We start from the raw sequence: 57,671 nt of genomic DNA on the forward strand, positions 1-57,671 counted from the left end.
GGGAACGACCCTCTACGACCTACTCGAATTCGGCTCGTATTCCGCGGTTGCGGTGCTTGCCCTGATAATGGCCGCCGTTTCGCTAGTCGGGCTCGGTCTTGCCTTCCTGCTAGGCGGCCGGGGCGCCCTGAAAGGCCTCTAGAGGGAGAGAAAGCAGGCCCCGAGGATGCCTACTGCCTCGGGGGAGGCCGCGTGTTCCCCTTGTTGAGGGCATTGCGGACGCAAATCTGTCTCCTGAGGCATTCCTCGCAACAACAATGATTGGAAGCTCGATGACTGGACACAATGGACGAATAGCTGTCGTCACCGGCGGGATGAGTGGGCTCGGTGAGGCCTTCACCGCTCGCCTGCGTCAGGACGGAATCACCGTCTACACGATCGACCTGGTCCCGGAAGCGGACTACAGCCTCGATATCTCCGATTCCTCCGCCGTCGCGGATGCCGCTCGACAAATCGGACCCGTTGACATTCTAGTGAACAGCGCAGGGAAGGAGCGCTCCGGACCTTCGGTACTGGAAACCTCCGACGAGGACTGGGATCTCATGCTCCGCGTGAACGCCGCGGGTACGTTCTACGCCTGCCGTGCTTTCATCCCCGGGATGATCGACAAGGGTTGGGGTCGGGTCGTCAACATCGCCAGCATGGCTGGGAAAGAAGGCAATCCGTATAACGGTGCCTATTCAGCCAGCAAGGCTGCGGTGATCGCACTGACGAAATCGATCGCAAAAGAACTGGCAACCACGGGAGTCCTCGTCAACGCCGTGGCGCCCGCCGTGTTCGAGACTCCAATCCTCAAAGGAGCCGATCCGGACACGCTGAAAGCCGTGAGCCAAAAGATCCCGATGAACCGGATGGGACGGCCTGAGGAGGCCGCCGAGCTGATCGCGTTCCTCTGCTCCGACCGGGCTAGCTTCTCCACGGGATTCACCTACGACCTTTCTGGCGGCCGCGCTACCTACTGAGGGTCGTCGATGCCACTCGGGGCAGTTCGTCAATCTAGTTGTACTGCCCAGGGAGGTTGGTTGAGGCCGTGTGAGGACACGGCGTGAGATTTCCGGGATGACGAAGGGCTCCCGGTGTGGAGTGGAGCTGTCTAAGAAACCGCTGCACACCTAGGAGGCCTTCGTGTCCCACGCTAACGCAATGCTGACCCCATAAGCCCGTTTGAAGCTTGCCCCATTGGTCGGTGACCACCATTGGACGGTCAGCGAAGCAGCAAAGCTCTTCATCGTCTCCTGGCCCGGCTGCGCTACATCGACCGGATCACTGGAGAACCGATCCGCCGCTACGAACACACAGCCCCAGGCGAGATGCTCCACGTCGATGTCATCAAGTTCGGGAACATGCCTTGGGGTAACAGGAGCTTGGAGATCCGATGCCAGCATCGCATCAGATCACCGCGGACATCTTCACGGGAGCGGACCAAATCGCGAGCTGCTCCCGGCTCTACCGAGGGAATCTGGACTGCCGTGACTTCACCGAGTTTGAGCAACCGGGCCAGGTGCAGGGCATCCTTCGCGTCGGTTTTGACCCGATCACCCGAGGGGCGCTGGAGCTTAGACGGGGCCGCGACAACGGTATCGATGCCGGAAGAGAGGAGGAACCTGGCCAAGCCGAAACCGATCGGACCCGCCTCGTAAACGACCTTGACCGGCGGAGGCAGCGAGATGATTCAGGCGAGAATCTCATCCCGGTCCGGCGTCAGACGGTGCCGGAAAACTTCCCCGCTCAGGCCATCCAACGCGCAGGCTACGACACTCCTGGCATGGACATCCAGTCCAACGCTTGTACGCTCGAACATAGCTGGAACCTCCAAACTTCAAATGTGGCTCTACTTGTCCGCCAAGTGTGGCAGGCAACCCACGTCTTGCTTTGAAAGGAGGTTCCAGCCCACCTTGAACACACTTCCCGGGTCCTTCTGATAGTGGCCATCACCGCCCCGGCGCGGACCCGGCGCGCCCCCACCCTCGACCGTAACCCTGCCCGATCAAACGGGGCGCACCGGTGTCCGGCCCGGCGAAAATGGCCTTCAGAAGGAACCGCACCCGAGCCCACGGGCGGCCGAGTTCCTCCTAGCCGTATCGTCTAGGCCGCGCACGAGCAGACCTGCCGCAACGAGTTCGATCGGTGGACAACTGGGTAGCGGGGGTGCTATGTGCCCCTGACACGTTTGACCCAAGCGTGGTGGGCGGTGTTGATCTGCTTCAGGATTTCCTAGCAAATCATTCCGTGCACCAGCAGGTAGGCCGCGACGAACACCGAACCGATAGGAGGGCCAGCAGGCGAGGATCGCTCGCGGCTGCCTCTTGCACAAGTTCCACCGGCCTCCGAAGGATCTGCCCGGCATCGTTGTTAACTTTTTTCAGAAAGAAATTAAGTTTCCTTGCAATCGTATCCAACCCTCCTATACGTTGATTTTGCCGAATGGGGGAGGCCGGATTCCCGAAGACGTGGATTCGAATCCATTGTGGATGGAGGACATAGCTGTGAAAAAGACCAGGGCCGTAATGGTGCATGGATGCCTACTTGTCGCGGGAGGGCTGCTCGCGCTGACAGGATGCGCATCAGCAGGGGCCGGTTCTTCAACGAGCAATTCGGGCGCGAACCCGGCTGACGCGTCGAACAAGATCATGGACCCATCGGAATGGTCGAAGGTAGTGGACGCCGCCAACAAGGAGGGCGAGCTGACCATCTACGGGCTTCTCAGCCCGAGTATGTCCGATCCGCTCCCGGCGGCATTCCAGAAGGATTACCCGAATATCAAGTTAACCTATGTTCGCTCGACCCCGGCAGATATCACAGCGCGAGTCGACGCCGAGCTCGCCGCTGGGAACGTGGGTGCGGACGTTGTCGACATCCTGGATCATCCGACTTTCGATGGATACGCGAACAAGGGGGCTTTGCTGCCGCTCACCGTTCCGGCGCTGGGTGATCCAAAGGTCGATCGAGCGAACAATCAGCGCACCCCGTACGTGGTAACGATGGGCAGCGCCGTCTATGCGTGGGCGTGGAACACGAAGTTGATGCCGAAGGGCATCAACTCCTGGCAGGACCTCTTGAACGTGGACCCGTCGCATCTGGGGGTGACAGACCCCTCGATCAGTCCGACCGTGGCCTCGGTACTCCAAACGACGGAAAAGCCCCAGACCGGTGGTTCGGCGTTCCTTGACAAGCTGACCTCAAAGGGCGCGCCGCGCAGCTATCCTGGCTCAAACCCACAAATCGCGGCGATGGCCGCAGGGGAGATCTCCGCGACGATGCCCGTGCCCGCGGGGAACGTGGCGTCGGTCAAGGCCACCGGTGCGCCGGTCGACTACAAGATCTACCCGAACGCCGGGAGTATTCGCAACGAGGTGGTGGTGTTGAAGGCGGGCAAGCACCCGAATGCAGCGCAGGTGTACGTGAACTGGCTCCTGGGCGAGGCCGGTCAGACGATTATTGCCAAAGGCATGTACCCCGTTCGCGAGGGTGTGCCCGGGCTGATTCAAACCAATGGAGCCACGCTGGAAGAGATCCCGCAGATCACGACCGCCGAGGCCAAAGCATTCCAGCAGCGATGGAAGAAGCTACTCGGCCAGTAAGGCCCCTTGTGAGTCTGATCAACGGGGATGAAGACACTGATGAGAAGCAGAGTAAATCTCATGGAGTCCGAGCTAACGCTCAAGTCTGCCGCTGACGGCATTGACAATAGCATCGCCGAGAAAGTCAATAAATAGGCTCTGTTTCAAGATCCCACCGCACGAAGTACGAAGAAAGAGAATTCTCGTGGAAAACGCTGACGTAATTCGAAAAGTCAAGGCAGTGGTGACCGAGGTAGACGATGCGGGTATCTCCCGCTTTCGATCGACCGACCTCATAGAGCCCGCATTCGTACGAACTCCCGTAGGGGATGGGAGCAAGGAACGGACGGGAATCTCGTGGCAGGTCTGGGGTACATCGGACGGCGTCCCGGTCTTCCAGGACCCAGCAGAACCAGTGGCCGGCACTAATTTTCCGGGTCCAGGGGGAACGCGTTTCTCGGTCTTTTCCATTCCTCCTGATTTGTCGGTTACTGATGTAGTCGACCGCCCGGACGAGTCGTCTGGCGACGCTTTAGGGGTTGCGGCTACGCACGAGACAGCGGGTGATGCGGCATTCCATACGTCGAACACCATCGACTACATCTTCGTCGTTGACGGAGAGATTGAGCTGGAGCTCGACGGCGGAAGGCGCGAGTTGCTCACCCGCGGCGACTGTCTGGTCCAACGCGGAACCCGCCACGCATGGCGGAACGTCTCCACCGCGCCGGCGGTGATGGCGTGTGTCATTGTCGGCGTGGAGGGTGGTCGGTAATTGACAATCACTCCTTCTAACTCGCGCGCGTTGCGTCCGTCCACGGACGGCTCACGCCCCGGACCTTCAACGCACCGTGAAGGAATCCATCGATTGGCGTCTGAAGTTCACCGGTTTTCGCCTGACAAGAGCATTTGCCAAGCTTCAAAAGAAGCACTGAATAGAGAGGAGCCGTGCAATGGTGCATTATCCGAGGCCGTCGAGTTTGACTGTGGAGCAAGCTCGTGAACCTGTCGCGGCGGTTTGTTCACACTGTCAAAGCACAGATATCCGTCGCTATCCGGTGACTTCGGAGGGCGGGTGGTTCCTCACAATCCGGTGCCAGGAGTGCTTGGCCGAGGTCGATCGTGAGAGGTGGACCATGTTTGGGCCACTTGAATTTTTCGCTGACCGAGTGGAGGCCCTTCGGTGATGTTCTCAGTGGACGTCGGCGGGACGTTTACAGATGTGGTTGCTGTTTCGGGGTCGGTTATTCGGACCGTGAAAGTGTCGACCGATTACTCGGCTATCTACGACGCGGTAGTGGGCGGCGCAAAAGAGCTCGGGCTGGAGAATGGCACGATATTCAATCATGCGAGTACGCATGGGCTGAATGCTGTTATCACCCGCAAGCTACCGAAGATCGGCGTGCTAGCAACCGTAGGACACCGCGACACACTCGACCACGGCTCGGTCTTCCGCCCCATGAAGGCGCTGCTGGACCCGAACTGGCGTCGTGAGTTCGGAGATGCGCGCCGTCCTCTGGTTGAGCGTTACCTGCGCCGGACCATTCACGAGCGGATCAAAGCAGACGGCTCGGTGTTGTTCACGCTGGACGAAGATCAGGCGCGTGCCGAGATCAATGTGCTCGCCAAATGCAATGTTGAAGGCGTGGCTATCACCCTGATGAACTCCTACGTGAATGACACGAATGAGCTACGGCTCCGTGAGCTCGTGCGTGAAATTCTGGGTGACATTCCTGTGTCCATCTCGAGCGAGGTCTCGCCTATCGCGCATGAATACGCGCGGGCTTCGACGACGACGATCGATGCTTGTATGAAGATTCTTTTTTCGGACTACATCGAAAAGCTACAGGGTGGCCTGAGTAACGCGGGATTTAACGGCGCGCTCAATTTCGCCGATTGCGCGGCGACACTTGTTCCAGCGGACAGAGCTCTGATCCAACCGTTCCGGATCGTCTTCGCTGGTCCAGCTGCAGGGACAGTCGCGAGTGCCGATTTTGGCCGAATGATTGGTGAGCAGGATCTGCTGTGTTCCGATGTCGGCGGTACGTCATGCGACATTTCGCTGGTGACAAACGGCGCCCCGTACTTGAGCACGACGTTTGAGTTGGAGCATGATCTCGTCGTCAGTGCCTTGGCCAACGATGTCACCTCCGTCGGCGCCGGCGGCGGCAGCATCGTTCAGATTGGATCGTCAGGCGAGCTGCAGGTCGGGCCGGATAGCGCTGGTTCAACGCCTGGCCCCGCATGCTATGGCAAGGGGGGAACTCAGCCGACAACGACGGACACATGCCTATTGGCCGGCATCATCGAACCCGCTGGGTTTGCCGACGGCAGGATTGCTCTCGATATCGACAAGTCGCGGGAAGCGTTCGAGGCACTGGACACTGACTTCACGTATCAGGAGCGAGTTCGCTACGCGTACGAACTCGGTCTCCATAACCTCGCGGAGGCGATGACGAACGTTGCCATCAAGAACGGCATCGACCCCCGCGAGTACTCTCTTATGGCGTACGGCGCGGCTGGTCCGATGCTGCTTCCGGCAACACTGGACCTCGTGCACGCCAAGTCCGTGATCGTGCCCCCGCACCCCGGATTGTTCTCCGCGCTCGGGCTCCTGGCAGCAGAGCAGGTCTACACGAGCAACCGTGGCGCTTACACGTTCCTCGTGCCTGAGAACGCCGCTAAGATCGATGCCATCTACGCCGATATGGAGCAGGCTCTTCTGGAATCCCTCGACACCGATCGCGAGGTCACCATCGTCCGGTCGCTCGATGCACGACTAGCGGGCCAAGAGTTCGACATGCCGTTCATCGAGGTTCCGGACGGGTTGGTCGACGCAGATGCGATAGCAGCGATTATTCGAAACTTTCACGATACCTATTTCGCCCGGACCGGCAGCAGGTTCGAAGCTTTCGCTGTTGAAGGTGTGACGTATCGGATCCAGGCAACGGTGGCATCCGAGAAGGTCGAGTACCCCCAGCTTCCGGCTCGTGGTGCCCAGCCTTTGAGCCCCGTGCGGAGTACCACAATCCAGCTCATTGTGGACACGCCTGTACAGGTGCCTGTGTACAACCGGCTCGATCTGTGCGCTGGGGACCGCATTGAGGGTCCGGCGATCGTGTCCGAAAAGCTATCCACTACCCATATCACGGCTGGTCAGCGCGTGGATGTCGGGCTCCACGGTGAGCTCGTCATCACATCCGCGGCGTCGAGAGGAGAACAGAAGTGACCATCACCAATGAGCAGCCGTCTGGGACCGTGCACGAGACATTCCTCCGCGCTCTGACCAACGAGGAATTCGTTCAGAGGTACGGAGCTGACAGGTTCACTACCTCCCTTCTGAACACAAAATCTACGTATGCCGTGCAAAATATGGCGACGGCTTTCCGGCGGCAGGCCTTCTCCCCGATAGTTTCGCTCGTATACGACTTCTCCTGTGTCATTGTTGGGCCTCGCGAAGTCGACTATGCGATGGGTGCCATTAGTGACGGTTTGCCTACCTTCATCGGTGCAATGACGGAGTCTGTACGCAACACCGTCGAAGAATATGGATACGACGACCTGCGCGAAGGTGACATCCTCGTCGGTAATGACCCGTACCGGATCGGCGGGCACGTCAATGACCTGTGCTTCATCAAGCCGATCTTCGTTGACGACACGATTGTTTCGTTCGTCGCGATGAAGGTGCACCAGCTCGATTTCGGCGGCGTCACGCCCGGGGGATTCAGCGCTTCAAAGCGAAGCACTTACGAAGATGGGCTTGTCCTTCCGCCGATGCTGATGTGGTCGCAAGGTAAGGCGGTTCGGCAGACGTTCTCGCTGCTGTTCGACAACACCAGGTGGGCAGAATTAATCCTTCCCGACTTATTTGCGACACAAACGCAGTTAGGGTTCGGAGAGAGGATGATCCTGGAAATTATCGACCGTTATGGTCTCGAACCGTACCTGGGATCCATTCGATATGCGACTGATGCTTCCGCAGAGAGGATGGCCGAAGCCATTGCCGAACTTCCCGACGGCGACTACACGGGATCGTCTGTTGTCGACGCGGACGGCGTCGATGAAACGGAAACGTATGCGATCAAGGTAGCGCTGCGCGTGCGGGGTTCAAAAATTGAGGCGGACCTGTCAGGAACCTCTCGGCAGGCACGCACGGGAATTAACTGCACGTTTATCGACGCTAAGAATGCGATCGGGTGTGGACTCAGCATGCTCCTCTCCCCGGGCATCGCATTCACCTCGGGCAATTGGCGCAACATCGACGTGGTTTGCCCTCCTGGATCGATCGTTTCTGCAATGCCGCCCGACGGGGCAGTAACAATGTACTTCTATGCAACTGCCTCGCTTCTGAGTGCTGTGAGCAACGCGCTAGCGGATGCGCTCGGTCCTCGGGCGGTGGGCGGAGATCTCGGCCGGAATGTCCATAACACCGTCGGCGTGCGGCCCGATGGGAGCCAGTGGTCGACCGTCGGGGCATTCGGGGGAGAACAGGGCCCCTGGGGGGCGTCGGAGGTAGGCGATGGAGAGAACTACATCATCTCGATACTCGCCAACATTTCGTCCCTGGGGTTTGAGCCCATCGAGGCGAGTGTGCCGGTCGTAGCGCTGTTTAACCAAGCTGTCATCGATTCCGGCGGTCCTGGATATCACCGCGGGGGCATGGCGATGTCGCGCGACTCGCTGTGGCTCACGGACAGCACGCATTTTCCGTGTCCGGTGACGTTGACGGGGTCAGGCGGTTTCGGTGTTAACGGCGGAAAGGCCGGAATAACCGGAGCAGCCTGGACCTTCGCGCCGACAGTCGCCGCTATCGCGGAGCGACAGCAACTGCTCTCGCATAGCGCCGAAACTCTAACGTCCTCCGATCCGATCGCCGGTGTCCTCGACCCGGAAACCAAACTGCAGGATGGGAAAGACGGCAAGTACTTCTACTTCGGTACCCGACCGACGTGGGACCTGCCAGCCGGATCCGTGCTCCGCAGCATGACAAACGGGGGCGGCGGATGGGGCGACCCCTTCACTCGTGAAGAAGAACGGGTTCTCGCCGACGTGCGCAACGAGTATGTGAGCATCGTCGGGGCGGCGCGTGACTACGGCGTCGTCGTGGTCGGAGATCCCGAGACTGACCCTGAAGGTCTCACGGTTGATGTCGATGCGACAGTAAGGCTCAGAGAACGCAGTTGATCGCTCGGGATGGACTGGCGGGTAATCGGCTCGGGTAAGCGGACCGTGCCTTCGGCCATCGTTCGCCTTGTGTGTGCACCGCGAGCAGCATCGAGAGCACAACGTGCCCGATTTTTGTATCTAAGACGCGGTCCTTGCCGCAGCGCGGGCATGGCGCCCTCGCTGCCTGCTCGCGGATCCGACGTATGCGCTCACAGCAGTACTCCCGGGCGATGAACCCGACCGGTGCTCCGCATCCGGCGCAGTCTCGTTGTCTCTTGCCCATCGGCGACAAGCGCTTCGTCGGTGCGGGGCTGGTCGCGATCGGGCCGATAACCGCTCCCTGGGGCTCGGCGACGATGCCGACGGGCCCTGTTGCGCGGACAGAGTGGCCGACGCCCTTGGTAAAACCTTCCTTGCAGCGCTCAACCCGGCAGCGGCAGCCGAGCTCGCGGTTAGTAGGCCTCGGCGGCGTCCACTTCGGCGGTGGACTTCACCCGGTAGGCGAAGGCGGCGACGGCGGCGATGGGTCGCTTGCGGAGCACCAGGTTGTGATGGATGAACTCTTCGAGGGAGCGCAGGTAGATAGCGTTCTCGTCTTCTTCGGTGACGTGCAGGCCAAGGACGTCCACATAAAACTCGCGCGACCTGGCGAGGTCGGTCACCACGATGTCCATGTATGCTCAGCGGACGATGTCCGGTGCCAGGACTGAAGGGGTGGGAACGAAGTTGGTCATGATGGTCTCTCTTCTTTGAGCAGTTAAGGGGGAAGTTTGGCTGTCGCTGGTTGCTGCAGCGTCTTCGACGTTACCGAACTTGGATTGGCCGCAGGAACACCTACTTCATAAAGCTTCGGCGCCCAGCTCCTCGACACGAATGATGCCGCCAGCTTCGATTGCGTCGAGAACACACTCTGACACCGTGAAACCTGTCGCCAGACTTCCGGCAACGAGAATCAATCAACAGGGGCCGAGGCCGTTCGCTTCGGCCCCTGTTGTCAGTGCCTGCACGCTGATGTACCTGCGCACACCGCCCACCTGCTGGTGGCAAGACCGCCGATCGGCTTGGGTCCGGCTTGCTGGAACATGGCGCGCCTACAACGCTGAACCGGACAGAGCCCCTGTTCGAGCCAATTGGCGATGTCGACCTGACCTACGGCAGACGGGCCAAGAGTCTCTGTCGGACCACAGCAGGGCAGGCGATGATCGCTCGGAACGTATCTTGACCGGCTGATGTTAGCCGCAGACTGAGCTGGTCCGAAACCTTGAAGCGACGGTCGGCGTTCATCACCCACCTATAGCCAGAATGCGTCAGATAGTCGCAGAACATCACCACGGCATTGCTATACGAGCGTAACGTCTCCAGGCTAATCGGCTTCTCACCGGAACGCAGTCCTGCTAGGAAATCATATTTCGTGAAGGAACGGGAGTTCTCCCAGCTACTCCTACTCCCGTGCTTTAAAAGCCGACAACGAAGATTCCGTCAACCAAATCTGAGCACGGTATAGATGACGGATCTAGTTTCGATGGCTCTTCATGCTCAGCCGTCGCGGCCGTAAGGTCGGGGTCCCGGTGGAACCCGGGACCCGGACCCTCTTATCCAGGCGTATTCCGCGGATCGTTACCAGGAGCGATCGTGTCTTTTGCCCTGATCTTGTTGTCCGTACCGTGGATGTTCAATTCGCCGCCCCCGGAACGGTACAGATAACCCCGAGCAGCATCGATAGCCGCAGCCTGGGTTTCGTGAACAGAAGAAGCGCGGGACGAGCCTTCGCGCTCGGCCTTCCAGCCGTCTTCACCCGGAACTACGTGGTAGGAATTTCGTTCAGCCATGTAATCACCCCCAGACGTTTGCTGATGGATGCAAGCTACCAAACGGGACCGACATATCCGGTCGTGTCCGGCGAAATATCGCCCCGAACTAGCAAGTTCTGTGCCTTGAATCAGGGCATGCGCCGATATTTGCCGTTCGGTTAACCTGCTCAGACTCGGACAAATGTGGCTTAGGGCATGTCGAGTTGGGTTTTGTAGGCGGTGTCTCTGTTGGTGTTCCAGCCGGCGATGATGCCGGCTCCGAGCATTTGGTCGGTGAGTCGGGCGAAGCGGTAGCCGGGGTCGGTGTCGAGGGCGAGTTGGAGGTATTGGTGTGCTTTGGAGCCTCGGCCTTGCCACCAGTTGATGTAGCCGATGGTGGTGAGGATGGGTGCTGCGTGTTGGGGGCTGGTTCTGGTGTAGGCGTGGAGGAGGAGTTGTTGAGCCCATTCGATGCGTGACCATTTTGGTGGGGTGTTGGTTTGGGCGAAGAGGATGTGTTGGGGTGGTTCGTTGATGCCGGGGATGTCGGCCATGAGTCGGTCGCGGATGTGAGGGAACTGGAAGTACGCGATGAGGCTGACGCAGTTTTCGTCGGTGGGGAAGTCCTTTGACTCGAGCATTCTTGTCCAGAGCAGGCTCGCTTCTCGTGCGGCATCATCAGGGGGTTGTGTGCGGATGGTGTGCATGCGTTCTTCGACGGCGGTTGATTTTGCTGTTTCTTGTGTCGCGGTTGGGAGCATGATTTTGTTGGTGGGTTCGATGGTGCTGCCGCGGTAGATGAATTCGGCGTTGACCTGGCTGTACTCAGTGGAACTGATGGGGAGGCTGATGTCCTACCCGGGCTCGCTGTCATAGGGGGAGTAGGCGTCGTCGCTGACGAAGATTCCGTCGCGGATGGTGATGCCTTTTTCGGCGAGTACTCCGGTAAGAGCGGCGATGGTGGCAGCATGCGGCTTCAGTTGCCCGGGCTCGCAGTAACTCGAGGTGTAGACGGCGAAAATGATGCTCGATGCGGTGGTGTCGCTGGTCAGGTAGCTGCTGACGGTTCGGGCGTAGGGGAGTTCGTTTCCGGGTTGGCAGGGGAGGTCGATGCGGAGGGTAGCGCCGATTTTGTTGTTGTCCAGGGTGATGCAGACCAGGCTTTCCGTGGGCCAAAAACCTAGGGTGTGTCCGATGAAGCTGAGCAGGTCGGCGGGGTCTTTGATGGTGAGCTCATTCATTGTCCTGTTCCTTTGCCTTGTGAGTTTGTGCCTGTGGTCGTTGGTCTTGCTGGCCGTTCTGATAGGGGACCTGTGCGCTGGGAACGGGGCTGGAGTGCAGCTTGGGGGACCGGGGCAGGGCGGAAAGTTGGGGAGGAGGGGAGCGACGCAGGAGCGCCGAGCGAAGTTTCCGGTTCGGTTCCGGCGCGGTAGCGCCCTGGTTGCGCGGAGGACCCGCCCAGCGATGATCGGAATATCAGAATGACAAACAGCGGTGTTGCTTCTGGCCTTTCATGGGCGGACGTGCCCTCCACGCCATGACGTCAGCGCTACTATCTTGGGCACGGAAGCCACGGGAGTGGGGGTTGGCCAGGGCGCAAGTTGCAGGTGCATCTACGTCAGCGTTGTGCGCCTGGCATCGAAATGTCAGGCCGCCGCTGAGGATCATTTTCAAGCCGTGGTGCTTATCGGGCGTCGTAGATTTGCCGATGGGACGCGCCAAGGCGGTGTACCTGGGTGAGTGGTGTGCTGGTTCTGTGCACGCAGACATATGCGCCGTTATCGGTAGCTGCCAAACACCTTCCAAGAACTGGATGAGTATGAGCGTTTTTGTGTCCCTGTACGTGCCGTTTGGGGCACGGGGTCCTACGCGCCCTATCCGCAGGATGGCAGGATCAACACGATCGTATGGGCCTTTCACCACTTCTCGTCAATGAGGCGGCCGGTCAGCGGCCGCGTGGGTCGAGCTCTCGCGATGAATAACAAAGTGTGGTTCAGGATTTCTCTGAATTCTTCAGATCACGCGATTCGGCCCTGAGCCCTTTGATCTCCTCCAGTTCCCAACGCGTCAGATCGTCTTTGCAGACACTCAAAACCCCGAGCGCCGGTCAGTGCCATCGACGCAGCAGGGTGCGTGATCAAGCGGTCCAAAGAAATGCGCATCACGAACACGAACTCTTGGGGCCCATAGGAGGCCCGGAACTTGCATGCAAAGGGAGCAGAGAAAGGATCCTGAAGGCGCGTTTTCGCCGCAACCGCCGCTGTGCCCGTAGGAGGAACGGAACGTAGTGCATGGGGTATCGCCGGCTCAAGCCCACGGCCTGTGGGTGCTGCCGTTCCGGGGTCCTCCCGCCCAAACACACCGGGCTATGAACCCAAGGAGGATCATAATAGCCAGGTGCCGAGGTCTTCGTCAGCCCCGGTGACTCGCTTCCAATAGGAGTGCCCGATAGCTAGCCCAACAGAAGTTAGGGTCAATCCCTTCAACAGGTCCCACGACTTAGCCACATCTTGGATGCCGGGGTTATGAGCGGCTGCTTCAGCCATCACCTCATGACCCTGCATGCGGCCGTTTTTTGCAAGTGATTTCAACTCCTCTTGAAGCTCTGTTATGCCCAGCTTCTCGGTCATCTCGACGATGTCGTCCGCGCAGATGCCAGCGATCTGGAAGTTGGTGGGCTCGCGAAGAGAGGGCACAAAGATGGTGTTGAAGTGAGGAGAATTCTTCAGCGCTTCGGGGATGATTTCGTGCGGGAAGCCGCGTGTGAATAGCCCCCCGGAGCCGTTAATCAGTCCATTCGCGAATGGGTACTCGGCTAAAGAACTTGAACCCGCACCTACGTACTCTATGTGCAATACGTCCTGCCGCAGTTGCGGGATTTCGCCACCGATGGCAACAATTTCATCGACGTAGGTTTTCATGAAGTCGTCGACCGTGTTCGATGTCGTCCGGGTATACCGAAGGAGGAATACCAGGGCGATCGACCGGCGCTGTGAAGCGGTGAGTTTGGGTGCGGATGCAATTGCCTCGTTCAATACAAGTGTTTTCAGCGAACGATCAATTTGCACGGTTCTGTCCACTAGCAGGTCTATGAGGACCGTTTCCAAATCCTCATCGCCCGAGCGTGCGTAGGACTTTTGAGCCTCGAACATAACGCTTTGAACATCTGGATCAGCGAGATTGCCTAGGGCACTGGGGTTCTTTGCCGTTAGCTGCGCTAAATATTCGGTGGTGATGTGTTCTGCTCTGGCGTTGGCAACTTCTTTGGCAAGTTCCCGAAGCTGGGGAGCGTTGGCGTAGTAGACGTCGAGTGCGATTTGACGCACCTCGGGGTAGGACAACCCATAATTGTTGATGTTGCCCCCGGCCTGATAAACCGTTGCACCATCACCGGTAGTAAGTTCTTGGTTACGGGGTATCATCTTCACCACCCAATCTGATATCCCTGCCGGCTTGGTAGATGCGCGAGCTATCGCCAGCAGTAATGGACTGGGAAGCCGTAGGTCTCCTTGGCGATTCCGGGTCCCTGCCAGTGAAGCTGGGAATCATCATGGCAACCCCGAGAACAAGGACGATGACGAAGGCAATCCCCGGCCAAGGCCACAATGAGTCATCGCCAGGGGACTCCAGAATGTAGATCCAGAAAGGAAAAGCTGCGCTGCCTCCCAGACTTAGAATCAGACCGCCAATCTGAAAGAAGCGCTCTCTCTTGCCCAAACCCAAATACCAGCCCCATCTAATTAATTCGATTGTTTCATGCCAGAGGAAGGCCCGAAGTAAGGCCAGCTCGCCGTGGAATCGAGGCAGGGAAAGGTTGCCCGTTCGGGATCTAACTATAGGTCCCTGCGCAACTAGTGTTGGCGTGGTAGGCCTGCGTGTTTCTCTTGCCGGCCACAGGCAAAGTCATTTCGGCGTCGTGCGTCAACCCTGCTGCCGTCCTTGGGTGCTCGAAGGAGGCTAAAAAAGAAGTGTGGACAATGTCCACACTTCTCGCCCCGGGCTGGCCCGTACAGCCGTCGGACTGGCCCGGATTCCTTACGTTTCCGCCACTTCCCAGTGCTACCAAGGCCGGGAATCCCGTTCGAGTCCCACCTCGGGCACGGCATACCCCCTCGTCAGAGGGGGTATTTGCTTTAACGTGTGTACATTCTGGTTGGTCAGGTCCCTCTGACACTGGCCGCGGGGTGTGCCTGGCGCCGCGAGTCGCCTGTGAAGTTGTGGGGAGCGGGTTCAGGGTCTTGGCTGGTGGGCCCTCCGCTTGCTCTGAACTGGGGCTATAGGTTCCTTTATCGATCCGTCTGGTCGGCCGTGGTTGGCCTACACCTCTTCATGGGTAGAAGGACTGGGCGCAACATGACTTCAAGATCCTGCGTCTCGATCGCTTGGCTTAGGCTCGTTCCTAGAGCGAGAAGGCCGGGCAAGCGAACGCTTTGTCAGGCCAAAGGAGGTGTGGACATTGTCCACACTTAAATCTGCTTTTTGGGCGGGCAGGTATGCTTCGGATTTTTTACTCACACAGCTTCATTGATGGTCGCAATCACGACGACATGATTGGGTTTGAGGACAGGGACTCTGCAGCGGACGGTTGGCCCTGGCCGTAAGCGCGTCTACAGAGCAACCCGTGCCCAAATCCCCTGCCAGTGGGCCTCTCCTAGGGCGGGCGAGAACATGATCACGGCAACGCCCAGCAGGCAGACCAGGGAACCAATGATGTCCCAACGATCGTGACGGAAAACCGTCCAAGATCATGCCACATGCGAGTGATTCTGCGACGAGAAAGCCACCATAAGCGGCTAGGATCCTGCCAAGGTGCGCGTCGGGCTGCAGGGTGGCGACGAAACCATAGATCCCCGAGGCTATGATGCCGAGACCGGACCACCAGGCTTTGCCTTCCCGCACCGCTTGCCACAGCAGCCACGCGCCCCCGATTTCAGCCATAGCAGCGAGTGCGAACAACAACACGGACTTGGCAATTGGGCATGACACATCCTGTCATTTGTGGGGACTGGTCATGATTCCAGACCTTGATGGAGGATAAAAGCAGTAGGAGAACCAGCAGCGGCATAAGAACGAGACAGGGAACGAGTCCCCACCGACGATGGTCCTCGTGATGGAGCCTAATGTCATCGTGACCAAGAAGGGCTTGTTCTGGCCCAGGACAGCGAAGCTCTTGTCTCTACTGAAGCGGACGAAGGCCCCGAGCATGGGCGGGCAGGGACCGGCAGGGAGAGTCTGTCGGCGATTTTGATGTCGGTGCCCTTGGCGCACCATCGCCGACCATGACCGTGACCAAAGAGGCTGGCTCGAGGCGCGCTCAATAGTGCTGCCGCACCAAAGACACCGCGGTATCGATCCGGGGATGGTGGTGAAGCAGAAATGCGTCGGCTGTTCAAACCACTTCGTTCCAAGCTATTTTACGGCGATACGATCATTTCGGTGAACACCAGCTTGCAACAGAAAGCCGGGGCATCTCATCCAGGGAAGTCTTGCCAGCCATGTGGCCTGCTCCATTCGCAGTCCGTCGGCGGCAGCGGTCGAACCAGTGGGCACCGGCTCACATGCTGCGGCGAGAGAGATTTCAGCCGGTCGTATCTGTGCCCGGACTGAGGGCGGCAACGTCCACGAAGATTGCTTGTGGCTGCCTGGGCTATCAGGAAGTCCGCAACCTGTCTGATTACCGCGGGGGCGCTGCGGCTATAAACGTTCTCCCCTCACTTCGCCTCCCAGCCTACGATTGTTTTGGAAGCAGCGTAACGACGGCCTGTCCAGGTACTAGCTGGCCCGACTGCACAAACTCCTCCGGACGACCAGAGAGTTCGGCGATGAGGCTGGCTCGAAGTTTAAGGAGCTCCGTGTGGCAACCGGGGTCTTCACTGAGATTCCGGGTTTCCGCGGGGTCATTGTGGAGGTCGAAAAGTTGCTCGTTTCCATTCTTCGAGAACCAGATGTATTTCCATCTGCCTGCTCGCACCCACTGGATGGACTGGCCTAGGAGTACGTGCTCACCATGTAGGTAGGGCCGCAATTCAGCATTGTTGCCCTGCTGGTCAGCTTGCGTAAGGCCGAAGAGGCTAATGCCGTCGATGCTTCCGGGCACTGGAAGATGTGCCGCGTCGAGCAGAGTAGGCATCAAGTCACGAAGTTCAACGACGGCATCGACCCGCTGTCCGCCACGTATTCCCGGGCCGGATATTAGCAACGGCACGCGAGATGACCCCTCGTACGGATATCCTTTACGCCAGAGGTCGTGATCACCCAGCATCTCACCGTGGTCGGACGTAAATACGATGTACGTGTCTTCCTTCAACCCGAACTCTCGAAGTACCTCCATGAAGCGGGCAACCTGATGATCGATATGCGTGATGTTGCCGTAATAACCGGCACGGGCCCGGTTCAAAGTCTGCTGATCGTATGCCGCTACGTGGGCGTCTGGCCGATTATCCGTCCTATACCACTCAAGGTCAGCAACCCAGTCGCCCATTGGGGGTTCATGATCTGGAAGGTTCAAATACTGTTCAAACGCCCATGCTGGCGGATTATATGGCGGGTGCGGGCGGTGGAAGGAGAGGTATAGGAAGAATGGAACGGTTGGGTCTCGGCGGTATAACCACGAGATTGCTTCTGTCACGACCCAGTTGGTGGGGTGAAGGGATTCCGAGCGGGACCAGGGACGTGCGACAACTGAGTTGCAATTTATGCCGTCGTCAAAATAGTCCGAAACTGCGCTTTCTCCCGCTTGGCTGCGCAGCCAAACCAGATAGTCGTCGTACCAATCGACTTCGCGACCGCGTTTCCTGGCAAAATTTAGGTATCCGTCATGAAGAATAACGTTGTTAAACCCAATGCGTCCGCGTTCAGGGTAGTAATGCATTTTCCCGATCGCCTGTGTTTGATATCCAGCCTTCGTGAACTCTCCCGGGAGTGTTACGGAAAGGTCGAAATCAACGCCGTCGGTATAGCCAACCCTTCTGTGGGAACGGGCGGCAAGTCCCGTCATCAGGGCCATGCGGGCAGGAACACAGGTTGGCGTGGATGAATAAGCATTCGAGAAATTTGCGCCTTCTGCGGCGACTGCGTCCAGATAAGGTGTCCTGACAATTGGATGACCGTTGATGGAGAGGCAGTCTCCCCTCCATTGATCGGTACAGATGAGGACTACATTGGGAGTGCGCGCCGTCGAGCTAGCTTGAGTCATATAATTTCACCTTTGCATTCCGCTTCTTAAAAGCTCGTACCGTCTATGTCTCCTGTGGGATTACTAATGTCGCGTCCGGATAGCCGTCAGCTCTGACTGTGATCGTCACGGGGCCTGGCTGGGCTCCGGCACGAACGACCGCGAGGGCTTGGCCGTGATAGGTGAACGCGACATTTCCAAGGTAGTCGCAGGGGGCTTCAGGATTGGCCGATCCTAATCCCTGCAGTGTCGCAGGCCCTTGCACGGTGACGGCTACTTCCACATCTGTATTCGGATTGGGGCGGTTTTCCTCGTCCACCAGCGTGATCTCTAAGTGCACGAGGTCGACAGTGTTGGCGGTGACCGCGGACCGGTCGGCTGAAAGCCTCAGTTTGGCTGGCCTGTTAGCCGTTCTTAGCTCCCGGCGGCCCAGTTCGGCGCCGTCGCGGTACGAAACGACTTCCAGGCGCCCGGGTTCGAATGGGATAGCCGCCTGTACAAGGTAGTCGCGGTTCACTCCAACCTTTTCGGTGGCCACAACTGCTCCGTTCAGGACGAACTGTACTTCATCACCGGAGGCGTAGGCTTCGACGTGGATGGGAGTTCCTGGAGTGACATCCCAGGTCCAGGACGGTACAACATCTGACCAGGTCCAGGCTTTGGGTTCGATCACATATCCGTCATCGCGGGGTTTTCGTACGGCAATGTAGGGGACATCGGTCAGTCCAAAGACGATTTCTCGGTAGTAGGAGATGGGCTTGCGGTGGCCTATGAGGTCGATGTCTCCGCACACGGCGGCGATCCATGGGTAGGGGGCGCGATGTTCCTGGAAATCTTCGGGGTACACGTGCCTACCCGTACCGACCTCACCCAGGAAGTCCCACCCGGTCCAGGTGAAATCACCGACTACGTTGTTTCTGGCGAGAATCATCTTCCATAGCCGATCAATGTGTGTCGGAAATGATTCTGAGTTGAAGTAAATGCGACGGGGGAATTCGTCTTGGTCGACTTCATAGCGCGCGTCTCCATAATTCAGACCAACGATATCGAGCACGGATGCCGGCTCCAGCAGCCGCTCTCCGAGAAGTTCCGAGGCCATGACCCTGTTCATGAGGTGTGTTACCTGGCCCAGGTAGTCGTTGAGCCCGCGAATCGTGGAGCTGTCCTGGTCTACCTCGGCGCGGAGTTCCGGGACTTTGTCCCTGGCCATGTACATGCCCTGCAAAGCATGGGTCACGATCCGGGTTGGGTCCTGCTCACGGGTACGCTCTGCAAGCAACCGCCCCCACCGGGCGCCATGCCGGGTTCCCGCCTCAATAATTTCGTTTCCGATGGAGTACATGATGACGCTCGGATGATTGAAATCCTTCGCCACCATGGCGTCGATATCACGCTCCCACCACTGGGGGAATGATCGGGAGTAGTCATCTGTGGATTTGGACACCGCCCACATGTCGAACGCCTCGTCGAACACCAGCATGCCCAGCCGATCACAGGCGTCGAGCATCGCCACACTGATCGGATTGTGTGCCGAGCGTATCGCGTTGAAGCCCGCATCCTTCATCCGCTGAACCCGCCGCACAGCGGCGTCGGCGAATTCCGCTGCTCCGAGCACCCCATGATCGTGGTGGACCGCCGCGCCTCGGAGTTTGATGGTCTCTCCGTTCAGGCGGAGCCCGCGGATGGGGTCAACTGCGAGGCTCCGGATGCCAAACGTCGTTGATTCACGGTCGATGGGTCCGTTCTCGTCCTGGAGGGTAACGGTTGCGCGGTAAAGAGCGGGATTATCCGGGCTCCACAGGGACGGATGCCGCACATACGTCCGCTGATGGGAAGTCAATGTTTCGTATGGCAGGAGCGTGACACGGGATTTTTCTGAGACCACTTCCGCACCTGTGTCGTCACAAAGTTCGAGCACAACATCGACGGTACGAGTAGTTGCCCCTTTATTGGCGATTGTTGATCTCACCACGACAGTGGCAAGCTCTTCATCAACGTCGGGGGTGGACACCCGCAATCCGGTGGGGATGATATGGACAAGTTCACCGATAAGAAGATGCACCGGGCGGTAGAGCCCTCCGCCTGGATACCAGCGTGAATCTTCATGGGAACGTGCGTCAACACGGATGGTGTTGGTCTCTCCGTAGTTCAGGAAGGGGTCTGCCTCGATGTGGAACGAGGAGTATCCGTTGCTCCACTGGCCAGCAAAAGCTCCGTTGAGGTAGACCATGGCGTCCCGGTGAACGCCCTCGAATTCAAAAGTGATGCGTTTGGTCGCCCAGTCGGAAGGGACATCGAATAGCTTCTCGTATGTCCAGGAGCCGCCGTCGAAGTAGCCGGTTGGTGCTCCGCCTGTCCCATCCGCCGTTCGGCCGCTGGCGAGCATTGCATCGTGCGGGAGGTCGACGAGATTGTCACTTGGCGGGGCTACCCGAATCGCTTCATGGACTGAAACTAGAGGGCCAAACTGCCACTCTCGGTTGAACGGGATGCGTTTCATCTACTGTTCCTTCATTTCATGGTTTGCCGTCTTTGTTCAGACGGCACTTATTTCACTCCGCCTGCGGCGAGGTCGGAGCGCCAGTAGCGCTGAAGGATGGAGAAAGCGATGAGCAGTGGAATCACGGCCAGGAGGGATCCTGTGATCGTGATGTGGTAAGAGATTCCCTCGTTCAGACGCTCACGCCAATTGACAAGGCCAACTGACAGGGGCTGAAGGGTGTCGTTGTTGAGCATGAGCACGGGCAGGAGGTAGTTGCTCCAGATTGCGACGAACTGGTACAGGAAAACAGTCACCAGGGCGGGCGACATGATGGGCAGACCGATCCGCCAAAAAATCCGGGCTTCATTGGCACCGTCGATACGGGCTGCTTCGAGGAGTTCGTTGGGGATGGCTTGTTTTGCGTACGTGGCAGCGAGGAATACTCCGAAAGGGCTTACGAGACTGGGCAGGAGAACTGACCAGTAGGTGTTGACCAACTGGATTTCGCTGAACATCAGATACAGGGGGAGCGCGAAGAGGATCGCGGGCACGAGAACGGCGGCCAGGATGATGTTGAAGACCAGCTTTCGGCCGGGGAACTCATACTTGCCCAGAGCATAGCCGGCCATAGCTGCGAACACGGTGGCGATGGCGGCACCTCCGACGCAGTAGAGCACCGTATTTCCCGTCCAGACGGCGAAGATACCGTTTTGCTGCGCGAAAACGTCAGCGATGTTTTCCCATAAATTGAAGTCGGAGAACAGCATGGGATTGGTCGTGAACATGTCTCCCCTGCTTTTCGTTGCGCTGACGATAAGCCACCAGAGGGGCACCAGGCTGTAGACCGCGAATGCGGCCATCACGACGAAGGAGAACGTGCGCGCCGAGAACGGGACGCGTTGTTGGCGCCATGGCATTCGACTGGTTCCGCGGGACTGCGTTGGGCGCCGGACTGTCGTGCGCGGGGGAGCGGTGGTCATGAGTCAGCTTCCTTTCGCTGAGTGAATTTGAGGAATCCGAACGACAGGACCAAAGCAACTAGGGCCAGGATGACCGATTGAGCGGCTGCCAGGTTGTAGTTGTTGGATGCGGCCTGTTGTTGCGCCGCCATGATCGGCGTGAACGTCGAGGAGATTCCTGGTGCCACTTTGGACAGGATCGCGGGATCGTTGTACAGCTGGACAGTGCCAATGATCGAGAAAACGGCGGTGAGGATGATGGCTGGCCGCACTGCGGGGATTTTGATGTGCCATGCGGTGGCCCACCATCCGGCCCCGTCCAGGCTCGCGGCTTCGGTCAGGTCTTCAGGAACTGCCCGTAGCGCCGAGTAGATGATCAGCATCTGGAAGCCTGTAAAGCCCCAGGTCATCATGTTCCCGATCGAGAAGAAGACCATGTTGTTGGCAAGGAAGTTGACGTCGATGCCGATGGCCCTCAGCCATCCGCTGAGAGGCCCGAGATCCGGCTGATACAGGAACGACCACATGATCGCCGCGATGACGCCGGGGAAAGCGTACGGCAGGAAGTAAATCAGTCGGAATCCGCGCCGGAAGGGTGAGAAGGCAGAGTCCAAAAGAAGCGCCAGGAATAACGCAATGGTCAGCATGAGAGGGACCTGCACGATCCCGATCAAAAATACGCGTCCGAAGGAGGCTATGAAGTCGCCGTTCTGCAGCGCGACCAGATAGTTCCCGAAGCCCGCGAAGATGCTCTTGGAACTCCCGACGCCAAGGCCGCTGCGTTCCGTTTTGAAGAAGCTCTGGTAAATCGCGTAGAAGATGGGAGCAACCTTCATGGATAAGAACATGATCGCGAACGGTACCAGGAAGAGCAGCGCAGACACCGTGGTCTTCCGGCTCAACCGTGATTTGCGGGGCTTAGCTGTTGTCGTTCCTGGTTGCACGGGCCGCTGTGCGGAGAGGGTGGGTGCCTTCATGGCTAATCCTTTTGGTGATGAATGGAGCCCGCGGCACCCAGCTGGCTTCACAACTGGGCGCCGCGGGTTGGGGCTTTACTCCTTGACGCTCAAACCCTGGCTTTTCAGGTCAGCGATCGTGGATTTCTGGAGTGTGTCAAGCAACTCAGAGATGGTTCCCTGTCCCGAGCCGATGACTTTCAGACCGTCATTCAACTTGGGTTGAAGGCTGGTCATGTTCGGACCCCACACCCACTGCTCCGGTATGTTGCTCGCGGCTGTGGAGAAAATTTCAGCGGTCTTGTCAGAATTAATGAAGAAGTCCGACCCTGCTGTTAGCGCAGGCAATTTCTGGCCACTGATGGCTGCCGGGTAGATGCCCGTATCATTGATCAGGCTTGTCACGCTCTCCGCGTTGGTCGTCATCCATACCGCGGCCTCAGTGGCTTCTTTCGGGTTCTTGCACCCCTTCAAAACAGAGACTGACCCGCCGCCGCGGTTGCCGGAAACCTTTTCGCCTTCCTTCCACTGAGGCATGGGGGCTACTGCCATCTTGCCTTTGAGTCCTGGAGCGTTCTTCTCCAAGAGGGCGCCGGTCCATGCAGCACTGACGTAGGAAAGTATCCGTCCGCTCTGGAGGTTGGTGTACCAGGCCTGGTCGAAGGCTGGCTCGGGGACAACGAGCTTCTTGTCAGCCAAACCCTGCCAGTACTTTGCCACCTTCTTTGACGGGTCATCGTTGAGGGACACCTTCCAGGCATCATCTGCTGTACTGAACCATTGGGCCCCGGCCTGTTGAGAAAGCGCGCCGAGGTCGTAGGTGTTCAGCGGGAAGGTGGCCAAGTAGGCAGCAGGATCCTTCGCCTTCACCTTTTCGGCATCAGCTTGGAATTCGTCCCAGGTTTTCGGAACTTCAATACCGTACTGCTGGAACAAATCTGCCCGGTAGTAGAGTGCCATGGGTCCCAGACCCACGGGAATGCCGTAGACGTTTCCGCCGAGGCTGGAAAGCTGCCATGCCACAGGTGAGTACTGGTCTTTGCTGCCTTCGGCATACTTGGTGATGTCCTCAAGCGAACCCGACGCCGCAAAGCTGGGAATGGTGTCGAAGCTGATCTGGCCAAGGCACGGAGCGTTGCCGGCTTGGACAGCGTTCAGCATCTTTGAGTAGCCGCCGGCCGAACCCGCGGAAATCTGGGTGTACTTGATCTGGACATCTTTGTGTGCAGCGTTGAAGATCGCGACTGACTTCTCCTGGCCAATCGCCGCCCCCCAGTACTCGATGGTCACTGGTTCACCGGCAGGGCCAGTCTCGGCCGGGCTAGAGCTGCTTGAACAGCCCGTTAGAGCGGTTGCAGTCAAAATGGCAACGGCTGCCGCCGCGCATGTGTACCAACGTGGTGCCATTGAAACTCCTACTATCTATGTCCCCTGTGGGATTGGTGAGTTATTCGTGTAGCAGCGCTTGCCCGGATCTGGTGCCTGGCGGCCCCTAATCAGCCGTTCGATAGCATCTGGGTCGTGGTTTCGCTTCGTGGCCACCCGGTCGGCGGTCAGGTTCTGGCCGCCGGGGGCGGTCCCAGAGGTTGGGAGCCGGAACGAGTTGAGATCCAAAACCTGTCTCTCATTAAGACGAGTATGAAGCTGTCGACCGCTACAAGGTACTGACTTCATCACGGCCATTAATTGTGAGATGAATCTCGTAATTGGGAAAACTATCTCACTCCGGGAATGCCTTGTCAATGCCTTTAGGCCGCTCCGAGGTTGTGATTGCTAGCGTCAGGCGCCCTGGGCTTGTTTCACGAAAAAGGAACCCCGCTCGCGACGTGGCCTATCGCCACGCCGCGCCTGGCGAACAGCAATATTGGCCGCGGAAACGACGGCAAGGAGTCCGCCGAGGCCCTCCCGCAGCAATGACGGCTCTCCTCAAGTCCGCGTCTCTGCGGTCTCAATCTCTCGGTTATGGACGAGGGCCCCGAAGGGTCTTCGGGCCTCGCAACGTCCGTGTGCGAGTCCCTGAAAGCGCGCAGCCTCGAAGCCCGGCCCTGGCACCAGCCCTGGAAGTGAACTCATGCTGGACTTTGCTGTGGAAATATTGTACTAATTGGTAAACTATTCCTACTTTCCGCACCCACACTATCGATCTGCGACTCAGCAGGAATCAGGATGACGACATGACTTCCGAGAAGACCTTTGTCAACTACGGCTCGAACAGCTCAGACTCTGCCCAGCGCATACTCTTGGCCTCCCGGCGACCGGCGTCCTTGGGATCGACACCTGCTGGCGCCATTGCCTTGTCGATGGGAGAGCCTGACGCAGGGACACCAAGTCCCATCGTTGAGGCAGCGGTTAGGGCCTTGCGTAACGGCAGGACACGCTACACAAATCTCAGTGGAGCCCCCGAACTCCGCCGCTCCCTGGCTGAAAGGCTGACAGTTAGGTCCGGTCAGAATGTCTCGCCGGAGCAGATTGTGGTCACCCATGGAGGAAGCGCGGGCCTGGCAGCTTCGATACTTGCCCTGATCAACCCGGGAGATAAGGTTTTGATTCCGGAACCTACGTACTCGTTGTATGCGGACCATCTGGCCATGGTCGGTGCCGAGGCAATCTGGGTTTCCAACCGTGCCGACGGAACGCTGGATCTTGAACGGCTGGCTCGCGAAGCGGCTGATACGCGCATGATTATTCTGTGCAATCCAGGTAACCCAACAGGCCGGGTCTACAGCATGGCGGAACTGCGGGAACTGGCAGTAATTTTGGAGGCACATCCTCATCTTCTGCTTCTTTCCGATGAGGCCTATGCCGACATCGTCTTTGACGGCATGAAGTTCCTATCTGCCTTGGAACTCCCTGCCGTTGCAGATCAGGTCATCTGCTGCAGCACATTCTCCAAAACCTACGCCATGACAGGATGGCGGCTGGGCTACGTAGTCGCTTCACGCAGACTGTCGGAGAAGATCAATCTTCTCCACCGAACAATTAACGGTTCCATCAATACCTTCGTGCAGGACGCCGCCCTCATCGCTTTGGAAACACCTGCTGAACACCTCCGCGCAATGGCTGAGTCATACCAGGCACGCCGCGACATAGTCGTCGCCAAGCTTTCCGGTATCCCGGGACTCAGCATGCTCCCGCCCCAAGGTGCGTTCTATGCCTTCGTCAAAATCGATTCAGTTCTCACCTCCGATGAAATGACCGCCCGATTCGCAGCGGCCGGAGTAATCGTCCGTTCCGGCAGCGAGTTCGGGCCATCCGGGGAAGGACACGTTCGCCTCTCATTCGCCACCGACCCTGAAAACCTTGAACTCGGCTTGGACCGGTTCGTGGACGCCGCGCGGAACTTCATGTGAGAGGAACTGCCCGGCTTTCAACCTCCCACCACCAAACCTGTACGGCCCTACGGACCGTACTGGGAAGTCCACGAAGTTCAACGCAACTTGTCGATGGAGGGGGTTGGCTGGGGCGGAAGTCCGTACGGGAACCGCTTGCCGCTATTTCTTGCGCTGGATAAGCTCCCGGAGGCCTGCATCATTAGCATTGCTGAGGGCTTCCGTGACTCAGGTCCACGGGCACTTGCGGTATTCCGTGGACTTGCGGGAATGAGCACGCCGGCCTACCAGCGTTGCGGTTCTTTAGGAAAATAATTCCGGAAGAGTTCCCGGGCGCGTTTGCCGCGGTAGGAAAGGTCTCGCTTGCGTCAGAGGCTTAGCGGAGGTTCCCAGAAGCGGGTTTGGGCGCTTCTAGCCGAGGCACGCGACGGCTGGCTGTGGCCTGATTCAAAGGATCGGAATCCAAGGCGCACTCCGGCTTACCGAAGACCCTGGGCATCGTTACTGAGCAGATCTCCACCCGGTCCTTCACCCATGGCGTTCGCCCATCCTTGGAGAGACCCGGAAAGTGCTTCCAGAAGCTGGTTCGCAATTTGCTCCGGCTCCAACTTCTCCGTTTCACTGAGGTCGAGGATTTCGCGGGGGTCCGAGAGAGCGTTGTTCAGGAACAGTGCCTGCCGAAGCAGCGTGTCCGGCAGGCCGAGATCTTGGAGAAGTCCCCTCAGGGGCTGTTCCCAGATGGCTCGGGAGGCGGCGATGACCGGGTCGCCTCGATCCAGTCGATCGAGGTATCCAAAGCGAGAGCGTAGCTGGACCATGACTTTGCCGTGTTCCAGCACCAAGGTGATCCAACGTGACAGTACGGCGTTGTACAGTTCGCTCCCCGTCAGGGGGCATTCGTGGGCGAATTGGCGGAGTTCCTCAGTCGTGTTGATGGTGTACGCCTCGAGCAGCTCGTCCAGCGACGAGAAATAGCGGTAAGCGGTGGCGGTCCCGATGCCCGCACGAGCCGCAGCGCTTTGCATGGTCACACCGGCTGGATTCTGATCGATCTCTTCACCCACGGCGCGCATGAGACTTTTCATATTTCGACGTGTGTCACTTCGCAACTGACCGCCGCCTTTCCTTCGGTTCTCGGCCGTACCGCCGGCAATTCTCCAGGGAAACGTTCGAGGACGCCCGGTCTAAAGAAACTGTACCCGCGTCACTTCCGCGCAGCGATTCCCCTGGGTCTTCGGCGCCTGGAAACGTGCTGCAGACTAACATGCAGCTTTCTCTTTCATGTCGAGTGCGTGTTGGCTTGCCCAACACGAGGAACCGTGTCAGATCTCAGCCATGACTGGAGAAGCCGGGTCACGACGGGCAGCACCGAAACTGTCATGATCGGCGTAAGTATGGTTGTAGTTACCAAAACCCTTGCAGTTGTCCACAATCCGCTCCACGCGGGGTACAAGGCTTCAACCAGAAGAGCAAAAATCAGGCTGACAGGGAAGAAAGCAAGCCAGACACTCACCGCTTGCTTCCAGCGGGCAGGTCGGGGTGGGGGAGAGGGAAGACCTTTGTCGGACTGAGGGATGGAATCAAACCAACCCTCGATTCCAGTAAGTTTCTCCACGCTCCGTTCCTCGATTAGCCCGACTCCTTGATCAAGCCATCCTTTGCGGGAGCTGGAACTCTCCCACTCGCTGAGGCAGGAGGAGTCTGCAAACCGGTAAAGCATGTACCACTCGTCGCCGCGGGTTGAAGACCGGATCCATCCGGATCCAAGGAAGCCTGGCCAGCGGCTGGCCAGATTTACCCCAGACTGAATCCAAGCCGTCACGTCATCGGCGCGTAAAGGGTCTACTTTTCTCGTGACAGACACAGTCACCGAAGAAGATTGAACGTCTTTAGTTGAAGCCATGTTCCTCCATCCACCGGGACTCTCTTGTGTGGTGCACTCGTGCTTTGCCTCCCATGCGGACCATGGAGTAGGCGTGGGACCAGATACCGACATGAACGCTGGCCCGAGCCTTGGCTTGGGCTACGGATGCTCTCTCAAGGATCTTGAGAATCAATCGGTAATTACATCTCAAGTAAGAATATGTTATCTTTAGGAAAATGGCTACCGGATCGAGATTCACGGCCTTCTCGGTAGTACTCTCGCCGTAGGAAGCAAAATGACCCTTGAATGTAGCCTTCTGCTCAGTTGACGGGCGGGAATGGGAAGCCTCCGCTCTGGAAGCGGTACCATATTCGCGTTCCATCTGGTTGCGTTCCGGCCTCGTCTGCATCGGTTGCGGAGTGGCGGCACGATTTCAACCGGCGCGCAAATCGCGCGCCGCGACGTTTCTCGCCGACCACAATCCTGAATGCCCTGCTGTAGCCCCTACTCAGAGCGCGTTTCGATTTTTGCAGTAGAAGAGATGCGCTCACAAATGATGCACGCGTAGTTCAGTGGCAGGTTGAGTTCTTGGGCGCTTACAGCCGGTGATACAGCGGTGACTTATCCCAGGAGCTTACGGAGAAACAGCAACTGCCTTATCCAGTGGTGTTCCTGACCCCCTTCATGGTTGTTAAACCTGTACACCTCAATCTCCTTCGTTGGGCCGGCGCTGGACTCATCCGGAGTGGCTGAGCCGTAGTAATTGAAGCTGGCAAAGACAGTGGACGGCGGGCAGATATCGTCAGTTTGCGCTGCCGAATAGAGCGCCGGCGCCATTGCCCACCGTCCAAGGTTGACACCGTCGAAATAGCGGAGGACTTCAAGTACGGGCTCATACCGGTCCCGGTGGCGGGCCAGGAAGGCAGCGATTTCCGGGTATGGACCACGCGGAGTGATGTCAATGGCTCGAGGAAAATCCTGCAAGAACGGGACGTCGGGCAACGCGGCCACGACGCCGTTGAGCCGGCCGGACACGAGCCCGGCGACGGCCACAACTATGCCGCCTCCTTGGCTGAGGCCGGCAAGGATCACCCGTGCTGGGTCCACCTCTGGGTGGGATTGCGCTGCCTCCACTGCCCGGAAGGCATCCGTATACACCCGCCGGTAGTAGTAGTCTGCGCGGCTCCCCACGCCCCGGGTCATGAGACCGGCATAGCCCACACTGCCGGCGGACGGATGGGGATCGGCCGTGTCACCGAGAGCAAAGCCGTAGCCCTGGCCGCGGGTATCCATGATGAAATGCGCATACCCCGCCTGGGCCCACCTTGTTTCCTGGTTCACCAGACCCCGCCCGCCGGAGTAGCCGACATACTGGATCACGACAGGCAGCCTGGAACCTGGCTCCCTGGTGGCGGGCAGATGCAGCCAGCCCTTGATGGCGTCCCCGCCGAATCCTGCGAACGTCACGTCAAAACTGTCAATGACGGAAAGGTAGTTCTCCACCGGCTCAAACCGGGCGTCTAATGGATAAGTTCTGGCCTCCCCGATCGTGGCGTCCCAGAATTCGCGAAGGTCTTCCGGCATGGTCACATCGGAGGTGTAGCTGCGTAGCTGGGCCAACGGGAGGTCAAAGAGGGGCATATGCGCCTTTTCTGTTGTTGTTGAAGTTAATGGCCCCCAAAGGGAGGTGGATCTCCGATTTGTCCCGCCGCGGCCACGGAGCCAGGAACCCAGCTCGCCTGCTGGGTCGCTCGACGCGGCCGTGGCTGATGTGTCTGCCTATTTCAGCGGCGATATCGAGAGCTTCGCCGCATCGATCGAGTTTCTGGTACGACCTCTGGCTAGAACCGCGGGACTAACGGGAACTGTCACAGGATCACTTCTTAAGTAGTTGGCCGATCCGGTAGGGAACGAGTTTCTTCAATAAAAGTGAAGTCATGGTCCGACGGATTCCTGGGCAGTTGCTGATCTCCTGGCCCACCCGAAATAGATCTTCCGCGTTCTGGGCTACTACGCGGAGAAGAAGGTCAGCGTCGCCGGCCATCGCGTGAACCTCTATGACTTCTGGGATTCCATGCAGCGCCTGTACTGCGACATCCAGCGATGACTGTTCGACTTCGGCCGTCACAAGGGCCATCATCGGTAACCCCAGCGCTTCAGGCGTGATCCTAATGCTGTTAGGGAGAAGGCAATCATCCGTAAGCCTCCGCTCGAGGCGGCTCTGCACCGTGCCCCGAGCCAGTCCCAGTCTTCTGGCGAGAAAAAGCATAGGAACGCGAGGGTCATCATCAAGGGCGAGGAACATGGCCTTGTCAGTGCCATCAAATGCGTGCATACCGCTCCATTAGTGATCAGGCGGACAGTGGGGTAACGACCAATGGCCATCCGGAAACATAGTGTCAGGGGCCCAAGTAGAAGGTGCGAGCTCTGAACGCGGTTAGAAGAATCAGGCCTTATCGCTGCCAGCCGCAGTGGTCGCTGAGCGACCGCGTCCGATCACTATGTCTTATTGCCGGCCCATGCAGCCTGCAGTCTTTGGATTACAGACATCGTGCTGCGCCAGCCGAACGGAGAGAAGTGGAAGGGACCATTCAACGATCTGGCGCGTTTGCGTCGTCTTTCCATTTCAGGGCCGCCCTGGTCATTCGGTAGGACATCTTCCCATCCAGTTGGCGGGGTTCAACCCAGACTTCAACGCCTTCAGCGGCATCAAAGAGAGCTCTGGTGTCCGGCCCGTCAGCCGCCAGCCATATCAATGAGGAGTCAGACATGGCGTCATCGACTCTGCCTGACCTGATCAGATCTCCATTTTTGTAGGTTTCTACGATGGCACCGATGAGCAGATGCCACTGGTCGTGTCGGTAGTTGGTCATTTTCATTTCCACGGATGGCGACGGCGTAATGGGGAAGATTGATGCGGAATCCCAAAGGATCTAGAGCGACGTAGTGCCCTGATCCCTGGTCCGCCTGGGCCAGTTCACTCCCTTGTCACAGGCAGTCCTTCTGGCTTGTACGGAGGAACATGCTTTTGAGGTGAAGGTCGGTTCGTCCACTGATCCGTGGCTGTATTTCCCGTGGCTTTGACGGCGAAGGCAAGCGCCGGGCCCGAACTGCTTTGACGTTGCGAACCGATATGTCGGTCAGCATTCCTGGTTTGAACGAGAGCTCTGCTTTTCATCTTCGGTGTGTTTTTCTATGCGAGGCCAAGAACGCCCATTGGCGGTGTGCTGAAGGGCGGTATTGAATAGTCGGGCGGATCTTTACATCTGCCGTGCTCGAGCTCGGACGCGGTGGTGGGGCTCGGTGGACATGTGCCCAGCCGGACTGGTTGCAGAGGGTGGCGAAGCCGTCCCGGGGGGCCGTTGATTGATGTTCCGTCTTGGTTCTGTTTGCGTTGCCTCCAGGTTCTTACAGCGCAGCGGCAGGGTTTTTGACGGAGTTTCGGATCTTTGCGCGGAGCTCGCGTTCAAAAATGTTGATGTCCCGGAGCTTGTCGAGGACGGCCGCGGAGATGTCGGAAGGGACTACTGCAACTCCGTCACCGTCTGCAGAGACAAGATCGCCCGGATTGACTACGACGCCTCCGCAGGCTATCGGGACATTGACCGCCCCTGGCCCGTACTTGGTTGGACCCGCCGGCGACACGCCTCGGGCCCATACGGGCAGAGCCATCTCCTCAATGTCAGCCCGGTCCCTGATTAGTCCGTCGATGATGACAGCTGCGATGCCTGCAGCTAGGCAGATTTCAGCGAGGAGATCGCCGAATACTGCCCGTGTTGTTCCACCCAAGGCATTGATCACCAGAATATCGCCGGGCTCAGCGTCGTCGAGGGCTCGGTGGATAGCAAGGTTGTCACCTTCACGGGTGAGTACGGTCAGTGCGGGTCCCACGCAACGGCCGCTGGTCCACTGCGCTGCGATTCCGGTGTCCATGAGGTTGAGGCGGTTCATGGCATCGCCGACGTTAGCTGTTGGATACTGCATGAAAGTTCGGACAACCTCCAAGGGGCCGGTGGCCGGGCGCGGACCCACGGTCAAGGAGCTGGTAGGGGCGTCGATAAACATAGATCCCTCTCGTAGACTCATCCCAGTGAAATTATTGTACCAATTGGTAATTACTTCTTATTTTGCACCGTAGTCGAGCTCCAAGCAATAGCTAAAGGCAAGTTGGCTCCGGATCCCATGGGGCCCACGGGTTCCAGCCGGCACATGGCCTCGGATCGGATTTTGCGGCTGAAGCACCAGGCCTTGGAGCTGATAGCCGTGTGCGCCTCTCAGCGGAGACGGCCCTTGCGTCGGAGAAGCCGATTGAATAAGGAATCGCGCGAGGCCCCTCGCGACTCTCAGTTTCTGGCGTTGCCGAACGCCATTTTCGCTCCTCATGGATTTGCCAGGCTGCATTAACTGGCTGATCCCGTTGTCGCTGGAGGAGGAGAGGATCAACGATGATTGAAGCAAGTCCCTTGACGCGGAGTACCGAGGTTCCGCGTGTCCGTCCCGACGCATTTTGGCCTCGGGCACGTAAGCAAGGCTTACTGGGGGTGAGCGGCCCTTTGGTGGGGGCGGAGGGAACCGCTGACGGCGGCTGCCACGAGAGTAGTGACCTGACTGGCTGACATTCCGTCGGTCTCATGGAGGTCAAGGATCTCGCGAGGATCCGTAAGCACATTACATAGGAAAAGCGCGCGCCGCATCGACACGTCGGCCAGTTCCTGATCGTCTAGCAGGTTGGCCAACGGACGCTCCCAGATCTCTAGTGAGGTCTGGATGACCGGGTCTTGTCGGTCCAGTCGCTCCAAATAGCCCGAACGGGAGCGAAGCCGGACGAGAACTTTCCCATGTTCAAAGACCAGTTCGACCCAACGGGATAGCACGGCTTCGAACAGTCTGCGACCCGATAATGGAGAAGTCGCCGAGAATTCGGCGAGTTCCTCCATGAGCTGATGAAGATAAGCGGAGAGGAGTTGATCTAAAGACGCATAGTAGCGGTAAGCACTAGTGACGGCTACTTCGGCCCTCGCTGCAATGCTTTGCAAAGACAAGGGCCCAGGGTTCTCACTGACCTCTTCGGCCACGGCTCGCAAGAGCCGCTGCTTGTTTCTTCGGGTATCGCTACGCACAAATGGGTCCTTCAAGCGGGGCGGACCGGGCACTACCCATAGCTAAGCTCCGGGGCAGGGCAGCTCCGTCGGGTTTGCTGTCTAGCGGGCCAACCCTCTGGCGCGGCGGCCTGCAATGGAACACCGAAACTCACCATGCTCTCAAAACCCTGTGGAGCTCCCCGGACGAAACTGACTGAACCGTGAAGGACTAATTCATGCCCGTTTATGATTTAGGACCAGTTTAGCAATTGACACTTCAGTTTCAACTACCCTCCCACACCGACGGGTCCGCCCGCCTCCCGGTCCGGAATTGGGGCTGGCGGTTGTCATAGAGGGAACCCGCGGTGTTCAGGACTGTCCGTTCTCTGTGCATAGGGATCGGACACCATGACCAATGTCGTGCGAGACAGAGCGTCCCCTTCAGACACGGTGTTCAGTGCCGCAGAACCGTGTTGTCTCGCGCATGACCGCGTGAGTAGCGTCACAGCTGCAGGGCAAGGCAGCCCCGTGCAGCAGGACCCGCCGCAGATTCAGGTCGCGCTGGGCAGAAGAAAAGGGTGTGAACGTTGCGTACAGATGAGGCAAGCCATTCCGCAGATCAGCAGGACTCCGGATTAAGAGGGGACGGCGGCGTTATTCAGTTGGTTAGTCCTGAAGGTGATCTGGTAGGCGATCTGGACTTTGACCCGTGGGTTGAAGACGTCTCTGACGAGCAGCTGTCTTCGCTGTACGAAGACATGGTTGTCATCCGCAGGATCGACACTGAAGCCACCTACCTCCAGCGGCAAGGAGAACTCGCCTTGTGGCCACCTCTTCTCGGGCAGGAAGCTGCACAGATTGGATCAGCGCGGGCACTGCGCAGCGACGATTTCGTCTTCTCCAGCTACCGGGAGAATGGCGTCGCATACTGCAGGGGAGTTGATTACGGGGACATCGTCCGGGTGTGGCGTGGGAACGCCCACTCAGGGTGGGATCCCTATGAGCTGAATATGGCAACACCCCAGGTCATCATCGGCGCCCAAACCCTGCATGCCACCGGCTACGCCATGGGCATCAAGAACGACGGCGGCACTTCTGTCGCCGTCACCTACTTCGGCGACGGCGCGACAAGCGAGGGTGATGTCAACGAGGCACTGGTGTTCGCTGCCAGTTTCCAAGTGCCTGTGATCTTCTTCTGCCAGAACAACCAGTGGGCCATTTCGGAACCGGTGGGGCTTCAGTCCCAGATTCCCATAGCGTCCCGCGCAAAGGGGTTCGGTATCCCATCACTCCGGGTTGACGGCAACGACGTCCTGGCAGTTATGGCCGCCACACGTCTCGCTCTGCACCGTGCTCGAAACGGCGGCGGTCCGACATTTATCGAGGCAGTCACATATCGAATGGGCCCCCACACCACAGCAGATGACCCAAGCCGCTACCGGGACGCAAACGAACTCGAGATCTGGGCGGCCAAAGACCCTCTTGCCCGCGTGAGAGCACTTTTGGAGAACAAGGGGATTTTCACCCCGGAGCTTGAGGCTTCAGTGGCCGCCAAGACAGACGCCGTCGCCAAGGAAATGCGAGAGGCGTGCATCAACATGCCGGACCCATCACCCATGGACGTTTTTGCCCACGTGTACAGCACGCCGAACACCACATTGGAAACGCAAAAGGAACACTACCTCCGTTACCTCGACACGTTCGCGGGTGAGCGGAGTGAGGGGATAAGCCGATGAGCACCATGACCTTTGGCCGAGCCATCAACGCCGGACTGCGCAAGGCAATGGAGGACGACCCAAAGGTTGTACTCATGGGAGAGGACATCGGCAAACTGGGCGGCGTCTTTCGAGTCACCGACGGTTTGCAGAAAGACTTCGGACCTCATCGGGTCATCGATACCCCACTTGCGGAAGCTGGAATCGTGGGCAGCGCCGTCGGCCTCGCCTACCGGGGTTACCGACCCGTTGTTGAAATTCAATTTGACGGGTTCATTTACCCAGCATTTGACCAGATCGTGTGCCAGGTAGCCAAGCTGCACTATCGGACGCAGGGCAAAGTCAGGATGCCGATCACCATCCGGGTGCCCTTCGGCGGAGGGATAGGCTCGCCGGAACATCATTCCGAATCCCCGGAGGCCTACTTCACTCATACCTCCGGCCTGCGGGTGGTCAGCGTGTCCAACCCCCAGGACGCCTATACAATGCTTCGGCAGGCCATTGCATCGGAAGACCCGGTACTCTATTTCGAGCCCAAACGCCGGTATCACGTCAAAGGCGAAGTCGAACAAAACATTGACCTTGGAGAAGCATTTCCACTTGGCAGCGCCAGCGTGCGCAACGCCGGCAGCGACGTCACCTTGGTCACGTATGGTCCCCTCGTAAAAACGGCTATGGACGCAGCATTAGCTGCAGCCGACGACGGAATTTCAGTTGAAGTCATAGACCTCCGCTCACTTGCACCGATCGATTTCGCACACGTTGAGGCTTCGGTACGGAAGACCGGCCGGCTGGTTATTACTCACGAAGCCTCGCGGTCGGGCGGCCTGGGAGCCGAGATCGCCGCGACCATCACCGAACGTTGCTTCAACCACCTTGAGTCAGCGCCGGTCCGGATAACAGGCTTCGACATCCCCTACCCGCCGTCAAAGCTGGAATCACACCACCTGCCCGATCTGGACAGGATTCTTGACGGCGTAGACCGGGCCCTTGACCGACCGAACTCTCTGACTGGACTGGGAGGACGAAAGAGATGACCACAAGGGAATTTAGGCTCCCGGACCTGGGTGAAGGGCTGACCGAATCGGAGATCCTCCACTGGAAGGTCGCCGTCGGCGACGCCGTCGAACTGAATCAGGTGATCGCCGAGGTCGAGACAGCAAAGGCGGTAGTTGAACTCCCTTCGCCCTACGCCGGAATCATCGCCGTACTCCATGAGCAACCGGGCACCGTTGTTCAAGTTGGTACCCCCATCGTGTCATTCACGCTCCCGGGAGATTCTGACGGCGGCCCGCCCTCAGATATCGCCAACGACGGGCCAGCAAAACGGATCCCGACTCTCGTTGGTTACGGGGCCGAAATTGACAGTGCCGGGCGGCCAGCACGCAAACCCCGCAAGGCTTTTCACCCACACTCGAATGCCCAGACCGCTCCTATTACCCCCGAAACTCCAGCTCCGACTTCCTGGGGTTCGGACAGCCCAGCAGATCGACCCCGCTCCACACCGCCGGTCCGCAAGCTCGCACGAGATTTAGGCGTGGATCTGGCATCAATGGTTGGCACCGGGCCACAGGGCCTGATCACCCGGGCTGACATCGATGCCGCGGCGGGATACGCCGCCCGGCAAGCAGCGGACAGTCAAACGGCCGATATCGAGGCATCTGGGGAAAAGGAACGGGAAACCAGAACGCCCATCAAAGGCGTACGCAAGCACACTGCCTCTGCGATGGTGTCGAGCGCATTTACCGCGCCGCATGTAACTGAGTTCCTGACTATTGATGTCACGACGAGCATGGAGTTGCTTGAGACGTTGAAGTCCAGCCGTGAGTTCGCCGGCTACAAGCTCACACCGTTGACGCTTGTGGCGAAAGCCGTGCTCGTCGCGTTGGGCCGCAATCCCTCGTTGAACTCCCGATGGGACGAAGCTCGCCAGGAGATCGTCCAGTTCAATTACGTCAACCTGGGCATCGCCGCCGCAACACCACGTGGGCTCACTGTGCCGAACATCAAGGACGCGGACCGCATGGGACTTTTGGAACTCTCCGCCGCCTTGAATCAACTCGCCCAGACGGCCCGGTCAGGCAAGACGGCGCAGGCCGAGCTGTCGGGCGGCACGATCTCCATCACAAACATAGGCGTCTTCGGCATCGACGCCGGGACACCCATTCTGAACCCCGGAGAGGCGGCTATTTTGGCTATCGGCTCCGTCAGGCGCCGACCGTGGGAGCACGCCGGCGCTGTCGCAATTCGGAGTTTCATGACCCTCAGCCTCTCCTTTGACCACCGGCTGGTTGATGGCGAACAGGGCTCACGATTCCTTTCCGACGTCGGAGCCATCATGTCCAATCCGGCAGTGCTCATCACGATGGTCTAACCCGCCCCGTTCTGAACTGCCGCCGCCACTGATTGCGCTGGATCCCGCGACCATCTCCGCACCTGCTACTCACAGGGCAGGAACACCCACGCACGTTGAAATGGAAAGCCTATGCACACGATAAAGAGCCTGGTGGACACTACCAGCGAGGTCTTTGAAGCCAACAACATCGCCCAACGGGTGCTGGCAGGAGAGCTTCAAAAACGTCTGGCCCAAACGGCGTTGGGTGGACCGGAGAAGTCGCGTGAACGCCACGTAGGCCGGGGCAAGCTGTTGCCGCGTGAGCGGATCGACCAGTTGCTGGATGAGGGCAGTCCGTTCCTGGAGATCGCTGCGCTGGCAGCCAACGGTATGTATGGCGGTGATTGTCCGGGTGCGGGAGTGATTGCCGGCATCGGCCTGATCCATGGCCGGCATGTGCTGGTGATCTCCAATGACGCCACGGTCAAGGGCGGCACCTACTATCCCATGACGATCAAGAAGCACCTTCGCGCCCAAGAGATCGCCCTGGAGAACCGGTTGCCCTGCATCTACCTGGTGGACTCGGGCGGGGCGTTTTTGCCGAAGCAGGATGAGGTCTTTCCGGATAAAGAGCATTTCGGGCGGATCTTCTTTAACCAGGCGCGGTTGTCGGCAGCGAAGGTCCCTCAGATCGCGTCCGTGATGGGCTCGTGCACCGCCGGCGGCGCCTACGTCCCGGCGATGAGTGATGAGACGGTGATCGTCCGGAACCAGGGAACCATCTTCCTGGGCGGTCCGCCGCTGGTGAAGGCTGCGATCGGCGAAGTAGTCACCGCGGAGGAACTCGGTGGCGGCGAAGTCCACTCGAGGATTTCCGGCGTCACGGACCACTTGGCCGAAAACGATGAGCACGCCCTGCAGATCATCCGCGACATTGTGGCCACCCTGCCCGGGCCGGAGGCCCCCGCCTGGGATGTGGAAACCGCCGTCGAACCCGTGGCCGATCCCGCCGGGCTGTACGGGGCCGTCCCTACGGATGTAAACGCCCAGTATGACGTGCGTGAGGTGATTGCCCGGCTGGTAGATGGCAGCAGGTTCCACGAGTTCAAGAAGGAGTACGGGACAACCCTGGTGACGGGCTTTGCGAGACTGCACGGACATCCGGTGGGGATTGTGGCCAATAACGGGGTGCTTTTCAGTGAGTCTTCGTTGAAGGGCGCGCATTTCATTGAGCTGTGTGACCAGCGCGGGATCCCGTTGGTCTTTTTGCAGAACATCTCCGGTTTTATGGTGGGCCGGGATTCGGAGCAGGGCGGGATCGCCAAGAACGGCGCAAAGATGGTCACGGCGGTCGCGACGGCGCGGGTGCCGAAGCTGACCGTGCTCATTGGCGGGTCCTTTGGAGCAGGAAACTACTCCATGTGCGGCCGGGCCTACTCACCGCGCTTCCTCTGGATGTGGCCTGCCAGCCGGATTTCGGTCATGGGCGGCAACCAGGCCTCCAGTGTGCTGGCCACTGTCAAGCGGGACCAGTACGAAGCCGCAGGCGAGGAATGGTCCGCCGCGGACGAGGAAGCGTTTAAGGCCCCGATCCGGCAGCAGTACGAGGACCAGGGCAGCCCGTACTACTCCACCGCCCGCCTCTGGGACGACGGTGTGATTGACCCGGCAGATACCCGTACCGTGCTGGGGCTGGCGCTCGACGTCGTCTCCCGCACCCCGCTGCCGAAAACCTCCTTCGGCCTCTTCAGGATGTGAGCCCAGCAATGACTGAAGCACCCCAACTGACTCAGCCGACCGTGAAGCCGGCACTGTTCGGTACCGTCCTGGTAGCGAACCGGGGCGAGATCGCCTGCCGGGTGATCCGGACCCTGCGTGCCCTGGGCATCCGGTCGGTCGCCGTGTACAGCGATGCCGACGCCGATGCCCGGCACGTACGCGAAGCCGACGCGGCCATCCGGATCGGTCCCGCCGCGGCGGCAGAGAGCTACCTGAAGATCGAGGCGATCATCCGGGCGTGCCTGGAGACCGGCGCCCAGGCTGTCCACCCCGGCTACGGGTTCCTGAGTGAGAACGTCGGCTTCGCGCGTGCCCTCGAAGCCGCGGGAATCACTTTCATTGGCCCGGGGGTGGAGTCCCTGAACGTTATGGGTGACAAGATCCGTTCCAAAAACCACGTGGCCGGCTACGGAGTCCCCGTCGTGCCGGGCATCGCCGAGCCGGGCATGACCGACGCCGAACTGGTCGAGGCCGCGGACGCCGTCGGGTTCCCGCTCCTGATCAAACCCTCCGCCGGCGGCGGAGGGAAAGGGATGCACATCGTGGAACGTCCCTTGGACCTGGCAGCCACCCTGGTCACCGCACGGCGGGTCGCCTCCAGCGCGTTCGGGGACGACACGCTGTTCCTGGAGCGGCTGATCCGCACGCCGCGGCACATCGAGGTCCAGGTCCTTGCGGACAACCACGGCAACGTCATCCATCTGGGCGAGCGTGAGTGTTCCCTGCAGCGCCGGCACCAAAAGGTCATCGAGGAGGCACCCTCTCCGCTACTGGAATCCCTTCCCGACGGCGACGCGGTGCGGGAACGGATCGGCAAAGCCGCGTGCCAGGCAGCCCGCAGCGTCCACTACAGCGGCGCGGGAACCGTGGAATTCCTCGTCTCCGACGACGCCCCCGACGAGTTCTTCTTTATGGAAATGAACACCCGCCTCCAGGTCGAACACCCCGTCACCGAAATGGTCACCGGCGTCGACCTCGTCGAATGGCAGGTCCGGATCGCCGCCGGTGAGGTACTCACCGTGGCCCAGGCCGACGTCGAACTAACCGGCCACGCTGTCGAAGCACGCGTCTACGCCGAAACCCCCGAAAAGAACTTCCTTCCCGCCACCGGTACGGTCCTGCTGCTTGACGAAAAACCTACTGGAGAGGCAGGCAAACGCGTCCGCGTGGACTCTGCGCTGCTGCAAGGACTCGAAATTTCCTCCAACTACGATCCCATGGTGTCAAAGGTCATCGCCTGGGGCGAGGACCGCAAAGCGGCGATCCAAACCTTGAATGAGGCCTTAGCGGATTACACCTTGCTGGGCGTAGACACCAACGTCGAATACCTGAGACTGCTGATGAATGACCACGACGTCTACGCAGGGCGCCTCGACACAGGTCTGATCGAACGGAAAATGCCCGGTTTCACCTTCAGGCACGTCGACGACGCTGAGTTGGCGGCCGCTGCCGTCTACATCTGGGCTTTCACCCAAGCAGTTTCCGGATCGGAACGGGACAGGAACAGTGCGTGGGGCAAAACTGACGGCTGGAGGCTGGGCAGACAGGCGCCATGGCGGGTGACCATGAAGACACCCTCCGGCGAATTAGCATCCGTACAGATAACCGGTATCCGGCCGTCGGCTTCGGTCCTGGTGCGCGTCAACGATGGCCCCGAACGGACGGCCTCGTTGGCGGCACTGGCAGATGCCAGGCTTCAGCTCACCCTGGATGGCGACGCCTCCATCTACGCGATGGTTCCCGGATCCGGTCCCGGCGAGCCCCAAAGTACCTCATCGGGCAGGGCCCGCTCCTGGGAAACAAGCTCAGCGCTTCCTGGCGAAATGTTCCTTGGTAACGGGGGGTGGGGATGCCGTTTGGAGATCCTCAGCCGGGAATCTCGGCTCGCATACGTGCTTGCCGCCATTGAGAGGGACGAAGGCAGAGCAGATCCGCAGGTCCGCGCGCCCATGCCCGGAACTGTGGTTTCGGTAGCCGTCAGCAACGGAGCAATCGTCGCCGAAGGCCAGCTGCTGCTGGCCGTCGAAGCCATGAAGATGGAGCACCAACTCCTGGCACCGCTGGCTGGCACCGTCCACCTCACGATCCGCACCGGTGACCTCGTAAAAGCCGAGGAAGTGGTGGCAACAATTCATCCCCACGATTCCGTTCCGGCCGAGGACCAACCATCGCATCTGCCAGCGAACCAGACACAAAGAACAGATCCCAATAATGAAATGGAGCAACACCATGGCTGATTTTGACCTCAGCGAGGAGTACCAGGAACTCAGCAAGACAGTCCGAGAGTTCGCGGACGAGGTCGTTGCCCCGGCCGCCGCCAAGCACGATGAGGAACACAGCTTCCCCTACGAAGTGGTGTCCCAGATGGCCGAGATGGGCCTCTTCGGGTTGCCGTTCCCGGAGGAGTTCGGCGGAATGGGTGGGGATTACTTTGCGCTGGCACTGGCGTTGGAGCAGTTGGCCCGGGTGGACCAGTCGGTGGCCATCACCCTGGAGGCCGGGGTCTCCCTTGGCGCCATGCCGGTCTACCGCTTCGGTACTGACGCCCAGAAGGAGGAATGGCTACCACTGCTGGCCTCGGGGCAGGCCCTCGCCGGCTTCGGGCTGACGGAACCGGAAGCCGGGTCCGACGCGGGCGGCACCAAGACCCACGCACGGCGTGAGGCGGGGAACTGGGTGATTAACGGGAACAAGGAGTTCATCACCAATTCCGGGACGGACATCACCCGGCTGGTGACCGTCACGGCGGTGACGGGCCAGAAGGAGCGCAAGGACGGGAGCGTCAAGAAGGAGATCTCCACCATCCTGGTGCCCACGGACACGCCGGGATTCAAAGCCGAGAAGGCGTACAACAAGGTGGGCTGGAACGCCTCGGACACCCACCCGCTGACCCTGAAGGATGTCCGCGTCCCGGAGGAGAACCTCCTCGGTGAGGAGGGCCGCGGCTACGCGAACTTCCTATCCATCCTGGACGAGGGCCGAATCGCGATCGCTGCGCTGGCCACGGGGGCGGCGCAGGGCTGCGTTGACCTGTCGGTCAAATATGCCAAGGAACGCAGCGCCTTTGGGCACCATATCGGCAAGTACCAGGCCATCTCTTTCAAGATCGCCCGGATGCAGGCCAGGGCCCACACCGCCCGGCTGGCGTACTACGACGCGGCCGCCAGGATGCTGGCCGGTAAGCCGTTCAAGACGGAGGCGGCCATCGCCAAGATGGTCGCAGGCGAGGCAGCCATGGACAACGCGCGGGATGCCACCCAGGTATTCGGCGGCTATGGCTTCATCAACGAATTCACCGTGGCACGCCACTACCGCGACTCCAAGATCCTTGAAGTGGGGGAGGGCACCACGGAAGTCCAGCTGATGCTGATCGCCCGCGAACTCGGCTTGTAGCTGAGAGTAGCCACACTCATGGATGAAAAGATCAAAAACCCCGCCACTGCCCCTTGCCCCAGCAAGCGCATCATTGAACAGCGGGGGCTGTATTTCGATGAACTCGAAGAAGGCGTCGTCTACGCGCACCGGCCCGGCAGGACAGTAACGGAAACGGATAACGTACTGTTCACGACCATGACCATGAACACCCAGGCCCTTCATCTGGATGCGGCATGGAGCGCTGGGCAGCCGTTTGGTCAGCGACTGATGAATTCTATGTTTACCCTGGCTGTGGTCGTCGGTCAGTCCGTGCCCCAGCTGACGCAAGGCACCATCATCGCCCAACTCGGACTGACGGACATCGCTTTCCCTCATCCGCTCCACCACGGTGACACGCTCTACACGGAGACGGTTATCAGTGAAAAGCGCCTCTCTGCGTCCCGACCCGGACAGGGAATCGTGACGATGAAACACGTGGGCCGCAACCAGGACGGGAAGGTGGTTGCCGTCGCGACGAGGAGCAGCCTGATGTGGACCAGAAGAGCGCACATTTTGCAGCAGGGGGAGTAACATGACGACGAATCTCGTACCGGGTCCGGCTTTATTGTTTTGCCCAGCTGACAGGCCCGAACGCTACCAGAAGGCAGCCGAACGGGCAGACGCCGTGATCCTGGATTTGGAGGACGCCGTGGCGCCGGGAGATAAAGAACTCGCCCGCCTGGCTATCCTGAGGCAGGCACCCGGCTCCGCGCTCGACCCACGCCGTACGATTGTCCGGATAAATCCAGCCGGAACGGAAGAACTCACCAAGGACCTCGAGTGTCTGGCTCAGACGCCGTACCGCACCATCATGCTGGCTAAGGCTGAACAGGCTTCCCAGTGCCGAAGTCTGCATGGCTACGCCGTCATCGCCCTTTGCGAGACAGCTGCCGGCATCGTCAATGCATCCCAGATTGCAGCTGAGCCCAACGTCGTTGCCCTGATGTGGGGCGCCGAAGATCTGGTTGCATCGCTGGGCGGAAAGTCAAGCAGGACTGGTCGGGGCCGATATCGTGCTGTCGCAATGCACGCACGGTCAGCGGTGCTTCTTGCCGCTGGTGCGGCCGGCAAAGAAGTCATTGATTCCGTCTTTGTTGACATCGCGGACCTTCGTGGTTTGGCCTTAGAGGCCGCCGACGCTGTCGCCTCCGGGTTCGGATCGAAGGCATGTATCCACCCAAACCAGGTAAGTATCGTACGTGGCGCCTACGCACCCACTCCTGATGAAGTCTTAGCCGCATCCAAGCTCCTTGGGGCAGCAGCGAAGGCAGGCAACGGCGTCTTCAGCTTCAACGGAAAGATGGTTGACGGGCCGATCCTTAAGCACGCCCATGCAACCCTCATCAGGGCAAATCTCATGAAGTAGGCAGGGCCCTCGTCGAGTTACGGGGGCCCTTCGCTTCTCCAGTTAACCGGAAGCGGGGAGCCCGCATTGTTGCGCTGGAGAAGACAACCCCCGACGGCTCTGTCGCCGTCGGGGGTTGTCAATGGATGTTCTTAGCGGGTGACTGAGCCTGTCAGTGCGGCCACGGGACGCAGGAATAGGGGCTTGGTCAGGAACCAAGCGGCGACCATAACGATCAGCGAAGCGCCGAAGATCCAGAATCCGGTCCAGTTGTCCTCGTTGCTTGATGCGTACATGTGATTAAGGTTGCGCAAGGCGCCTGTGGCGAGCACCAGGGCCACATGAACGACGACGAACCCGACGAAGTAGATCATCACCGGAAAGTGGAGAGCCCGGGCGACTTCCATGGGGTATATCCGGTTGAGGTTGCCAAGTTGTTTTGGCCACAGCGGGGACATCCGCAGTCCGGTGAGAAAAGCCAGCGGGGCCGCGATGAAGACGGTGACGAAATAGGCGAGTAACTGCAGCGCGTTGTAGCTGACCCAGCCGTCCTCCGTCGGCCAATCCAGGGCAAGGTACTGCAGCCCCGCTGACAGTGCGTTGGGAACAATATCCCAACTTGTGGGAACGATTCGCTGCCAACGCCCTGTCGAGAACAACAGGACGATGAAGATGATCCCGTTCAGAATCCAAAATACATCCAGGCTCATGTGAAGCCACAAGTTGAGACTGATTTTGGTTGGTGCCCTTTTGGTTCGGATAAAGCCTCTGTTGTTCCGAGTCCAATTCCCCTTTGGGCGGGTGTCAGTCCGAATTTGCCAGCCGCTCCTGATGATCAGCACTAGAAAAAACATATTGAGAAAATGCTGCCAACCGAGCCAGGCGGGAAAGCCGGTCTGCGATCCTTCCGGAGGCTGCATGTGCCCGGGGAATTCTTGGAGGAACGAAGCTGTACTGTCAAGGGCCGTGAACCATTTCGCTGCCAGGACGGCCGCAACGAGCAGCAGCAGAGCCGATGCCGCGGTCACGACCAGTCGTGTCCATTTTGTCTTCGTCGTTTGCCGACTTTTCACTGAGGTTGCCATGGCCTAGCTGCGCCCCTGTGACCGTGACCGGATGGCGTCCATCAGCTGCGGTACTACGTTGAAAACGTCCCCAACGATTCCAAAGTCAGCCACATCGAAAATTGGTGCGTCCTTGTCGGAGTTGATGGCCACGATTGTTTTTGCCCCCTGCATCCCCGCCCTGTGCTGAATAGCTCCAGAAATTCCGAGGGCGACGTAAAGTTGCGGCGTTACAGTGACTCCGGTCTGCCCGACTTGGGAGCTTTGAGCAACGTAGCCGGCGTCTACGGCGGCACGAGAGGCGCCCACCGCCGCGTCGAGCACGTCGGCGAGTTCTTCAACCAAGGCGAAGTTTTCCTTGGAACCCATGCCCCGACCGCCGGACACAACCTTCTCAGCCGTGCGCAGATCGGGACGGGACGAGGCGAGGACGGGTGTGGTTCCTTCGATGACCCCGGATGCCTCCACGCTGAGGGTCAAGTGATGGATGGTGACTCCAGGGACCGCTTCAGGTGCCCTGCCTTCCAGGGCGCCGCGGTGGACTGTGATGATGGGCAACCCGTCTTCGGCAGTGGATTCCACAAAATATGAGCCGCCGAAGACTGAATGAGTGGCCAGAATGCGTTCACCTTCGAGTCGAACCGCGACAGCGTTGGTAAGCAGGGCTCCATTCGTGCGTGCGGCCAGTCGAGCGGCTGCTTCACGACCGTCAATTGAGCTTGAGGCCAGCACAGCGGAGGGCTCGAACTGTTGAACAGCATGCCAGAGAGCTTCAACCTGGGGTGTCAGGAGCAGCGTCGGTTCCGGTTCGGTTTGGCCAAGGAAAATGTGCTGGGCTCCGAGGGAGCCCAGCTCCGCCACTATCTCAGCTGCCACACGGGGTGTGGCCAGAACGGCGACAGGGGTGCCCAGTGTTGAAGCCAGGCCGAGCAATTCGCCGGCACTTTGGGAGATCTTCCCTTCGGTGGAAAGTTCAACGAGCACTAGTACGTTTGACATTTTTGTCCTCCTTTAGAGCAGCTGGCGGGCGCCAAGGTATTCCGCAAGCTCAACACCGGCGGTACCACTGTCGATGATCTTCTTGCCTGATTGACGGGCCGGGCGTGCTGCAACGGAAACGACCACTGAGCGTGCTGCGGCTGAACATTCGGAGGGATCCAGATTCAGGTCCGCCAGGGACAAGGTCTTCACGGGTTTTCGCTTCGCCGTCAATATGCCTTTGAAGTTGGGAAAGCGCGCCTCTGCTGAACGCTCAGTAACCGTGATAACTGCCGGCAAGGAAGCGCGGACGCTGAGCGTGCCTGATTCAACTTCACGCTGGCCCGTGACCGAGGTGCCGTGAATGTCCACTGCCCTGATCGAACCGAGAAGGGGAAGTGCAAGGCGTTCAGCCACCATGGCCGGAACGGATCCAGAGCGCCCATCGGTCGACTCGTTTCCGGCCACGACGAGGTCAAAGGCAGTTGTTTTCAGAGCGGCCGAAAGCGCCTTCGATGTCCAAACAGCGTCCGCGCCTGAAAGGTCATCGTCCAGCACATGAATGGCTGAGTCAGCTCCCATGGACAAGGCCTTTCGAAGAGCTTGACTGGCGCCCTGTGGCCCCATGGACAAGGCCACGACTTCAGTTCCTTTGTGGGAATCCTTGTACTGGAGAGCCACTTCCAGGCCGCGCTCGTTGACTTCGTCGATCACGCCTTCGGTTGAGCTTCTGTCAAGAAGGCCGGTTGCAGAATCAAGGCGCCTGTCCTCGGACGTATCTGGCACCTGCTTAATCAGAACGATGATCTTCATTGAACAACTCCTTGTGGAACTGGGTCTGCCACGGCAGGCACGTAATGAAACAGCTGGGGGCCTGGGTTGCCCGCCACACTAGTAACCCGCTTTCCAACAGGCAACAGGGGCGAACGCAGCCGGTCACCGTGCGTGAAATTTAGGGTTTGGCGATGGCTGGGTTGTGCATCGTGTCAGGTCGACGCGAGGTGGCCGGATACAAGTAGGGGGCCTGAGCGGGAAAGATCAAGACGCCTGAAAGTCAGTTCCTCAACGGCCATTTGGGCTGGGCTGCCGACACGGTTCGGACCGACGTGGCTGCGAACTAAGCCATAGCAATGGGGCCCACTTGTTCCACGAGCTCCGTCATTGAGGGCCGGTGCCCGCGGTGAAAGACTATTCCTTTGGGCAGTCCTCGGATTGACGGTTTGTTTTTGGTCACGTCTATGGAGATTCGGCCGCCTGCCATGGGTGCATTGAGGATGTGCAGGTCCCCGTAGGACTTGGGCAGCGCGGGATCTATCCAGACGCCGCCAAGGGAAACGTGAGCGTCATACTGCATCAGGCTCGTTACGAGCAGGATCGGCGCTGTGGCCGCCCAGGCTTGCGGTGAGCATGCCTTTAGGTAGGGGACCGGTGCCTTGAATTGCTCACGGCCTGAACCACAGAACAATTCCGGCAATCGGCCATCGGAGAATTCCGCTGCCTCCAGCAGCGCGGTGGAGATTCGTTGCGCCTCGGTCACAAAGCCGTAGCGCATGAGTCCTTGGGCGATGATTGCGTTGTCATGGGGCCAGACCGAGCCGTTGTGATAGCTGGCCGGGTTATAGGCGCCCATGTTGGTGGCGAGGGTGCGCACACCCCAGCCGCTGAACATTTCGGGGGACATCAGCCGTTCGGCCACCAGGGGTGCCTTGTCCTCATCCACGAGACCGACCCATAGGCAGTGGCCCATGTTGGAGGCGCAGGCGTCGACCTGCCGCTTCTTCCCATCCAGGGCGATGGCGTAGTATCCGCGGTCAGGCATCCAGAACTGCTCGTTGAACTGTTTCTTGAACTTTGCCCCGCGGTCGGCGAGTTCGTCTCCCAAGGCCATATCGCCGTCGTCGTACGCCATCCATGCCCGGGACATATGTGCCTGGTAGACGTAGGCCTGTACTTCGCAGAGCGCGATTGGCGGCTCGGTCAGTGTGCCGCCGGCGAAGTTGATGCCGTCCCAGGAGTCTTTCCAGCCCTGATTGATGAGCCCTCGGGGTTGAGGCGGTTGTACTCGACGAACCCGTCGCCGTCTTTTGTCTCCGAGTCGCGGATCCAGTTCATTGCCCGGTCCGCGTGCGGTAGCAGGGCGGCGATGGTCTCCTTGGCGAAACCCCACCGGCTGACTGTGCCCAAGACGCAAACGAAAAGGGGGGTGGCGTCGACGCTCCCGTAGTAGACGGACTTGCCGCCCAGGGAAAGCCCACTGGAGACATCGAGCCTTACTTCATGCAGGATCTTGCCCGGTTCCTCCTCGCTCACCGCGTCCACTACCGTACCTTGGCGGTCGGCCAGCGTCTGAAGTGTACCAATGCCAGGGAGGGATCCACGGCGCGGCCATGTGCGAGGCCAGCAGGGAGTCCCGGCCGAACAGGGTCATGAACCAGGGCGCCCCTGCCGCCACCACTACACGGTCCGGATGGTTTGGATCTTCGATGCGAAGGGCACCGAGGTCGTCATAGCTCCGTCGCAGCGTCCGTTCAATCGAGCGGTTTCCCACGCGGACCACGGGAATTTTCGCCACCCATCCCTGTCGGCGGCGGTCACTTGCGGACATGCCTTCTGCATCAAGATGAATGAACGACGGCGGCGCGGCGGACTTGTCGCCTCACTGCTCGGCACCGCAGTGATGACGGAACTCCACTGGCTATGCGGGGCAACCGTGACTCGATAGCCTAGGCCCTCCGGCGTGATGTCGGCTCCTGGTGCCTGGATGAGGATGCCCTTCCGAACGTCCTGCCAGGCAGCCCTGATTGTCAGGGTGTCGCCGTTTACGTGGCACGTTTGGTCCCAACGCCGCTGAATTCGGGCGTCCTTGACTTCGAAAAGGTCGGCGAAGTCGGCTTCGACTTTCAGGGAGACCACACATTCGGCAGGCTCGTTCGAGAAATTGCGATGAGTGACCTGCTCTTGAATGCCTGCGCCCACTTCGCGCAGGCGCTCGACGATCAGCGGACTGTCCGTGTGGCCGTCCAAACGAGGCACCCGGCCGGCAAACAGCGCCCGATACGGTTCCTTCGTCTCCGCGGCCAGTGGTTCAATGGGCTGGCCATCGATGGTCGTCATCCAGTGGGAGAGGATGCGAGTGTCCTGAAAAAGACGCCGTGCGGATGTTCGGGGCGGATATCCCCGTTCGGGTCAGAAATGCAGAAGGAGGATCCTTCCACCAAAGTGACCGTTCCGGCCCCAAGGGGACCAGCAGCCGTGTCAGCATTCCATCCAGCCATCCCGTCCCCTTTATGAGACTGACTCTGGTGAGCACGGGCGCCCGGGAAGTGAGCAGCTTCAGAGGCGCCATTTCTGCTATGGACGCTACTCTTGCTCGTTAAGGGGCGCCAGTGCCGCTTGGACGGCCCGATGTCAACGTGGGCCTGCGCCGAGCTCCGCCCTGGTCTACGATCTCATTTGGATCCGCGCACTCTGAAGCGCGGATTTCCGAAGGCAGCACTTTTGTCAGGTACGTAGCCGACTGCCGATAATGGACATCTGCCGTCGGACCGGCCCAAACGTCTTGTCATGATGCTCGATATAGTTTCCGCCATGCTCTTAATGAAGGAGGTGCAGCCATTGAGTTGGATATTTCTTTGTTCCGGGGGGCGGAGTGCAGTCGGTTTTGGGTTGTTCGACAGGGTCGGAAAGGGTGCCAAGGAGCAGGCAATCTGCAGAACAGTCGGCTCCGATTTTCAGGTGCTGGATACGACTGCAGGGATGAGCTGGATCTTCTCTTTCGGTGCCCGACCGAGCAAAAAAGAAGTGTGGACACTGTCCACACTTTTCGATTCGGACTGCCTCGTACAGCCGCCGGACTGGCCCGGTTTTCGCATGTTCCCGCCACTTCCCAGTGTTTGCAAGGCCCGGAAATCCCGTTCGAGTCCCACCTCGGGCACGGCATACCCCCTCGTCAGAGGGGGTTTTTGCTTTAACGTGTGGACATTCTGGGTGGTCAGGTCCCTCTGACACTGGCCGCGGGGTGTGCCTGGCGCCGCGGGTCGCCTGTGAAGTTGTGGGGGAGCGGGTTCAGGGTCGTGGCTGGTTGGCCCTCCGCATGCTGTGAGCTGGGGTTATGTGTTCCTCTCTTGGTTCGTCCGGTAGGACGTTGTTGTCCTACACCTCTTCATGGGTAGGTGCGCTTAACACGACATGACTTTGAGAAACTGCGTAGATGCGGTCTCGCTTCGGCTTGTTCTTGGCGTGACAAGTCGGGGCTGGCCGATGCTTTGTCCGGCCAAAGGGGGTGTGGACATTGTCCACACTTAAATCTCCTTTATTGCGACTGATCACAGCCATCCCTGCGCCTCCTCGGCCTGCAACTGTTCATTGCAGGTGAGCGGCCATAGCAACATGTCGCCAGTTCAAATGGCACGGCTTTCCATGCGTTAACGAGGTATTAGACGAGACCCCGACCATGTGTAATTCGGAGATGAGCGATCAGTCGACGCGGTGCGCCGTGTTGTCGAGGTCATTGCGGGCTCGCTCTTTGTGGGCCAGAGGTGTGAAGGCGGTGAGGGGGTGGTCCTCCTTCTGTTGAATGATCGTGGTTTGAGGTCCGGGGCATTGTTTTTGCGCCTGTTTGGCTAGCCTCCTCGACAGCAGCGGATGCCATTATTTACCACGATGGCACGCTTGGCCGGGGCTGCCGGGGCAGTGGGGTCGTCCCATGCTGAGCGACGTCCTGTTTGATGGCAGCCAGACGACTTGTCAACGGAATATCTCGCAGTCGGGCAGTTCTCCGACAGAAGCCCGCAAGTCAACCTGAATCGGTGGGCGTTGCGTCTTGAAGCCTCGGATCCCCGTGCTGAGCACGAACTACACAATGGCGTGGACCTGGGATCGCTATCTTGGCGACTGCTGGCGAGGTGTTTGGCAGCACAGGTACCCCTGCAGTGTTCCGCCGTCGACGAATTTCCCACCCCCGTGAGGTGGTGGAGGCGGGGAGGGAGCAGCCATCCGACGTGTCGGCGTTGGGTGGCGGAATTGTTCCCGCTGGCTACTTGAGTCGGGGAATCGCATTGGTCTCGGCCCATGCCTTCCACCTGCCTGGGTGGGTGTTCAGACCGCTAAGCACGGATGGCAGAGGTTTTCTGCGGCGGTGGCGTGGTCTCCCAAGATCGTTCAGTTTTACAGAAGTTTGAGTTCCTAAACTTCGTCTGTAAGAAACTTACGCATCTTCCTAGACTAAGTCGAAGTTCAATGTGACGCACGACACCGCTGGAGATCAGCTGATCTACCCTCGCGCTTGAGTCGGCAACACCCCACTAAGGAGTACTGGTGAAAGCCCTTGTAGTAACGGAGTTCCAGAAGCCCATGCAGGTCTTGGAAATGCCCGATCCCACCGTTCCCGGTGACGGGATCATTCTGCGGGTTGAAGCCAATGGGATCTGCAGAAGCGACTGGCATTTGTGGAACGGTGATTGGAGCTGGGTTGGCCTCGACCTTGAGCTCCCGCACGTTATGGGCCACGAGTATGCGGGCGTTGTCGAAGCCGTAGGCCGCGATGTAAGGAAATTTCACGTTGGTGATCGCGTAGTTGTTCCTTTTGGATTGGGAGACGGAACGTGTGAGCAGTGCGTGGCGGGTCACTCCAACGTCTGCGACAACCTGCTTCAGTCCGGCGTCGACTTCTGGGGTGGTTACGGGCGATATGCCGCAATCCCACGGGCGGACTTCAATGTAGTGCCTGTGCCTGACAACTTGGACTTTGAATCTGTGGCCGGTCTGGGCTGCCGCTACGTTACGGCCTTTCACGGAGTCGTTGATCAGGCACACGTTCAGCCTGGCGAGTGGGTCGCGGTACACGGGTGCGGTGGCATCGGGCTCTCCGCGATACAGATCGCTTCGGCCATGGGAGCTAACGTGCTGGCCGTAGACGTCAACGACGATGCTCTGGCACTTGCCAAAGACTTGGGCGCTGTCGCCACGATCAATGCTCGCGCTACCGACGCCGCGGAGGAGATCAAGGAGTTCACGAAAGGCGGCGCTCACGTCTCCGTGGATGCGCTGGGTATTCCAGCCACCTGTCAGAACTCCGTCAACAGCCTTCGCAAGCGCGGACGCCACCTGCAAATTGGGCTCACCGGGGCCGAGGAGGCCGGCCAGATTGCCCTGCCCATCGATGTCATTGTGCAAAAGGAGCTGTCCATCATTGGATCGCTGGGCATGCAGGCATCCCGATTTCCCTCGCTCCTTCGCATGATGGAGCGCGGCATCCTGCAGCCCGGGAAGCTGGTGACGCGAAGGATCGGCGTCGAAGACGCAAGCGAATCAATCATCTCCATGGGCGGCTTCAGTTCGGTAGGAATTACCGTCCTGAACCGCTGGTAGAAAACCAAACAAACGCACGACTACACCGAGGAGGAACTATGACAGTTTCAATCGAAACCACAACGCCGCACGGCCTGCACATTGACGGTGAATGGAGGCAGAGCAGCAGTGGAGAAACCATTGAAGTCCGCAACATGTCGGATGGTTCACTGTTGGGAACGGTGCCCGCCGGTACACCTGAAGACGCCCAGCATGCCCTGAACGCTGCGCAAAGGGGCGCCAAAAAATGGGCAGCGACCCCAGCCTATCGCCGGGTGGAGATTCTGATGGCTGCGGTAGCACTGATCCGGCAGCGTAAAGATGCGCTTGTGCAGTTGCTTAGCGCAGAAAACGGCAAAACTGTCGCCGACGCGGTTGTCGAGATTGACACGACCGCCCGCATTTTCGAGGGCTTCGCTCAAGAATCGCTGCGAACCTTCGGCCAGACCATCCCTTTAGACATTCAGCAGGGTTTTGAAAAGGATCTTATGTTGACCGTCCGCGAACCCCTGGGCGTCATAGTCGGTATCGTGCCGTTCAACTTTCCTGCGGAACTGTACGCGCACAAGGTCGGTGCTGCACTTGCTGCCGGGAATGCGATCGTCGTAAAGCCGCCAGAGGACGACCCCATGGTCTCTGTCCAGCTGACCGAGATCCTGCATGAGGCAGGTGTGCCTGGTGACGTTCTGCAGATAGTTACAGGGTACGGCGAGGTTGTCGGGGACTACCTGTCGAGAAGCCCGGACATTGCCGCTGTCAGCTTTACCGGCAGCAGTCGCGTCGGAGCTATTATTGCTGCGAATGCAGGTTCCAACATCGTTCGTGTTTTTCTCGAGCTCAGCGGGAATGATGCCTTCATTGTTTGTGAAGATGCCGATGTTGATTTCGCAGTTGACCAAGCGATCGCGGGTCGCATTTACACCAACGGGCAGGTGTGCGCTGCCACCAAACGGATCATGGTGGACAAGAGCCGGTACGCCGAATTTGTGGACAAACTGAGTGCCAAGGTCTCGAAGCTTTCCGTAGGCGACCAGATGGCCGAAGGCACTGATGTTGGGCCGCTGGTCAGCCTGGACGCTGCCCGGCGGGTGGAGCAACAAGTCGCTGCGGCCATCGGCGAAGGGGCAACGGTGCGTGTCGGAGGTGCTCGCCAGGACGCCTACTTCGAGCCCACGGTTCTGGAAATCTCCAAGGAAAACGCCATCGCGACAGACGAGGAAATTTTCGGGCCGGTATTCTCCATCCTGAAATTTGACAACGTCGACGAAGCAATTGAGATCACAAACGCTTCCAAGTTTGGCCTCAACGCCGGGATTTTTACGACCAATCTTCCAGTCGCTATCGACGCAGCGGTGCGCATCCAGGCTGGCACAGTTTCGATAAATGGCGGCAACGCCTATCGTCCCGATGTAGCTGCCTTTGGCGGCTACAAGAAAAGCGGTATTGGCCGCGAGGGAACCGGCTACACGCTCGAGGAGTTCACCCAGATAAAGAGCATTGTCTTGCGCGGAGTTCTGCCCTACTAGGCGCCGATTATGGGGAGTCCGCCGTTCAACACCGTCGGACTCCCCGGCAATCCTTCCTGTACATCCCTCGGGATTCCGAACACTCCCACCGATCGAACGCATCTTAAGGCGATCCCGCCCGAGAAAAGGGCGGGCGATCGGCCCTGCCCAAAAATTGCCAATGAGGCCTTAAGGCCCACCGTCCATCAACGAAGAACGGATGGAACACCCACGCCATGAACAGTTATTCCCCCTTCTCCACATCCCCTATGAGCCGGAGGACAGCCCTGCTCGGCATCGCGGCCGGGACAGTAGGGCTTTCGCTCGCGGGGTGCGGCGCCGCCCGGAACGTCGCCGAAAGCGAACAGAAAACTTACCCGGATAGCGAGCTTCTGTTGGTGTCGACTATCCACACGGCAACCAATGATTACATGCAGAACTGGTTGACCGGTTCCCGTGCCTTCGCGAAATACGCGGGTCTCCCACTCCGGATCGTCAACTCCAACCTTGATTCGCAGCAGCAGTATTCCCAGATCCAAAGTGCCATGGCCACCGGCAAGAGGGTGGTGGTCAACTTGGAGCCTCTTGCCAGTGCTGATGTTCCAGGCATCGCCCGATCTGTCGCCCGCAACGGCGGCTATGTCGTGAGCAGCTGGGATAAGCCTGATGGCATAAAGCCTGAGGACATCGGTCCTTCCTGGGTAAGTCACATGGGGTTCGACGGTGTAGCGGCCGGGGAGTACACCGCGACCCAGTTATTCGAAGCGATGGGTGGCGAGGGCGGCATCATCGCGCTGAAGGGTGTCCTTGATTCCAACGCTTCAAAGCAGCGATATGCGGGTCTTGAAAAGGCGCTGGCGGCCTACCCCGGGATCTCCTTGTTGGGGAGCGACAGCGCGAACTGGGACCGGCAGACCGCCTACACGAAGACCCAGACATTGCTCTCACGCTTTGCCGGGAAGGTTAACGGGATCTGGGCGGGCAGCGATTCTATGACGTTGGGGGCTGTGGCGGCAGCGGAAAGTGCCAGCGTTCAAGTGAAAGCAGTTGGCATTGATGGAATACAGGAGGCTCTGAAGTCTGTGAAAACGGGCGGGCCCATCGTCGCCACATGGTACTCGGACGGCTTCTACAGCGGCATGATCGGTTTAGCTATCGGCCACGCCGCTGCCACAGGCAAGCTCGACGTTTCCACCCTGCAGCCCGCGCAACGAGACGGTACATACTCACAATTCGGTGTAAGCAGAGACTCGGTGGACAAGTACCTGAAGGAACCCGACTACACCTCCCTGATGGCAGAACTCGACAAGGGACTTTTTAATCGACTGGTTGGGGGCCCCTTGCCCTCGGTCAATTCTTGAATCATCGAGCTTTGGAGCCCCAATGAGCTTACTTAAGGAAAACCCCCGGCCCACCACCACGGGTCCCCGCAAAGGCATAACTCGTACCGTCACCAAGCCAGCCGGGCAGTACGGCACGGCAGTTGCGCTTGTGATCCTTTTCGCCGCATTCTCTGTGATCAACCCCGGCTCATTCATGACCGCCGGAAATGTCATCACCATCCTCAATCAGGCGACAGTGCCCCTGATTCTGGTGACGGGTATGACATTCGTGGTTCTTTTGGGAAGCGTCGACCTCTCACTTGAAGGGACCATGGCTGCGGCCGGCATCAGTTTTGTGTTGCTGTCCCGAAATAGCGTCAACGGCAACGATTTCCAGTTGGCCGCCCTCATCATTGCGCTGATAATCGGCGTCCTCTTCGGACTTGTAACAGGTCTTATTCACAACTACCTCAAAGTTCCCAGCTTCATCCTCACGCTCGGCATGTGGTACATAGGCCTGGGTACGGCCACCATTCTCTACGGTGACGGGGCCACAACGCTCGAACCCAGCCCACTGGTGAATTGGTTTGGCAGCACCGTCTTTGGCCTCTCCAACAGTTTCTGGATCGCCGTAGGCGTGTTCTGCCTGGCCTTGGTTCTGTCCAAGTGGACCAAATTCGGGCGATACGCCTACGCCATCGGTGACAGCCAGGAAATTGCGAAGGTTGCTGGCATCAAAGTCTTCCGCTACAAAACCCTTGTATTCGTTTTCTCGGGCGCATGCGCCGCCCTAGCCGGCGTGATCGGCTCCGTGAAACTCGGCGCCGGTGTGGTGGAGGTGGGCAGCGGACAGCTGTTTTTCACGCTCACCGCCGTAGTAGTCGGCGGTACCCTGCTGAGCGGCGGCAGCGGCGGCGTGGCCAGGTCCATGTTTGCCGTACTGCTCCTTACGGTCCTCAACAACGGGTTGGTCCTTTCCGGTGTGGACCCGAGCATCCAGCAGGCCTTGTTCGGTTGCGTCATTGTCATAGCCGTTGTTCTGACGGCTCTCCGTAAACGGGATGTATTGAGGGTGGTGAAGTAGCCATGTCTGTAACACCGGCACTTGAACTAAGTGGCATCAACAAGTCTTTCGGCTCCAAGACCGTCCTGAAGGACGTTTCAATGCGGGTTGGACAGAACGAGGTCGTTGGACTGATCGGCGAGAACGGTGCCGGGAAGTCCACCCTGCTGAAACTACTCGCCGGACTGCACCAACAGGACTCGGGTGGCCTAAGAATCCACGGCATTGACCGCGAGCTGCGGAACGCATCGCACGCGGCGGAATTGGGCATCGGCGTCGTACACCAGGAGCAGTCACTTCTGACGAACCTGTCAGTGGCTGAAAATATCCACCTGGGCGGGGCGAAGAACAGGAACAAGGACGTCGGTTCATCCCTTGGCTTTCTTAATTGGAAAACCATTAACGCCCAGGCCACCAAATCACTGCGGCGCATTGGTCTGGACATGGACCCGCGGGCAATGATCGCTGACCTTACCTTCGCTCAACGTCAGATGGTCGAGATTGCCAAGGCAGTTGAAGTAGGCGAGCATGCACACGCTCTCCCCATCGTCATCCTCGACGAGCCGACGTCCGTGCTGGAGCCCGCAGAAATCAAACGCCTTTCAGGTGAAATCCAGCGCCTGCGCGAAATTGGCTCGGTTATCTTCGTATCTCACAGATTAGAAGAAGTCCTGGAGTTCACCGACCGTATATATGTTCTGCGGCACGGCAAGGTCGTCGCCGAGAGGGAGACCAAGAATGTGGACGAGGAAGAGCTCTTCGCACTGATGACGGGGCGGCAATCTGTCCGGGTCCGTGAGGACCTTCAGGATTTCGCTGAAGCCGACACGGTCCTGGAAGTCAAGAACCTGTCCACCGCAGGCGGCCTGGACGAGATCACGCTGACACTGAAGGCTGGGCAACTGCACAGCTTGGTCGGGGCCACCTCGTCGGGATGCGAGGAAGTGGTTCGCGCAATCTTCGGTGTCGAACGAGTAACCAGCGGGTCGATCAAGGTCGCTGGCCACCCGGTTGACAAGCTCACTGTACGGGAGCGGATCCGGCGGGGAATGGCTTACCTCCCCAGCGAACGAAAAGCTGAAGGCATCGTCTCCGGTATGTCAGTCACCGAGAACATAGCTCTGGCCCATCTGGATGCAACCCACGGACGGGGGCTGCGCCGGCGGAATCTGGAAGAACAGCTCAGCAACATGTGGATGGACCGCCTGGATATCCGGCCATGGGATGGCCAAGCTGCCATTGCTGAGCTCTCGGGCGGGAACCAGCAAAAGGTAGCTCTGGCAAAGTGGCTCTGTGACCCCAACCTGAAATTGCTCCTGTTGGACCGACCATTCCGGGGGCTGGACCCAGGAGCGATAGAGAGCGTAAAAGAGGCTGTGCGGCAGGCCTGCCACGGCGGAGTTGCAGTCTTGACGATCGCCGACACCCTCGAAGAAGCTCTGGAACTCGCGGACGACATCACCGTTCTCAAGGACGGTGCAGTCACAGCCTCAATCAACGTCCTGGCCGAACGGCCCTCGGTTGTAGATATCCTCGGAAAGATGGTCTGAACCATGGTGCAAACACCCACAATCGCGCGCACACCACAGGCGCTCCGGATCCGAACCAAACCCGCCGCCATCTCACTCAGTCGTCTGATGCCCGCCATCGTCCTGGTGATTTTGGTTGCCGCAATCACGGTCGTCGAGCCACAGTTCATCGGTGGTGGCGGCATACGCATCATGCTGGTGCAGTGTCTTCCACTGCTGTTCCTGGCGTGCGGACAGATGCTGGTCATGCTGCTCGGCGGAATTGACCTTTCCAACGCCGCCATGGGTGTTCTCGCGGCAGTCCTTGTCGCTTCGTGGCTTGGTCCTCTGGGCTGGTTGGCCCCGGTGCTGACGCTGCTTGTGGTCGCAGCCATCGGCTCTCTCAGCGGCTGGCTTAGTGGGTACTTTCAAGTGCCAACGTTTGCCGTCACTCTCGGAGCGATGGGTGTCTGGCAGGCCGCAGCCCTCCTGATCTCGGATCAAACCACAGTGTCTATAAATCAGAACCTCGAAATCATTGGGTGGGTCCTGGACGTGCGGTTCCTGGGCTTGGAGGCCGGAGTTTGGCTGGGAGCCCTGGTTGTTGCCGGCATCTGGTTCATGACAAGCCGGACCTCGTTAGGTCAGGAACTAAAAGCCGTCGGACTAAACGAGCGCACCGCGATCCTGTCGGGAATCTCGAATTTGAAAACAAGAACCCTGGTCCACTGCGCCTCCGGGTTCTTGGCAGGTCTCGCCGGTTTGATCCTGACAGCCCAACAAGGCACAGCGACCGCTACTGGAGCGGGTGTCGGTCTCCTACTGCCGTCCATAGCCGCGGCGATCATCGGGGGATGTGCAGTGGCCGGAGGAATTTCACGCCCTGTGAATGTGGCCTTCGGGGCCTGTATCGTGACGCTGGTTCCCATCGGCGCTG

Annotated in this window: 39 protein-coding genes and 5 pseudogenes (1 of these 44 running past the window's edge); 22 read left to right on the forward strand and 22 right to left on the reverse strand. The window is 59.2% G+C overall.

All coding sequences use genetic code 11. The annotated features are described in order from the left end of the window. Positions 1 to 272: 272 nt before the first annotated feature. Together AC1DD5_RS21800 and AC1DD5_RS21805 are read left to right on the forward strand one after the other, a co-directional pair. On the forward strand, positions 273 to 962 hold the full coding sequence (locus tag AC1DD5_RS21800) for an SDR family NAD(P)-dependent oxidoreductase (RefSeq protein ID WP_477522751.1): 690 nt from the start codon (positions 273 to 275) through the stop codon (positions 960 to 962). A gap of 261 nt (positions 963 to 1,223) precedes the next feature. Continuing rightward, positions 1,224 to 1,355: pseudogene (locus AC1DD5_RS21805) on the forward strand (IS481 family transposase); the annotation flags it as partial. On the opposite strand, the pseudogene AC1DD5_RS21810 reads toward AC1DD5_RS21805, so the two are convergent. Beyond that, positions 1,343 to 1,801: pseudogene (locus AC1DD5_RS21810) on the reverse strand (IS110 family transposase); the annotation flags it as partial. The pseudogenes AC1DD5_RS21805 and AC1DD5_RS21810 overlap by 13 nt on opposite strands. A gap of 505 nt (positions 1,802 to 2,306) precedes the next feature. On the opposite strand from AC1DD5_RS21810, the gene AC1DD5_RS21815 reads away from it, so the two are divergent. From AC1DD5_RS21815 to AC1DD5_RS21830, 4 genes are all read left to right on the forward strand, one after another. Then, a complete protein-coding gene (locus tag AC1DD5_RS21815; protein ID WP_477522752.1) occupies positions 2,307 to 3,581 on the forward strand; it encodes an ABC transporter substrate-binding protein in 1,275 nt (424 codons plus the stop codon). Between the two features lie 184 nt (positions 3,582 to 3,765). Then, positions 3,766 to 4,332: a cupin domain-containing protein gene (locus tag AC1DD5_RS21820; RefSeq protein WP_477522753.1), complete on the forward strand. Its 567-nt coding sequence runs from the start codon at positions 3,766 to 3,768 to the stop codon at positions 4,330 to 4,332. Positions 4,333 to 4,743: 411 nt separating this feature from the next. Further along, complete coding sequence (locus AC1DD5_RS21825; protein WP_477522783.1) at positions 4,744 to 6,786, forward strand: hydantoinase/oxoprolinase family protein; 2,043 nt, start codon at positions 4,744 to 4,746, stop codon at positions 6,784 to 6,786. After that, positions 6,783 to 8,741, forward strand: a complete 1,959-nt coding sequence (locus AC1DD5_RS21830; RefSeq protein WP_477522754.1) for a hydantoinase B/oxoprolinase family protein — start codon at positions 6,783 to 6,785, stop codon at positions 8,739 to 8,741. Before AC1DD5_RS21825 ends, AC1DD5_RS21830 begins: the two co-directional genes overlap by 4 nt. A 328-nt stretch (positions 8,742 to 9,069) precedes the next feature. On the opposite strand, the pseudogene AC1DD5_RS21835 reads toward AC1DD5_RS21830, so the two are convergent. The 11 genes and pseudogenes from AC1DD5_RS21835 to AC1DD5_RS21885 all read right to left on the reverse strand — a co-directional run. Then, positions 9,070 to 9,397, reverse strand: a pseudogene (locus AC1DD5_RS21835) (VOC family protein); the annotation flags it as partial. A 918-nt stretch (positions 9,398 to 10,315) separates the two neighbouring features. Continuing rightward, a complete protein-coding gene (locus AC1DD5_RS21840) occupies positions 10,316 to 10,552 on the reverse strand; it encodes a DUF2188 domain-containing protein (protein WP_477522755.1) in 237 nt (78 codons plus the stop codon). A 170-nt stretch (positions 10,553 to 10,722) separates the two neighbouring features. Next, positions 10,723 to 11,274: a DUF4192 family protein gene (locus tag AC1DD5_RS21845; protein WP_477522756.1), complete on the reverse strand. Its 552-nt coding sequence runs from the start codon at positions 11,272 to 11,274 to the stop codon at positions 10,723 to 10,725. A 93-nt stretch (positions 11,275 to 11,367) separates the two neighbouring features. Then, the gene (locus AC1DD5_RS21850; protein WP_477522757.1) at positions 11,368 to 11,754 is read right to left on the reverse strand and encodes a DUF4192 family protein; all 387 of its coding nucleotides are present in this window, start codon (positions 11,752 to 11,754) and stop codon (positions 11,368 to 11,370) included. A gap of 1,143 nt (positions 11,755 to 12,897) precedes the next feature. Beyond that, positions 12,898 to 13,935, reverse strand: a complete 1,038-nt coding sequence (locus tag AC1DD5_RS21855; RefSeq protein WP_477522784.1) for an LPO_1073/Vpar_1526 family protein — start codon at positions 13,933 to 13,935, stop codon at positions 12,898 to 12,900. Positions 13,936 to 15,120: 1,185 nt separating this feature from the next. Beyond that, positions 15,121 to 15,451, reverse strand: a pseudogene (locus AC1DD5_RS21860) (YnfA family protein). A gap of 790 nt (positions 15,452 to 16,241) precedes the next feature. Continuing rightward, complete coding sequence (locus AC1DD5_RS21865) at positions 16,242 to 17,708, reverse strand: arylsulfatase (protein ID WP_477522758.1); 1,467 nt, start codon at positions 17,706 to 17,708, stop codon at positions 16,242 to 16,244. A gap of 43 nt (positions 17,709 to 17,751) precedes the next feature. Next, the gene (locus AC1DD5_RS21870; protein ID WP_477516792.1) at positions 17,752 to 20,187 is read right to left on the reverse strand and encodes a glycoside hydrolase family 2 TIM barrel-domain containing protein; all 2,436 of its coding nucleotides are present in this window, start codon (positions 20,185 to 20,187) and stop codon (positions 17,752 to 17,754) included. 47 nt (positions 20,188 to 20,234) lie between these two features. Beyond that, complete coding sequence (locus AC1DD5_RS21875; protein WP_442017882.1) at positions 20,235 to 21,149, reverse strand: carbohydrate ABC transporter permease; 915 nt, start codon at positions 21,147 to 21,149, stop codon at positions 20,235 to 20,237. Continuing rightward, positions 21,146 to 22,105 carry a carbohydrate ABC transporter permease gene (locus AC1DD5_RS21880; RefSeq protein ID WP_442017883.1) on the reverse strand — a complete coding sequence of 320 codons (960 nt, stop codon included), beginning with the start codon at positions 22,103 to 22,105 and terminating at the stop codon, positions 21,146 to 21,148. The genes AC1DD5_RS21875 and AC1DD5_RS21880 overlap by 4 nt, the downstream gene beginning before the upstream one ends. A gap of 75 nt (positions 22,106 to 22,180) precedes the next feature. After that, entirely contained in the window at positions 22,181 to 23,374 is a 1,194-nt protein-coding gene (locus AC1DD5_RS21885; RefSeq protein WP_442017884.1) for an ABC transporter substrate-binding protein, read from the reverse strand. 504 nt (positions 23,375 to 23,878) lie between these two features. Here AC1DD5_RS21885 and AC1DD5_RS21890 point away from each other — a divergent pair. Next, positions 23,879 to 24,001, forward strand: coding sequence for a hypothetical protein (locus tag AC1DD5_RS21890; RefSeq protein ID WP_477522759.1), 123 nt, complete (start codon positions 23,879 to 23,881; stop codon positions 23,999 to 24,001). Between the two features lie 257 nt (positions 24,002 to 24,258). Continuing rightward, positions 24,259 to 25,434, forward strand: a complete 1,176-nt coding sequence (locus AC1DD5_RS21895; RefSeq protein ID WP_477516790.1) for a pyridoxal phosphate-dependent aminotransferase — start codon at positions 24,259 to 24,261, stop codon at positions 25,432 to 25,434. Positions 25,435 to 25,892: 458 nt separating this feature from the next. On the opposite strand, the gene AC1DD5_RS21900 is transcribed toward AC1DD5_RS21895, so the two are convergent. The 6 genes from AC1DD5_RS21900 to AC1DD5_RS21925 all read right to left on the reverse strand — a co-directional run bounded on the left by AC1DD5_RS21900 (position 25,893) and on the right by AC1DD5_RS21925 (position 32,397). Continuing rightward, positions 25,893 to 26,498 (reverse strand): TetR/AcrR family transcriptional regulator, encoded by a 606-nt coding sequence (locus tag AC1DD5_RS21900; RefSeq protein ID WP_477516789.1) that lies wholly within the window; start codon positions 26,496 to 26,498, stop codon positions 25,893 to 25,895. A 1,400-nt stretch (positions 26,499 to 27,898) separates the two neighbouring features. Further along, positions 27,899 to 28,918, reverse strand: a complete 1,020-nt coding sequence (locus AC1DD5_RS21905; protein WP_477522760.1) for an acetylxylan esterase — start codon at positions 28,916 to 28,918, stop codon at positions 27,899 to 27,901. 235 nt (positions 28,919 to 29,153) lie between these two features. Continuing rightward, positions 29,154 to 29,612, reverse strand: a complete 459-nt coding sequence (locus AC1DD5_RS21910; RefSeq protein ID WP_477516787.1) for an Lrp/AsnC family transcriptional regulator — start codon at positions 29,610 to 29,612, stop codon at positions 29,154 to 29,156. A gap of 256 nt (positions 29,613 to 29,868) precedes the next feature. Beyond that, complete coding sequence (locus AC1DD5_RS21915) at positions 29,869 to 30,150, reverse strand: hypothetical protein (protein ID WP_477516786.1); 282 nt, start codon at positions 30,148 to 30,150, stop codon at positions 29,869 to 29,871. 535 nt (positions 30,151 to 30,685) lie between these two features. Further along, positions 30,686 to 31,261: an RraA family protein gene (locus AC1DD5_RS21920; RefSeq protein WP_477522761.1), complete on the reverse strand. Its 576-nt coding sequence runs from the start codon at positions 31,259 to 31,261 to the stop codon at positions 30,686 to 30,688. Between the two features lie 548 nt (positions 31,262 to 31,809). Further along, entirely contained in the window at positions 31,810 to 32,397 is a 588-nt protein-coding gene (locus tag AC1DD5_RS21925; RefSeq protein ID WP_477516784.1) for a TetR/AcrR family transcriptional regulator, read from the reverse strand. Between the two features lie 548 nt (positions 32,398 to 32,945). On the opposite strand from AC1DD5_RS21925, the gene pdhA reads away from it, so the two are divergent. The 8 genes from pdhA (at position 32,946) to AC1DD5_RS21965 (ending at position 42,967) form a co-directional block, all read left to right on the forward strand. After that, positions 32,946 to 34,094, forward strand: a complete 1,149-nt coding sequence (pdhA, locus tag AC1DD5_RS21930; protein WP_477522762.1) for a pyruvate dehydrogenase (acetyl-transferring) E1 component subunit alpha — start codon at positions 32,946 to 32,948, stop codon at positions 34,092 to 34,094. Continuing rightward, positions 34,091 to 35,110, forward strand: coding sequence for an alpha-ketoacid dehydrogenase subunit beta (locus AC1DD5_RS21935; RefSeq protein ID WP_477522763.1), 1,020 nt, complete (start codon positions 34,091 to 34,093; stop codon positions 35,108 to 35,110). The genes pdhA and AC1DD5_RS21935 overlap by 4 nt, the downstream gene beginning before the upstream one ends. Next, entirely contained in the window at positions 35,107 to 36,447 is a 1,341-nt protein-coding gene (locus AC1DD5_RS21940) for a dihydrolipoamide acetyltransferase family protein (RefSeq protein WP_477522764.1), read from the forward strand. Before AC1DD5_RS21935 ends, AC1DD5_RS21940 begins: the two co-directional genes overlap by 4 nt. Positions 36,448 to 36,558: 111 nt before the next feature. Then, the gene (locus AC1DD5_RS21945) at positions 36,559 to 38,166 is read left to right on the forward strand and encodes a carboxyl transferase domain-containing protein (protein ID WP_477522765.1); all 1,608 of its coding nucleotides are present in this window, start codon (positions 36,559 to 36,561) and stop codon (positions 38,164 to 38,166) included. 8 nt (positions 38,167 to 38,174) lie between these two features. Next, positions 38,175 to 40,424 carry an acetyl/propionyl/methylcrotonyl-CoA carboxylase subunit alpha gene (locus AC1DD5_RS21950; RefSeq protein WP_477522766.1) on the forward strand — a complete coding sequence of 750 codons (2,250 nt, stop codon included), beginning with the start codon at positions 38,175 to 38,177 and terminating at the stop codon, positions 40,422 to 40,424. Continuing rightward, positions 40,417 to 41,580, forward strand: a complete 1,164-nt coding sequence (locus AC1DD5_RS21955; RefSeq protein WP_442017897.1) for an acyl-CoA dehydrogenase family protein — start codon at positions 40,417 to 40,419, stop codon at positions 41,578 to 41,580. The genes AC1DD5_RS21950 and AC1DD5_RS21955 overlap by 8 nt, the downstream gene beginning before the upstream one ends. 18 nt (positions 41,581 to 41,598) lie before the next feature. Next, positions 41,599 to 42,132, forward strand: coding sequence for a MaoC family dehydratase (locus tag AC1DD5_RS21960; protein WP_442017898.1), 534 nt, complete (start codon positions 41,599 to 41,601; stop codon positions 42,130 to 42,132). 1 nt (position 42,133) lies between these two features. Further along, entirely contained in the window at positions 42,134 to 42,967 is an 834-nt protein-coding gene (locus tag AC1DD5_RS21965) for an HpcH/HpaI aldolase/citrate lyase family protein (protein ID WP_442017899.1), read from the forward strand. A 131-nt stretch (positions 42,968 to 43,098) separates the two neighbouring features. Here AC1DD5_RS21965 and AC1DD5_RS21970 read toward each other — a convergent pair whose 3' ends face one another. From AC1DD5_RS21970 to AC1DD5_RS21985, 4 genes and pseudogenes are all read right to left on the reverse strand, one after another. Beyond that, complete coding sequence (locus AC1DD5_RS21970; RefSeq protein WP_442017900.1) at positions 43,099 to 44,031, reverse strand: cytochrome b/b6 domain-containing protein; 933 nt, start codon at positions 44,029 to 44,031, stop codon at positions 43,099 to 43,101. Positions 44,032 to 44,034: 3 nt separating this feature from the next. After that, complete coding sequence (locus AC1DD5_RS21975; RefSeq protein WP_477522767.1) at positions 44,035 to 45,009, reverse strand: electron transfer flavoprotein subunit alpha/FixB family protein; 975 nt, start codon at positions 45,007 to 45,009, stop codon at positions 44,035 to 44,037. Positions 45,010 to 45,021: 12 nt separating this feature from the next. Next, the gene (locus AC1DD5_RS21980) at positions 45,022 to 45,801 is read right to left on the reverse strand and encodes an electron transfer flavoprotein subunit beta/FixA family protein (RefSeq protein WP_477522768.1); all 780 of its coding nucleotides are present in this window, start codon (positions 45,799 to 45,801) and stop codon (positions 45,022 to 45,024) included. Positions 45,802 to 46,105: 304 nt separating this feature from the next. Further along, positions 46,106 to 48,263, reverse strand: a pseudogene (locus tag AC1DD5_RS21985) (amylo-alpha-1,6-glucosidase). 2,041 nt (positions 48,264 to 50,304) lie between these two features. Here AC1DD5_RS21985 and AC1DD5_RS21990 point away from each other — a divergent pair. From AC1DD5_RS21990 to AC1DD5_RS22015, 6 genes are all read left to right on the forward strand, one after another. After that, positions 50,305 to 51,357, forward strand: coding sequence for a zinc-dependent alcohol dehydrogenase family protein (locus AC1DD5_RS21990; protein WP_477522769.1), 1,053 nt, complete (start codon positions 50,305 to 50,307; stop codon positions 51,355 to 51,357). Positions 51,358 to 51,395: 38 nt separating this feature from the next. Then, positions 51,396 to 52,862 carry an aldehyde dehydrogenase family protein gene (locus AC1DD5_RS21995; protein ID WP_477522770.1) on the forward strand — a complete coding sequence of 489 codons (1,467 nt, stop codon included), beginning with the start codon at positions 51,396 to 51,398 and terminating at the stop codon, positions 52,860 to 52,862. A 248-nt stretch (positions 52,863 to 53,110) separates the two neighbouring features. Next, positions 53,111 to 54,202 (forward strand): sugar ABC transporter substrate-binding protein, encoded by a 1,092-nt coding sequence (locus AC1DD5_RS22000; RefSeq protein WP_477522771.1) that lies wholly within the window; start codon positions 53,111 to 53,113, stop codon positions 54,200 to 54,202. Between the two features lie 22 nt (positions 54,203 to 54,224). Continuing rightward, complete coding sequence (locus tag AC1DD5_RS22005; RefSeq protein ID WP_477522772.1) at positions 54,225 to 55,247, forward strand: ABC transporter permease; 1,023 nt, start codon at positions 54,225 to 54,227, stop codon at positions 55,245 to 55,247. 2 nt (positions 55,248 to 55,249) lie between these two features. After that, positions 55,250 to 56,776 (forward strand): sugar ABC transporter ATP-binding protein, encoded by a 1,527-nt coding sequence (locus tag AC1DD5_RS22010; protein WP_477522773.1) that lies wholly within the window; start codon positions 55,250 to 55,252, stop codon positions 56,774 to 56,776. Between the two features lie 3 nt (positions 56,777 to 56,779). Further along, positions 56,780 to 57,671 carry the 5' portion of an ABC transporter permease gene (locus AC1DD5_RS22015; protein WP_458106722.1) on the forward strand. 107 nt of this gene lie beyond the right edge of the window, so 892 of the gene's 999 nt are visible here — the first part of the coding sequence; the start codon lies at positions 56,780 to 56,782; its stop codon lies beyond the right edge, outside the window.

This window comes from Paenarthrobacter sp. 10L420 (assembly GCF_056395385.1).

Coding starts and splice junctions, on each gene's coding strand:
- AC1DD5_RS21800 (WP_477522751.1), top strand. CDS start 273: ATGACTGGACACAATGGACGAATAGCTGTCGTCACCGGCGGGATGAGT.
- AC1DD5_RS21825 (WP_477522783.1), top strand. CDS start 4,744: ATGTTCTCAGTGGACGTCGGCGGGACGTTTACAGATGTGGTTGCTGTT.
- AC1DD5_RS21840 (WP_477522755.1), bottom strand. CDS start 10,552: ATGGCTGAACGAAATTCCTACCACGTAGTTCCGGGTGAAGACGGCTGG.
- AC1DD5_RS21845 (WP_477522756.1), bottom strand. CDS start 11,274: ATGCTCCCAACCGCGACACAAGAAACAGCAAAATCAACCGCCGTCGAA.
- AC1DD5_RS21850 (WP_477522757.1), bottom strand. CDS start 11,754: ATGAATGAGCTCACCATCAAAGACCCCGCCGACCTGCTCAGCTTCATC.
- AC1DD5_RS21855 (WP_477522784.1), bottom strand. CDS start 13,935: ATGATACCCCGTAACCAAGAACTTACTACCGGTGATGGTGCAACGGTT.
- AC1DD5_RS21865 (WP_477522758.1), bottom strand. CDS start 17,708: ATGACTCAAGCTAGCTCGACGGCGCGCACTCCCAATGTAGTCCTCATC.
- AC1DD5_RS21870 (WP_477516792.1), bottom strand. CDS start 20,187: ATGAAACGCATCCCGTTCAACCGAGAGTGGCAGTTTGGCCCTCTAGTT.
- AC1DD5_RS21875 (WP_442017882.1), bottom strand. CDS start 21,149: ATGACCACCGCTCCCCCGCGCACGACAGTCCGGCGCCCAACGCAGTCC.
- AC1DD5_RS21880 (WP_442017883.1), bottom strand. CDS start 22,105: ATGAAGGCACCCACCCTCTCCGCACAGCGGCCCGTGCAACCAGGAACG.
- AC1DD5_RS21895 (WP_477516790.1), top strand. CDS start 24,259: ATGACTTCCGAGAAGACCTTTGTCAACTACGGCTCGAACAGCTCAGAC.
- AC1DD5_RS21900 (WP_477516789.1), bottom strand. CDS start 26,498: ATGAAAAGTCTCATGCGCGCCGTGGGTGAAGAGATCGATCAGAATCCA.
- AC1DD5_RS21905 (WP_477522760.1), bottom strand. CDS start 28,918: ATGCCCCTCTTTGACCTCCCGTTGGCCCAGCTACGCAGCTACACCTCC.
- AC1DD5_RS21910 (WP_477516787.1), bottom strand. CDS start 29,612: ATGCACGCATTTGATGGCACTGACAAGGCCATGTTCCTCGCCCTTGAT.
- AC1DD5_RS21915 (WP_477516786.1), bottom strand. CDS start 30,150: ATGACCAACTACCGACACGACCAGTGGCATCTGCTCATCGGTGCCATC.
- AC1DD5_RS21920 (WP_477522761.1), bottom strand. CDS start 31,261: ATGCAGTATCCAACAGCTAACGTCGGCGATGCCATGAACCGCCTCAAC.
- AC1DD5_RS21935 (WP_477522763.1), top strand. CDS start 34,091: ATGAGCACCATGACCTTTGGCCGAGCCATCAACGCCGGACTGCGCAAG.
- AC1DD5_RS21940 (WP_477522764.1), top strand. CDS start 35,107: ATGACCACAAGGGAATTTAGGCTCCCGGACCTGGGTGAAGGGCTGACC.
- AC1DD5_RS21945 (WP_477522765.1), top strand. CDS start 36,559: ATGCACACGATAAAGAGCCTGGTGGACACTACCAGCGAGGTCTTTGAA.
- AC1DD5_RS21950 (WP_477522766.1), top strand. CDS start 38,175: ATGACTGAAGCACCCCAACTGACTCAGCCGACCGTGAAGCCGGCACTG.
- AC1DD5_RS21955 (WP_442017897.1), top strand. CDS start 40,417: ATGGCTGATTTTGACCTCAGCGAGGAGTACCAGGAACTCAGCAAGACA.
- AC1DD5_RS21960 (WP_442017898.1), top strand. CDS start 41,599: ATGGATGAAAAGATCAAAAACCCCGCCACTGCCCCTTGCCCCAGCAAG.
- AC1DD5_RS21965 (WP_442017899.1), top strand. CDS start 42,134: ATGACGACGAATCTCGTACCGGGTCCGGCTTTATTGTTTTGCCCAGCT.
- AC1DD5_RS21970 (WP_442017900.1), bottom strand. CDS start 44,031: ATGGCAACCTCAGTGAAAAGTCGGCAAACGACGAAGACAAAATGGACA.
- AC1DD5_RS21975 (WP_477522767.1), bottom strand. CDS start 45,009: ATGTCAAACGTACTAGTGCTCGTTGAACTTTCCACCGAAGGGAAGATC.
- AC1DD5_RS21980 (WP_477522768.1), bottom strand. CDS start 45,801: ATGAAGATCATCGTTCTGATTAAGCAGGTGCCAGATACGTCCGAGGAC.
- AC1DD5_RS21995 (WP_477522770.1), top strand. CDS start 51,396: ATGACAGTTTCAATCGAAACCACAACGCCGCACGGCCTGCACATTGAC.
- AC1DD5_RS22000 (WP_477522771.1), top strand. CDS start 53,111: ATGAGCCGGAGGACAGCCCTGCTCGGCATCGCGGCCGGGACAGTAGGG.
- AC1DD5_RS22005 (WP_477522772.1), top strand. CDS start 54,225: ATGAGCTTACTTAAGGAAAACCCCCGGCCCACCACCACGGGTCCCCGC.
- AC1DD5_RS22010 (WP_477522773.1), top strand. CDS start 55,250: ATGTCTGTAACACCGGCACTTGAACTAAGTGGCATCAACAAGTCTTTC.